The organism is Amphibacillus jilinensis Y1 (assembly GCF_000306965.1).
Classification (GTDB): domain Bacteria; phylum Bacillota; class Bacilli; order Bacillales; family Amphibacillaceae; genus Amphibacillus_C; species Amphibacillus_C jilinensis.
Genome location: NZ_JH976435.1, coordinates 121,670 through 162,947 on the forward strand (window position 1 = coordinate 121,670; position 41,278 = coordinate 162,947).

Below are 41,278 nucleotides of genomic sequence, written 5' to 3' on the forward strand. Positions count from 1 at the left end.
TTTTTTCTACGCTCTGTTCAGAATGTTCGGATTGACTCAACTACCAATTAGAGCGGCGGGAGATCCCTGCTGATTGGTAGTTTGTTTTATTGTGATCTTAAACGGTGTCGAAAGTACTTAATAACTAGACCTTCTCGATGAAATAAAAAGGCTAGCATAAAAAACAGACCAGTAGTAGTGGCCATGGCTCCAGCAATCGATACATTTAACTGTACGGCGCTCCAATAGCCTAATATCGCGGATAAGCCACCAATCAATCCGCTTAATAAGATAACATTTATAAAGCGATCTGATAGTAGATAGGCGGTTGCACCAGGAACAATTAGCATCGCTACAACCAAAATGGCCCCGACACTGTTAAAAGAAGCAACTGTTGATAAAGAGACGAGCGTCATTAATAAGTAATGGATAAACCCTACTGGGATACCAATTAATATTGCATAATGATGATCAAAAGTAGAAATCTTAATTTGCTTATAGAAAAGGATAATGACCGTAAGACTAATTAATAAGACCGCGCTAAGCATCCATACGGCTTTTGGACCTAAATCAATTCCATGCAAAATAAAACGATTCCACGGAACAAAAGCAATTTCCCCCATCAGTGCATGTTCAGTATCTAAATGAACTTGACTACCAATGAAAGAAAGCAGAACAACGGCTAGGGCAAATAAAGAGGTGAAAATCACACCAATACTTGCATCTTTTTGCACCCCTTTTTGATTTAATGTCTCTACTAAATATGCGGTCAAAAGTCCGACAACCGCTGCTCCGATTAACATAGGAATGCCATGTAAGGTTTGTGTGATGAAAAAAGCCCCGACTATCCCTAAGAGAACGGTATGACTAATTGCATCTGCTAGCATCGCTGTTTTCCTTAACACGAGTAGTGAGCCATTAATGCCACAAGTAACCCCGACTAATATACCAGTTATAATAATCCAGCCTGTATAACTCATGATGTTTGCACCACTTTCATTACTATTCCATGTTTTGATCCAAACAGTAAGCTTATAAGAAAAATAGCCGAGATAACGAGTACAATCATTGGGCCTGTTGGTAAATTTGGTATAGTTGCACTAAACCAAGTCCCTATCGCACCACTTAGCGCACCTAAAACCCCTGATAACCCTGCCATAATAGGCAGTTCGTCTGTCCAATAGCGTGCTGACAATGGTGGGGTAATAAGTAATGCGGCTATTAAGACGACCCCAACCATTTGAATGCCGATAACAACGATCCCGACAATGAGCAACATAAGTACACCGTTTAATAATGATACCGGTATGCCAAGTCCTTTAGCGAAGTGAGGGTCAAAAATCGCAATTTTAAATTCTTTAAAGCAAACCATGGTGATAAGCACAAGGACAATGGCACTAACCGTTATTAATTGTACATCTCTATTTACAAGTGATGCTGCTTGCCCAAAAATGAATTCTTTCAAACCGGCATGATTTCCAGTAGCATGTTGTTGAATAAAAGTTAACAACACGATCCCTACGCCGAAAAAGACAGAAATGATTACACCAATCGCAGCATCTGTATCAAGCTTAGAATGTTTAATAATGACTTGGATTAAGTACGTTCCCAGTAAACTCGTTAACGTTGCACCCAACAATAGGACAGGGAGATTCTTTTCATTAAAAAACAAAAAACCAATACCTACTCCAGGTAAAGCGGCATGAGCCATTGCATCACTAATAAGACTCTGTTTTTTCAATAACACAAAAGTACCGATCAATCCACAAGCAAAACCTAATAACAAGCTACCGGTAATCACCCATCTGAAATTAGCACTAGACAAGAATATGGAAAAATAATCAGACATATCATGACCTCCTTATGTCAAGACTGTAGCTCTTTCAAGAAACGATATTTTGCCGCCATAAGTTCGTTCCAAATTATCCATAGTAAAAACGGTCTGAGTTTCCCCATACTGAATGGGTTCTTTATTCAAAAGTAAGACACGGTCAAAATATTCTTCTACCGTCTGCAAATCATGATGAACGACTAGTACCGTTTTTCCTTCGCTTTTCCATTCTTTCATCAAGTGAATGATAGCTTTTTCGGTCGCTGCATCCACACCGGAAAAAGGTTCATCCATAAAATAAATGGAGGCATCTTGCGCTAACGCCCGAGCGAGAAATACGCGCTGTTGTTGCCCACCTGATAATTGACTGATTTGTCTAGTAGCAAAGTCGAGCATGCCCACTTTATCAAGGCATTGGTCAGCTATTTCAATGTCACGTTTTTTAGCGCGTTTGAAAAAGCCAATTTTTCGGTAACGACCCATCAGGACAACATCACGGGCATTGGTTGGAAAATCCCAATCCACTTCACTTCTTTGTGGAACATAGCCGATTAAATGTTTTTGTTGCCGCAATGCTTGATCATAAACCTTTACTGTACCTGAGCGTTTTGGGATTAGCTCAAGTACAGCTTTAATTAAGGTGGATTTTCCAGCTCCGTTAGGTCCGACAATACCAGTAAGCGATCCTTCTGGGACATTGAATGAAACATTTTTAAGAACCGTTTGTTTATGATAGTTTACTTTTATATTAGTTATTTCAAGGGCGTTCATTTAGACCCCTCCTATTTTAATGCATCAACAATCGTGTCGATATTTGCTTTGAACATACCGATATAGGTACCTTCTTCTGTGTCGGCTTCACCCATTGCATCAGAATACAATTCGCCACCAATTTCAATGTCATGACCTTCTGATTGGGCGCCTTCCTTTACTGCATTAATTGATCGATCGGATACACTACTTTCTATGAAGAGGGCATTGATTTCACGATCAACAACTAAGTCAACGACGTCTTGTATATCTTGGACACTATAGTCATCTTCTGTACTTAATCCCTGTAATGCCTCAACTTCAAATCCATAGGCTTCTCCAAAATAATGAAAGGCATCATGTGCTGTGACGAGTACACGACTTTGCTCAGGTATTTCCTCTATACGGTCTATGATATACTCATTTAATTCTTCGAGATCACCCATATAGTCCTGATAGTTTTGTTGATAGTCTTCCTCATGGTCTGGGTCTAACGCAATCAATTGATCCTTAACAACTTCTACGACATGACTAAAGGTTGTCACGTCAAACCATATATGTGGGTCATAAACGGCAGGGTTGTCAGGATCATTTAATAATAGAGATTCTGGCATTTCTTCTGTGACAGCAATCGTTGGCTTATCGGCTTGCATCTGTGCAAAGACATCGTTCATTTGTGCTTCAAGGTCTAATCCGTTATAGAAAATGATGTCGGCCTGATCCATTTGGTCAATGTCACTTTGGACTGCGTTATACATATGTGGATCAGTTCCCGGACCCATTAGGCTAGTTAGATTTACATGTTCTCCTCCAACATTTTCAACGACATCTCCAATTTGAGCGATTGTCGCAACTACATTAATCGTTTGTTCTTCATTCGTTTGGGTTACTTCACTACAAGCAACCATCAAAACGATCATTAAAACCAATGTGGATGTAACAAAAAATTTTTTCATATTCTTCCCCTCCCACTAATAAATTAGCATTGTATAATTTTTGTTCTTTTAATTAAAAATGTTTCCTTAGTGCAACTTTAATATTTTCAATGTCTTTTGTCAACCTAAAAGAATAATTAATTATTGGCTGTGTAAATTGAATTAACTTGCATTTTTCATCATTAAGCTTTAATATAATGAGAAGAGGATCTTTAACGGAGGGGGATTTAAATGATGCAAGAAGCGGTCGTAACTAACGCAAATGAAGCCTATGCCCTTCTTAAGGCTGACGCAGATAAGATCTTGAAACTCATTCAAGTACAAATGGACAATTTAATGATGCCCCAATGTCCTTTATATGAAGAAGTTTTGGATACACAAATGTTTGGTTTGTCAAGAGAGATAGATTTTGCTGTTAGGTTAAACTTAATTGGGGAAGCAGAAGGTAAAGATTTATTAGATAATTTAGAAAAGCAACTTAATTTATTACATGAAAAAGCACAACAATCATAAATCGCATTGTTTTTATGTTGATTGGTATACACAGTATTGAGTCTTATACTATAGATTTAACGTTAAAACGTCACAAGAATGATAACTTGTGACGTTTTTCTCTATATTAGCGTTTTATTAAGTTTGATCAATCAGCTGTATTTATAAATGGTCTTTCTTTATGTTAAAGTCATAGATTAATATGCCTTGAAATCTAGATGAAAAGCAGTTCGTTGCTAAAGTTTAACATGCCATTTAATGATTCCTGCTTCTTTTGCTGAGTTAAAGGCAATAACCACAATCGGACCTAAAATGAACCCAAGGATACCGATTAATTGGAGCCCTATATACATTGCAATTAGTGTAGCTAATGGGGAAAGACCGATCTGCTGTCCCATCACTTTGGGTTCAACAGTTCTTCGGATCGCTAAAAGAATAAGAGCAAGTAGCGCAAGTTGAGTTCCCATAAAAATATTGCCTGATATGAACATATACAGTGACCACGGTCCAAGAATAGCGATAGAGCCGATAATTGGAATGAGGTCAATTAACCAAATGATTGTTGCCATAATTACCGCATATTCAGGAATGATAATAAATAATCCTAGCAAGGTAACTGTTAATACAATTAAACTAACAAGGAATTGTGCTTTCAAAAAACCTACAAATACGTATTTTAATCGAGCACTCATAAATTGTATTTTCTCAGCTGTATGCTCGGTGAAATTATGATAAAACTTCGCTTTTAAAATGGGAAGTTCTAGCATGAATAAAAATAGTGCTATTAAATACACAATAAAGCTGACAATGTAATTTGGGATGACAGCAACTATTGATGCGAGTCGTTCCACTCTGAGGTGTGTTCTTAAAATATCTGTAATGGAGTCAACACTACTATTAATGCTATTATTGACTTCCTGCACAAATTCATTAGGTAAGTCCTCCATAACCCTTTCTAGTTCTCCACTCCATTGAAGGAGTAACTTATTGACTTGTAGAATATAATCAGGTGCATTCTCAGCCAAGTCTACCAATTGCTTAATAATATTTGTTACCGCATATGTACCAATAAACGAAAGCAAAACAAGAAATGCTAAATAGACTATAATCACACTTATCTTACGGTTGAGGCGAAATCTTTTTTCAATCATTCGAATAAGTGGATTGAGAAAAAGCGCGGTAATAAATGCAGTGAGTAATGGGATTGAAACGGGTAATACGAAAATAAAGAACAATAATATAATGATCGCTAATATAATTAATGTCCAATGGCGTCTGGTTAACGAGCGCAACACAAATAAATCCCCCTTTCCTTAGATAAGAAAAAATCTCTGTCTCATTGAAATATATCATGTTCCTTGTCATTTGAATAGTTACTTTTATAATTAATCTTATCATGTTAGGTGAAATCAATGATGTTTAATTAGGCTTATGTAAGGTCATACTACACATTGTGGGCAATAATTAGCCACAATAAACATGAGGGGGGTATTTGAGGTATGAAAACGGTTAATGAAGTTATGTCAAATCACGTAATGTCTTGCCAACCCAATCAACCAATAAATGAAATTGCTAAATTAATGGCTGATCAGGATATTGGAGCAATACCTGTTTGTGATGAGAATCATCACTTATTAGGCGTGGTAACCGACCGAGATTTGGTTATTCGAGGTTATGCAAAAGCTGTAGATCCAAATGAATCAATTGAACAGTGCATGACGCGTGATGCCATAACCTGTGATCCAAACCAAACCGTACGCGAAGCGGGAGAATTGATGGCAAAACATCAAATTCGACGTCTGCCTATTGTGAAAGATCGCAAACTAATTGGTATTGTATCATTAGGGGACTTAGCATTAGAGAAACAATCCGATCATATGGCAGGAGAAGCTTTGGAAGAGATTTCAGAGCACACACATTATCACTAAGTTTTTAGACATAAGCAAGCCATATAGGAAGATAGGGTATGGCTTGCTTATGCCTAAAAACTATTAAACTATTTTAATTATAGAAAGAAGGTACCTAAATGAAAAGGATGTTTAAGTTTTTGTTGTTCCTCTTTATAGTGTATGCTGTTTTTTTTATATATGGTGATTTGATCACTCAGACGGATAAATCGGTGCAATTTTTTGAACAAAAGGTTGTGGAGCAAGATAGAGATTTAGAAGTCAAGTTATCATTTTTTGATCGTGAGATAACTAAAGAGGAGCCTTTGGATCAGTTAATCGGAAAATCATTGTCACATTTGCTGGAAGCCTTTGGTGAACCCGTACAGAGTGCGCCCAGTCGCTATGATTATGAATGGTATTTATTTACTGATGAAGAAAACTATTTTTATCAGTTTGGAATAAAAGATAATCAAGTGGTTACTGCTTTTATAACAGGAGAGCAAGCTAATATATTGCCGTTGGAGATAGGGATGAATTACGAAGAGGTGGAAAGGTTTTATGTTTTTAAGGAAGAAGTAGAATTTGATCGCTTTTCTTTTCGTTTAAGTGAGGAAGATATCGAAACAACTCCTATCATTATGTTAGATGAAGGTATACTATTACAATTATATTTTGATATTCACACAGATCAATTATCATCAATTCGGATTATGAATGGAGAAGTAGCGGTCAAGCATCAACCTTATTATTTATCTTATACAGGTCCATTGCCGAAAAAAAGTAGGCTATCTAATGATGATTGGGAAATGGTAACGCAAAGTGAAGCTTATGCCATTTTTATTTTAACAAATATGATTCGTAAACGTTTTGAAGTAAATCCATTGCAATGGCATAACCAAGCCAGTCAGGTTGCTAGTCTTCATAGCCAAGATATGCATCAATTGGATTATTTCTCACATCAGTCACAGGATGGCAGGGATCTATTAGATCGCTTGACAGATGGAGAAGTCTCGTTCTCACGTGCCGGCGAAAATATTGCAGCACAATATACAGATGGATTAGCTGCAGTGGAAGGGTGGTTGAACAGTGAGGGGCATCGTCGCGCGTTACTAGATGAATCGTTTACTCATCTAGGTGTAGGTGTTTATCAAAACTATTATACACAGAATTTCATCACAGATAAGCGATAAGCGTCCATAAACCCCTGGCAGATACTAGAGAGCAAGGCTCATCTGTTTAGGCGAGAGCTAATGATCGCTAACGTCCCGATTTACTCAACTACTCATAAGTGGGAAAAGACGCCGTTCTGCGATTGAATGTTTACATGATCACGATACCCAAATGATCATTCTGACATTGATCAATAAAATTAGGTTTAAGGCGTTTCACTTTCTCTTAATTTCTAACATACATTATATTAGCTCAGTTTAAAAGGAGGTTTGGGATTAAGATGAGTGAAACCAAATTACATCCGAAGATTCAAAAGTTTAAGGCGTTTATTGAAAAACATCCAGGTATGATTCAAACGGTAAGGAATGGAGAGCAGGACTGGTCTTATTATTATCAACGCTATCAAGAACTGGGAGAAGATGATGATTATTGGACGCGATTTAAAGACGACACAGCACCAAAAGATGAAGAGACGAAGAAGAAGTGGACAGAACAATTATTCTCGATCTTTAATAAAGTTGATTTTGATAAAGTTGATGAGCATGTGAAACAGGCGGATCAGGCGGTCGATCAATTAAGAAAGCTAATCAATCATTTTTCTGAAATAAGAGGAAAAAATACGAATCAACCGATGCAGATGCCCAATAGAATGGACCGGCGCTATTACTGATGGTAACTTTATAATAGACATTGAGAGGCATTTCATAAGTAAAGAGCGCGACTTAAATCTGATCTGCTCTTTTTTTTTGTGTGAAATACTGGTATGATAGTGCTAGTGGAGGTGGTGATCGTCATGTTGGCGACAACTGAATGCATACATTTATTAGACCATACAGATGAATTGGCAAAGATGATTATAGATTCTGAACAGATGGTTAATTATATAGAAAATAAACGTAAGTTAAAACAAAATAAAGAAGCCCAAGCTTTAATTAAACAATTCGAGATAAAAAAAGAACAATATGAAGATGTTCAACGTTTTGGTCGTTACCATCCTGACTTTAGTCAGATTACAAAAGAGATGCGTATGGTAAAAAGAGAAGTAGACATGCATGAAGCTGTTGCACAATTCAAAGTGGCTGAACGCGACTTGCAGGCACTATTAGATGATATAAGTGAAAAGATAGCCCACAGTATTAGTAAGCAAATTATTGTACCTAGAGATGGGGCATTATTTACTGATAGCGGCTGTGGCTGTGGTTCTGGTGGAGGTTGTGGTTGTAAAGCTTCATAATGATTAAAGTGAGGGAACAATATGATACGTACAAAAAGACAAGGACTTATAATTTGGTTTCAGCATATGAAAAATGTGAAGCAATTAAAGCGTTATGGCCACCTCATTGCGGTATCAAGAGGATCTCGATATGCTGTTATTTATGTAGATCAAGAAGAAGTTGAAGACAAAGCAGCGAAATTGGAGAGACTGCCTTTTGTATCGAAAGTTGATTACTCATACAAGCCTTTTATTAATCAAGAATTTGATAACGCGAAAGTCGATAAGGCTAAAGAATATGATTATAAGATGGGTATATAATTTTTGCGAAAAACATAAAAGCTTGATTGCAACACACTGGTCGTTTAACGGATGCTCAATAGAACCAAATGCGCACAAATAAACACCGATATCGTTCAACTTTGTTTGCGAAGATATGAATGATGAAATTGATAAAATAATTTGATAGAAAAAAGCCTGCAGATAAAAAGATCTGCAGGCCCTTTTTGATTCGTTCTAATGGAATCAAAAAGGCAAAGGGAGAGGAGAAACCGGAAAAGCGCCTATGGGGAAACGTAGGCTCTTCCGTCTTCTAGAAGTGTTGCTATTGCTTAACATCACCTCACTAGCTAAGTATCACCATAATAGAGATAAAATATTCAAGTGAGTCAGATGATGAAATGAAATACAAGCCTTGAGCTTTGATAGTAATGTATTCAGTCCGTAAGATGCCCGCTATTTAGGTGATAGATAACGGCCACTGATGTCCTGATTCACTCAACAATCAATCAGTGGGAGAAGCAAGAAAACGCCTACTGATTGAAGATTCATTTTAGGAAGAACAAGTAATGAATAATGATCCTTTGCTACGATAATGATAGGATGATTGGAGATAATCATGGTGTTTATTACATTTTTATGGTAGCATTAAAAGCGATTAAATGGGTGTAAACAGCTATTGAGGTGAGATAAATGCGTGTCATATCGGGTACATATAAAGGTAGATTGCTTCAAACGGTACCAAATAAATTAACTAGACCTACTACTGATAAAGTAAAAGAGTCCCTTTTTAATCGTATCGGTCCTTTTTTTAATGGTGGCGTTTGTTTAGATCTTTTCGCCGGTAGTGGTGGTTTGGGTATAGAAGCGTTAAGTAGAGGTATTGATCATGTTATTTTTGTCGATCAACAAAGGCAAGCTATAGAAGTCATCAAAAATAATTTAAGTCAGTTAAATTTAACTGCACATGCTGAAGTATATCGTAATGATGCTTTTCGGGCACTTAAGGCTGTGGCTAAGCGAAACTTAACTTTTAATATAATATTTTTAGATCCTCCTTATCAAAAAGGGTTCTATCAACGGCTTCTTCAAGAAATAGCTAAGCAAAATATTGCGGATGAGCAGACAGTAATTGTGTGTGAACATGAGGCGAGAGAAAGTTTACCGACACGGGTTGAAACACTTGAAAAAGTACGAACAGAGAAATATGGAAGTACAACTGCAATATCGTTGTATAGAGAAAGGAAGAATTTGAATGAGTAAATTAGCAATTTGTCCTGGTAGCTTTGATCCTGTTACTTTTGGTCACCTTGATATTATTGAACGGGCAGCAAAAGTTTTTGATCATGTTATCGTGGCTGTTTTCCATAATGAATCGAAGTCCCCGCTTTTTACGGTTGAAGAACGCATTCGATTATTAGAAGATTCAACAAAACATATTTCTAACGTGTCAATAGATGGACATGATGGTTTATTAATGGACTATGCGCGTAAAAAAAACGCAGATGCTCTTGTAAGGGGATTGCGGGCTATTAGTGATTTTGAATACGAAATGCAAATTACTTCTATGAATCGTAAACTTAATGAAGACATTGAAACATTCTTTGTGATGACCAATAATAAATATTCTTTTTTAAGTTCGAGTATGGTAAAAGAAGTTGCTAAATTTAAAGCAAATGTATCTGATCTGGTACCGGAAGCAGTTGATCAAGCTTTAAAAGATAAATTTAAAAATGAATAACTGTTAAATGTATCGTTCTGGTCCCAATTAAAATAACAACCGCGTACACTTTACTCGGTTGTTATTTTAATTGACGGAGGGCGCATAGGATAAAAGCACTTGCTAAGCCAACTAAAGTGATGAGCGGCCCCACTTGATACAGCTGGTTGAACAAATAACTTGATTGTAACGGGGCTTCTACCGCGATAGCATGACCAATAGGCTTCGGGGATAGTGCCATTAAGTAGGGTGAGGCGATAATAACAATCCCTGCTGAGAAGATACCTTGGAGTATTCTGCCTAATAAATAGGGCATATAGCGAATATCTGTTTCAGCTAAAATACTAGCTACTTGTGCCTGTACACTAAAACCATTAAATGCTAATAATAAACTAACAAGAATAGCTTTGGCTATCATCGGTTCATTGATATAACTAGAAATTTGTTGAGCACCTAGCGTGATTTCAAATATACCCGTAAAGAAAGGGAGTGCAAGTTTTTCTGGAATGTTAAAGCGTACAAAAATGTTTTCAATTAGCTGACTGCCTATATCAGCTAAACCTACTTCAATTAATATGTTAGAGAAAACAGAAAAAAAAATAATAAATCCACCAATCATAAGTAAGGTTTGAACAGAATGAATGACAGCATCTCCAAATAATTTTCCGAACGGTTTATTTGATTTAATACGTGTATGATGCAATGTTGTAAAAGCACGCTTCCATATATTTTGCTGCGCATTTTTTCGATGTCTAGAGGTATAATTAGCTTTATAAAAACGCATGACTATACCTACTAAAAGGTTGCTACTGTAGTGAGAAACAGTCAATAAAATGCCTAGTGTCGGTGATTGAAAAAAACCAACCGAAACGGCAGCAATGATAAACAAGGGGTTTGAAGCGTTAGTAAAGGCGACAAGTCGCTCGGCTTCAACTTGCGTCAATTGTCCTTCTTGTCTCATTCGGGCAGTGAATTTTGCCCCGGCTGGATAACCGCTTGCCATCCCCATCGCCCAGACGAAGCTACCAACGCCAGGAACGTTAAAAATGGGGCGCATAATTGGTTCGAATAAAACGCCGATAAAATGAACGACACCAAAGCCAATCAAGATTTCCCCGGTAATAAAAAATGGAAGTAAAGATGGGAAAACAGTATTTGACCAGATATCAACTCCTCTTTTACTAGCAGCTAAAGTTTCTGTTGGCATTGTAATAAGGCAAATAGCAAATGCCAATGCACCAATTGCTAACATTATCGATTTTAATTGTGACTTCAACATGTTCTCCCCTAACTATCAAAGTGGTAAATGAGTTATGCTATACAGTAACAGAAAAAAATAGTAAAATAACTTTAGATTTCGGTAATACAGCTTTTTAATACTATACGCATCTAGAGAAAAGATTTATGCTAAAAATTGATAAGATTATAGAAGAACGCGTCTTTTGTCTGGACAATTAATGGATGTCATAGCATATCTTAGGGAGGTAAACATGCATTGATGTTTAGCGCATTGTTTTACTATATGTATAGAGAGGAGATTTTTATTGCATAACTTTAGAAAAAAACTATTATATATTTTATTCATCATTTTTCTAGTCGTTATTTTCGTATTACCTTTACCTTATTATATCTATAAACCAGGTACTGCCGATCCATTAAATGATGTCGTCGAAGTAGACAATGCTTATCAAAGTGAAGGTGATCTTCATCTTGTAACGGTGAGAGGTGGACGTGCAACGCCGATTCAATTATTAATAGCAAACATGTCACCTTACGAAGAGATTCATCATTTGGATGAGGTATTTCCAGAAGGATATGATCGTGATCGTTATTTACAAGCGCAGCTCCAGTTAATGGAAAGTTCTCAAGAAGCTGCAATGGTTGTCGCTTATCAAGCCGCAGGAGAAGAGATTGATATTCACTATGAAGGGGTGTATGTTGTCTCGATTCTTGAAGGTATGCCAGCAGAAGATGAACTAGAAATTGCTGATAAGATCATAGAGATTGAAAATGTTAAAATAATCGATGCCGAGCACCTTATTGAAGTAGTTAATCAATATCAAGTTGGTGATGAGCTTACTTTCCTTGTTGATCGTGATGGTCAACAATTTGAAACGACAATTGAGCTTGTTCCCTTTGTCGAACAACCTGATCAATTTGGTATTGGTATACAACTAGTCACCAATCGTGAAGTAGATGTGGTCAGATCTGTAGAGTTTGCTAGTGGAGACATAGGCGGTCCAAGTGCAGGACTTGTCTTAGCTTTAGAGCTTTACGATCAGTTAACACCGGAAGATTTAACAAAGGGTCTGCAAATTGCGGGAACAGGAGAAATCGATTACGATGGCAATATTTATCGTATTGGTGGGGTAGATAAAAAAGTAATTGCTGCTGATCGAGAGGGATGCGATATTTTCTTTGTTCCAAATGAGCAAGGTAGTCATGACTCTAATTATAATCTCGCTAAAGAAACTGCTGAAGCGATTGGAACAGATATGGATATTGTTCCCATTGATCATTTTAATGAAGCGCTTGATTACTTAGAACAATTATAGTGATCATTAATAGGTTTCGATCAAAAACTTAACAATGGGTAAAGAAAATTATTTAATCACGCGCCACGGTGCTTAACTTGCTGTGGCGCGTGTTCTATTAGTTGTATTTTTACAATTACGAAAAATTACAACATCAATTAATGGGTTAGCTCCTATGAAATATTTAGAAGCTACGGCCCACATACAGTTTGTCTACTTGACAATGGCAGGTTCAGTTCGTTTATTCGGTCTCAACCTTTTTTAGTGGCGGGGCAAATTCTTGTTGTTTTAAGGTGTTTTGTATCGTCTGATTTAAAATCATATAGTAGATATTAGATGCTCGCTCATCTATTGACAGAAAACCGGGCATATTTTTTTTATATTGTCCGATAATATTAACGGATCGGGTTTGTCTTGTTCGCTTTAAATAGGTTTGTCCTTTTTCGGTCATACCAAGTAAACGGAGTGTGTCTATTTTTTTTAGTGCATCGATTTCTCGATCAACTTCACTGTTGGTTAGATGTAATAAAATATGAGTTAGGAGTCGTTGTATACGTGTTTTAGTATACCTTTTTGTTTGAACTAATGTTAAAAAATCATCATAATTTTTTGCGACGACTATTTGTTTTTTTAACCGATGCTCGATTCCTTCATTCATACCATGAATTTGCTTTAATTGTTCGGTAGAATCACTTAATATGCGATATTTGAGCAAAGAAAAGTAATCTTCCCAGTAATGAAATCGGCCTGTCTTCTGTGCATAAGCTGTTAAAAACGATAGATTTAGCTTTGACATGCCTAAATCATCGTGGCTTATATCTGTGAGTTCGTCTAAATGAGCTCTTATACTTGTAGCACTGGTAATTGGCTGAGATAGCTGTTTTTGATGATATTCAGCTTGTTTACGAGGAATAGTTTCCATTTTTAAATATGGATTAATTGCTTTCTGTGCTTTAAGATAACTTAAACCTAATATGTTATTTGGTTGATCGAGGCCCATAGAGAAAGTAGCTGACAGCTTTTGAATAGCTAGTGCATTTGCTTTAGGATAACTCACTCCGCTTTGGAGGTGTTCTTTCAGTACTTTGTTATAAGTTATTTCATTACGCTCTATTTCGTTAATGATCGTATTGAAAGGAGAGATCTCGCCTTGCTCGCTGCCAAATACAATCATATCTACACCTATATGGTTTAAAAGTTTAACGGCTGCAAAACCAAAGATATCACTATGTTGGATGGCGAATACAGTTGGTAATTCAAAAATAAGATCAACGCCATGCTCGATCGCCATTTTTGCTCTAGTAAATTTATCAACAATCGCGGGTTCTCCACGTTGCAGAAATTGCCCGCTCATAACAGCAATAACAACGTCTGCGTTTGACTTTGCTCGGGCTTGTTCGATATGATAAAGATGTCCGTTATGGAAAGGGTTATATTCAACGATTAATCCGACAGCCTTCAATCTAATCACTCCTATTATCGATATTGTAGCATAATGATGGTATACAAGGCACGCTAAAAAAATGTTGGAAAACTTACGTTCCTGTAAAGAAAAAATATTGACAAATGGCATAATAACTTTTACAATAAACTTTGTGCTTTCGAGGTGAGAGTAATGAAAATTTCAATTCAAAAAATTCTTCAAACAGACTTATATCGATTTGAGGAAAACGTAGACCTATCAGATCTTGAATCTCTAAATAATAATGATATTAGAGAGATAGGTGCTGTTTCGGTGACTGGGACAGCGTCTGTTCAAGGTAAAACGATAACATGTCAATTTACGATAGCGGGCACCATGATTTTACCTTGCGCTAGAACATTAGTTGATGTACCCTATCCATTTAAGATCAATGTAGTGGAGTTGTTTTCTATTGATACTTATTACAAAGAAGAAGATGAATCAGAAATCCATCCTGTTCATGGAGAAGTACTTGACTTAGATCCCTTTATCAAGGAAAATGTATTATTGGAGATTCCTTTTCGTGTGTATGCAGATGCGGAAGAAATCGAAGCTAATGCTTTATCAGCTGGTAATGGCTGGACTGTAATTTCTGAGGAAGAACAAGAGGAAAAGATCGATCCTCGTTTTGAAAAATTGCAGTCTTTATTAAATAAAGATAAAAATGAAAATCAATAAGGATAAGTGTTTAACAATCACTTCCCGTCCTTTAAAGTGTTTAAAGGGATTTTCGTTTCGGAAGTGAAGGAGGTGTAAGACATGGCAGTACCAAAAAGAAGAACATCTAAAAAGGTAAAAAACCAACGACGTACGCATAAAAAATTACATGTACCGGGTATGGTTGCTTGTTCAAATTGTGGTGAACTTACTAAACCTCACCATGTTTGTAAAGCGTGTGGTCAATACAACGGTAAGCAAGTTGTTGAAGCATAATATTTGTTAAACGTTGAAAATACTAGTCCGTATCGGGCTAGTATTTTTTTGTCTGGTCTTTATTCTATCATGATAACTATTCGCATATAGTAATAGCAAATAGGGATAAGGAGCGGTTATAATGAGTGCAAATAGACAAGATGCTTGGACGAAAGAGGAAGATCAGTTTTTAGCTCATACAGTTATTGATTACATTAAAAATGGTCGAACACAGCTTGAGAGTTTTAAAGAAGTAGCAAGACAATTAAATAGAACACCTGCTGCCTGTGGTTTTAGGTGGAACGCTTCAATTAGAAAACTATATAATGAGGCTATAGAAGAAGCCAAGCAGTTAAGGAAGAAGTATGGTCATCCAATAATTGAACCTGAATCAAAAAAGCATGATACATTTTCTCTGGAACAAGCTATTCAATGGTTGGAAAAAGTTAAAGGTGAGTTTAGTGAACAAAGTTGGGGAAAAAAAGGTAGCCTCTATAATAAAATAGTTGCTGAAAATGAACGTCTGAATAACGAGTTAATAACTTATCAGAAGTTAATAGCTCAAATTCAACAGCTTATTCAAGAAGTCAAGTTAAATCCTAATGATTAATGGGTAGGTATCAATTATCAACAGCCAATTTGTTGCACACGGCAGTCTAATTTGATTGATTAAATAACAGGTATAAGTTCCTTGTCAGTGCACATATTAAAACGGCTGTGACAAACGTAAACAGAATAGATAAAAAAGTGGCGAATGATGATTCAATAAATGAATCTTTCATCCGTCTTTTTTTGTGTGAAAAAACAGGGATAAATGAGGTTGAAATGTTAAAGTATGAAGGATATAAATGAACATATGCAGTAAAAAATGAGCGGAGGTAAGTATTCCTAATAATGACTAACAGAACAGTTATTCACCACGCTAACTGATCGCGTACCGCTTGTGGACTTGCATTCGGGACGCACCGAAGACTCCAGGCTCTCACTTTTGTAATAGTGAGGGAATGAACTTATATTTTACTGAGATCATCTAATTAGTAACCCGTGAATTTTTTTTGATGTAAGTCGCTTCGTTTTTTGATTACTTTGACGAAATCCAGCGCATAGTATATGCTTTTGAAGTTAACTTATTGTCAATCAACAAAAAGAGGTGTTTATCGTGGATATAGCCATCATTGGTGGTGGAGCAATAGGCTTACTAATGACTGCGTTGCTTGCGGATACAAACCAAGTTAGTCTGTATGTTCGTAATAAGAAACAATATGACCAGATTTTAAAAGAAGATGGCATCTACTATAAACCTGGGCAGAGGAAATGTAAGGTGAAGATAAGACTGATCAAAGATCTGCAAGTACATGATTTATTTATTTTAGCGGTAAAATCTTATCAGTTAGAACCGATATTAAAGAGGGTCAATGTTTTTTCTTCTCCGTTACTGTTTATACAGAATGGTATGGCGCATATTGAATTAATTGATAACTATCAATTCATTCAACCTATTTTTATAGCTACTTGTGAGCATGGTGCTTATCGAGAATCATTAATTACTGTTGCGCACACAGGCGTGGGGAAAATTAATATCGCCCCCTACGTCAACACCAACGTTAACCAAATAAAAAAGCTACAAGAGTTGGAGGCCAATCGGTTTCCTTTAGAATGGATGCAAGATGCAGAACGTCTGTTAAAAGAAAAGCTGATTTTAAATGCTGTTATTAACCCGATTACAGCGATATACAATGTTAAAAACGGTTCACTCATAAAAAATAAGTTTCTTTATGAAAAGGCAAAGCAGTTGACATATGAGGTGGCTGTAACTTTAAAGTTTGATCCAAAAATACAATGGGAACGGATGCTAAAGATCATTTGTTTAACTCAAGAAAATCATTCTTCAATGAAAGTTGATATGGACAAAGGCCAATTAACAGAAGTGGATAGTATTTTAGGTTACCTTGTCAGACAAGCTGAGCAGCCCGTACCTCTTGTAACAAAATTATACACTGACATTAAGAAGTTAGAAAAAGGGGGGGTATAATGGAGCAAGTTATAGCATATTTAATTGCCTTAGTCATCACGTTTCCGTTTATGATCACGTTAACGCTTTATTATGTAGTAAAATATTTCTCTAAAAATAAAAAGAAAGCTATTCAATTAAGTATGGAATATTCGGCGATTTTTTATGTGATAGCCACTGTGTATATTTTTCAGGAAACGTTTAATCAACAAATAATTGGTGTGTTGATCTTAACGCTCCTTATAACCTTGTTGCTGTTTATTATTTTACAATGGATGCTGATTGGTGATATTATTATTAAACGTGTTCGGCAATTATATTTGCGTACTCTATTTTTAATCTTTTTTTCATTAAATATTACTGTGATTATTTTAGCGATACTTCTAAGTGTAAAAAGTTAAAAAATAAACAGAATTATGTTAACTTATATAGTATTATAGGTGTTATAAGGAGTCGATTTAATGAAGCGAGAAGCCATACAAGTGAATATGAGCAATCTTGTTGAAAAATACTTACAGCAGGATACAACGGTACTAAAGTATTTTGATTATAACCCGTATCAATCTTCTGATTATGTACAAAGACTAGCAGATATTAAAGAACAAACGTATCAAAGACTTGCTTTAGTTGATATATTGAAGAAACTTAACGCCAAGTGGGGAAGCCATAACAAAGTGTTTGAACAGATTGATCGATTGAAACAGGAAGATAGTGTCGTGGTTATAGGTGGACAACAAGCTGGTTTGCTTACAGGACCTCTCTATACGATTCATAAAATGATTTCTATTCTTGTATTTGCTAGAGAGAAAGAACAAGAGCTTCATATACCTGTGATTCCCGTGTTCTGGATCGCAGGAGAGGATCACGATTTTGATGAAATTAACCATGTGTTTCGATATGAGGATAATCAGCTACATAAACATAAGATTAATCAGTTTGAACAGAAGAAAACACCTATTTCCAAGGTAGTCATTGATCAAGCAAAAGCAAACCAATGGTTAAATGACCTTTTTTGTTCACTTCCAGAAACGGAATATACAAGTGACCTTTATCAGATGTTGATGGGCTGTCTGGATAATTCTCAGACTTACGTTGATTTTTTTGCTCAAATAACCACGCATTTGTTTGGTGAATATGGGCTTGTACTATTTGATTCAGGTGATCCGATTGTTAGGGATTTAGAAAGTCCTTATCTGGTATCACTAATAGAAGACCAGCAATCAATCGCTAAAAATGTATATAAAAGCTGGAGAGACATAAGTAAATTGGGCTATCATATTCCCGTAGACGTTAAGCCTAGTGATGGTCATCTTTTTTATGTGGATGATGAGGACGAGCGTCAGTTGCTGATGTGTGAAGGTCATAACTGGACAGATAAAGATTTATCTATTCAATTTACAACAGATCAGTTAATCCAATTAGCTCAAGACACGCCAGAGCATTTTAGTAATAACGTTATTAGTCGTCCTTTAATGCAGGAATGTCTGTTTCCGACTTTGGCTTTCTTTGCTGGCGCAGGTGAACTGGCTTATTGGTCAATATTGAAAGAAGCATTTCATGAATTGGACCTTAAAATGCCTCCGGTACTGCCGAGACTATCTTTTACTCTGGTCGATTCTTATACCCGTAAATGGATTGATAAAAGTGGCCAAGACATTTCTGCAGTTATTAATTATGGACTGGAAGAAGAGAAAGTGCGTTATTTAGCTGCTCAAGTACAACCACCACTTGATCAGCTCACTTATCAAATAAAAGAATCGATGCGAGGCCTTCATCAACCATTACGTGAAATCGCCTCGAGCTTAGGGGAAGATTTAGAACAACTTGCTGAAAAGAATCAAGCTTTAATTGAAGATCAAGTATCTTTTTTGGCAAAGTCAATTGAAAAGCGTGTCAAGCAACGGCATCAGCTACAACTTTCGAGCTACGATCATTTACAGTCTATGCTAAGACCCTACAACGCTTGGCAAGAACGCCATTGGAATCTTATTCCCTTCATTAATCGATTTGGCACAGAATGGTTAGCTGATTTGTTAAATGACAGTTATGATTTTCGAGAAGACATTCATTACTTAGCTAAACTTTAACCCACTTTGCACCACCGAGATAAAAAATACCGGTGGTTGGTTTTATGACAGATCGTTCGGCCGTGATTGACCGGCTTAAAATAGAGATAAACGTATATTTAGGCGAGAGTTCGTAAGCTAATGTTCTGATTCACTTAACGCCCCATCAGTAGCAGGGTAAGATCGTAGACTTAAACCACCACGTCCTGTATAACTAAATAATGAAATCGCGTATCCGAACATTCTGAACAAAGCGTTGGAAAAACACGTAGACTCCTCGAAAATAAAGAACGATTTTCTTCGTGCGATGCATGATCAAGGACGCTTTCCTTATCCTGTGGGAATAGCACGAGCTGAGGATCCACTGTGTGAAGTGTACTTCTTCGGTTCTTTGTCAAATGACGTTGTTGAGAATTTTGCCGGCAATTTTATAGATGAACTTCACAAATCTTCAAGTCGATATGCTGCTTGAATGTTTGATTGGTCAGGTGAATTTTGGGCTGATTTCGATTCAATAGATTTTAACTAATTTGAATGTCTATCTACATGTAAATTAATACGGGTTCGGTCAGGAAGTGATGAGACTCCTGCAGGAATAGCACGAGCTGAAGATCCACTCATGTGCGCGTTTTGTGCGCACATGAGTTAGCTGAAGACGTGCCTGCGGAAAGCGAATCACTGGATGACTGAACCCATTTCTATAGTTAGAGAAATAGAAATGACGTTAAGGAAAGTCTACCCCCCATTTCACAAGCGCATGAAATGGGGAATCCCCCTTCACCAACGTCAAATAGTATACAACCATTTAGTTACTCTTTTGTTCTTAATAATAAGACTTGTCACATGCGAATGGTGATGAGCCTTATTTTTTTGTGCGTTAATGATTTTGGGGAGTTGTTTTAAATCAAAATGCGAACATATGTACTAATTTTCCATTTTTTTAAGAAACAGTCATAAAAGTGTGGTGGGAAGTGGGGGGATGTGGTAAACTATTAAAAAAGGTGGGCGATTATTATGTTTATGGGTGAATACAAACATAATATTGATGCAAAAGGTCGGATTATTATGCCGGCTAAATTTCGTGATGACTTAGGTGAATCCTTTGTTGTGACAAGAGGTTTAGATCAATGTTTGTTTGCATATCCATTGACAGAATGGCGCATCCTTGAAGAGAAGATAAAAAAACTACCACTTACAAAAAAAGATGCAAGAGCATTTACTCGCTTTTTCTTTTCAGGTGCAGTTGAATGTGATATCGATAAACAAGGGCGTATTAATCTACCTGCTTCACTAAGGGAGTACGCCAAGATTGAAAAGGAATGTGCAGTAATTGGGGTATCTAATCGTGTTGAGATATGGTCTGAACAAATTTGGGCAGGCTACATCGATGAATCAGAATCAACCTTTGCAGAAATAGCAGAAAATATGATGGAAATAGATTTTTAATGAGGAGGTGATCACTTGTTTGAGCATGACAGTGTGCTAAGAGATGAAACCATTGATGGGTTAAACCTTAAACCCAATGGTACATATGTTGACGGTACTTTAGGAGCAGGTGGTCATTCAGAACAAATCGTAAAGAGACTGGACCAAGGTCTATTAATTGCTATTGATCAAGACAAACATGCATTGAAAGCAGCAAAAGACCGCCTAGCTGATTATCATGAAAAAATCCAGTTTGTTCATTCGAATTTTAGAGACTTAACAAACGTATTAAACGAACGAGATATTGATGAGGTTGATGGTTTTTTATTTGATTTAGGTGTGTCATCTCCTCAACTTGATCATGCTGAACGCGGGTTTAGCTACCAACATGATGCCCCGCTGGATATGAGAATGAATCAAACACAAGAGCACTCAGCATATGATGTTGTCAACAATTGGTCTTATCAAGAGTTAGTGACTATCTTTTTTAAATATGGCGAAGAGAAGTTTTCAAAACAAATAGCCCGTAACATTGAAACAATAAGGAAAGAAAAACCAATTGAAACAACTTTTGAGCTGGTTGAAATTATTAAAGGATCTATACCTGCCCCGGCTAGAAGGAAAGGTGGTCATCCAGCTAAAAGAACCTTTCAGGCGATAAGAATCGCTGTTAACGATGAATTAAATGCTTTCTATGATGTCTTGCATCAGGCTGCTGAAAAGCTAGTCGTTGGGGGACGGATAGCTGTCATTACATTTCATTCGTTGGAAGATCGAATTTGTAAACAAGCTTTCAAAAAATGGAGTACGGTACCACCACAACCCAGAAACATGCCAATCGTTCCAGAGTCAAGTCAACCGCCGTTCAAATTAGTAACGAAAAAACCTATTATAGCAAATGATCAAGAATTGGAGCGCAATAGGCGGTCGCGATCCGCTAAATTGAGAATTGTTGAAAAAACAAAGGTTTGGAATGAAGATTTTTCTTATCAGAAAGGATGGGATAAAAGATGAGTTCAAATGAAGCTAGACTATATTATCCAGAAACCCCACAACGTAGAAGGCGTTCAGAGCCAAGTCAACCACCGAAGAAACTTGTCAAGATAAAATCCCGAAAAATCACGACTGGTGAGAAATTTCTTGCTGCATTATTTGGTGTAGTTGTTTCTGTGGCTATGGTTTATATTGTATCATTCAGTGCAAATCTTGATTCATTAAATCGTGATTTACAAAGACTTGAACAGGAAGTGAATGAACAGCAAACAGTCAATGCGAATTTAGACTATCAAGTGATGGAATATAGTAATCCCGAACGCATTTTAAATATTGCTAAAGAAAATGGGTTAAATATTCAGAACACGAAAATTAAACAAGCAACACAAATTGAAGCTGAATAACGAGGGTCAGTCATTATGAAAAAAACGAGTAGAGCTAATATAGCAATTAATTTATTTTTTGGTTTGTTAATCATAATGTTAGTCACTCTTTCTGGTAGATTCATATACATACAAACAACAGGTGAAGTACAAGGTGTTGATTTACAAGATTGGGCAGAACGTCAACGTACAGATCAAACGACTATCTCTGCGCGACGGGGCTACATTTACGATCGGAATAAAATGGAGTTGGCCCAAGACCTGACAATTTATCGTATGTATGCTGTTATTAGTTCCTCATTTTCTCCTAATCCTGAAAAACGTTTGAACCATGTTGAAGATGTGGAGGATACCGCAGAAAAGTTAGCAACCGTTCTTGACATTGATGCAACTGAAATTGAAACGATTTTAAATCGTGGTAAAGAAAATGATCAATTTCAAGTTGAATTTGGCAATAGAGCCAGTCAATTAAGTCGAGAACAGCGGTTGGAAATTGAAGAAATGAATTTACCTGGTATTCATTTTATTGAAGAGTCAAAAAGATATTATCCCAATGGCCTCTTTGCCTCTCAGGTTATTGGTCTGGCTCAATCAAATGATGATAACCATATTGCTGGGATAACTGGAATTGAAGCACAGCTAGACGATCTTTTAAGCGGTAAAGATGGCTCTATTTCATTTCAACGTGATAAGTATAATACACGTTTACTTAATGCTGAAGAGGTCATTGAAGAAAAGCATGATGGCTATGACGTCATACTGACACTAGATCAAAAAATTCAAACAACGTTAGAAGATGCGATGTCACAAGTAGAAGAACAATATGATCCTGAACGAATAACAGCAACCGTTATTGATCCAAGGACAGGTGAAATCCTAGCGATGAGTAACCGACCAAGTTATGATCCAAATGATTTAGGTAATGTTGAGAATTGGTTTAATGATGTTGTCTCTACACCAATAGAGCCTGGTTCTACTATTAAAGCTTTCACAATTGCTGCTGCGATTGAAGAAGGTGTTTACGATCCTAAAGAAACCTATCAATCGGGCTCGTTTAAAATTGATCGAATTGAAAATCCAATTACCGATTATCGTCAACACTGGGGAGAAATCACTTATGAAGAAGGTTTTCAACGCTCTTCAAACGTAGCGATGTCCAAACTTGTGTGGGAAAAGTTGGGTCCTGATACGTTTTTAAATTATTTAGAAGCTTTCCATTTTGATCGTCCTACGGGTATTGATTTACCGAGGGAGCAGCCAGGACAAATTCTATACCGTTATCCAATTGAGCAGTTGACCACATCTTTTGGACAAGGTACAACGGTGACGCCGATTCAAATGATTCAAGCTGCAACTGCTCTAGCTAATGATGGGCAAATGATGAAGCCTTATGTTATTAAAGAAATTGTTGATTCTAATACAGGAGAGGTTATTGAAGAAACGACTCCAGAGGTGGTCGGTCAGCCTATTTCAAAGGATACAGCGGACCAAGTATTAAAAGCAATGGAATCTGTGGTTACATCTGATGTAGGAACGGCTCACAATATTTATAATTTAGATTCTTATTCAGTAGCTGGGAAAACAGGTACAGCTCAAATTTCTGGTGGAGGAGATATGGGCTATTTAGAAGGGCATGAGAATTATATTTTCTCATTTTTAGGTGTAGCCCCAAGTGAAAATCCAGAATTATTAATGTATGTAACGGTTCAACAGCCAAAAATTAGTGAAGATGAATCGGGATCAGATCCGGTATCTTTTATATTTAAACATGTAATGGAGAATAGCTTGCACTACATGAATATTCAGCCCGATAAAGAAACGGAAGAAACCGTATCACAAATTGATTTTCCGGATGTAGCAGGAGCTCCTACAGATGAGCTGGTATCAAGTTTAAATGAACAAGGGTTTAAGCCTTTTGTGGTGGGAGATGGGAACCAAATTGTTGCTGCTAATATCGATTATGGTGAGCCTGTTTTATCAACCCAAACCCTTATTCTAATAACTGATGAACCGACGATGCCGGATTTATCAGGATGGTCTTTGCGTAATGTGTTAGAATTGGCGAACCTTACAGGTTTAGATGTAGAAGTGATTGGGTCTGGTTATTTAACAGAACAAAGTATTGAGGTTGGAACGTCTATTGAAGAAGGCAGATACTTGTTAGCTGAATTTACTTCACAAAGGGCAGATTCTCGTGAAGATGACGAAAGTGATGCTGGATAAATCGTGATAATACCAACAGCTCGTATTAAAGAAGTGGGAACAGAGTTGGTTTAAAGTCGTTTTCCCTTAGCAAATTAAGCTTTGGTATCTCGTAGTGATTGAACTTTATTCGATAGAAAAACAGTGTACTATTCAGATGGGCTTGTCATATATTAGATACGATTAATCATTATTTGAAAAAGTGAGGCGTTAAATAATGAAACAAGTATCTCATGTGACAATCCGAAAACGAATCGTCACTGTTTTTTTATTAGCAATAGCTGTTTTCTTTGTTATATTGACCCGGTTAATGTATGTTCAATTTGTTGAAGGTCCTGCTTTGACAGAATCAGCGGAAACCTCGTGGAGTCGCGATATCAAGTTTGAAGCGAAACGCGGAAAAATTTTGGATCGTAATGGTGAGGTATTAGTTGATAATATTTCTGCACCAACGGTTATGCTCGTGCCAAGGCAGGTTGAGGACAAGGAAGAAGTTTCGGTTCAATTGGCTGCTATACTGGATGTGGAAACCAAGTTGCTTGATGGTTACTTAGCTCAGGATACAAATATTGTTCGCTTTGCAGAGGGTAGAAAGTTGTCGGAGGATCAAGCTATTGCCATTCAACAGTTAGGTTTGTCCGGGGTTTATTTAGCCGAAGACTCAAAGCGATACTATCCGAATGATCATATGTTGGCTCATGTATTGGGATTCAGTGGAATAGACAATCAAGGACTTGTAGGCTTAGAATTATATCATGATGAACAATTAAGTGGAATGCCAGGGCGCCTGTCATTTTATTCTGATGCGAAAGGCAAACGTCTTCCTCATTTGTCAGATACTTATGAAGCACCCCTCGATGGGAACGATCTACACCTTACAATTGATTTGGCTGTACAAACGATTATAGAAAGGGAGCTTGATATTGCGGAAGCCACTTATCAACCTGATGGAGCTTGGGCATTGGCAGTTGACCCAAATACGGGTGCTGTTCTAGGGATGGCGTCACGCCCTTCATTTGATCCGGATCAATATCAAGACGTAGATCCTTCGGTATACAATCGTAATTTTCCGATTTGGAGTACTTATGAGCCAGGATCAACATTTAAAATTATAACATTAGCGGCTGCTTTAGAGGAAAAGTTAGTTGATCTCGAAGAAGATGAGTATTATGACAGTGGGATGATTGAAGTGGGTGGAGCGAAGTTGCATTGTTGGAAACATGGAGGACACGGCCAGCAAACCTATCTGGAAGTGGTGCAAAATTCATGTAACCCAGGTTTTGTAACGCTAGGTCAAGCTTTGGGGACAGAACGATTATTTAGTTATATTGATGCCTTTGGATTTGGTCAAAAAACAAATATTGATTTAGCTGGTGAGTCCAGTGGGATTCTCTTTGATCCTGAAAAGGTAGGACCCATCGAGTTAGCTACAACATCTTTTGGTCAAGGTGTATCTGTGACACCAATCCAACAAGTCATGGCTGTATCAGCAGCAGTTAATGGTGGCTATTTATACCAACCTTACATTGTCGACCGATGGGTAGATTCGAAGAACAATCAAACAATAGAACAAGTCTCTCCACAGCTAAAGCATCAAGTTATTTCTGAAGAAACGTCGATGGAAGTGAAGTTGGCACTAGAATCGGTTGTTGCTAAAGGGACAGGTCGTGGTGCTTATGTAGATGGTTATCGTGTTGGTGGAAAAACGGGTACTGCTCAAAAGGTTGGTAGTAATGGACGTTATTTAGAAAATAATCACATCGTATCATTTATTGGCTTTGCGCCAGCAGATGATCCGCAAATTGTCGTTTATTTGGCGATAGATAATCCTAAAAATACTGTTCAGTTTGGTGGGGTCGTTGCAGCGCCAATTGTTGGAGATATTATAGAAGATAGCTTAAGTGCTTTGGGGGTTGAAAGAAGAGATAGTGGACTAGAGAAAGATTATCAATGGCCTGATCAGCCGCTAGTTGAGGTACCTGATCTTATTGGGTTAACAGAAAATGATTTGGTGCAATACTTAACACAATTAGCTATTGAAACAGTTGGAAAGGGTGAACATGTTATTGAACAGGCACCAGCCCCTGGGACAAAAGTACCGATGGGGGAGACGATTCGTATATTATTCGGAGAAGAAGAGTCATGATTTAGTCGTGATACTTTTATCTTTTTTTGGTATAATGATGAGGTGTAATAAACTGACGTTTGTCACAGATAACCGTCCATAAAATAACCGCCTCAAAATACAGAGTACAGCAAATTTATTGGGTGGAGATAACGGACGCTAATGCCCTGATTTATTCAACTAACAATCAGTGGAAGAAGGACGAAAACTCCCACTGATTAAAGTTTCTTTTTATCTTTCGGCACTCATTAGCGGGTGTCGACTTTTTTGAGAGTCATGTTGTAAAAAATAAATTTAATGATAAGTGAGGATTACCATGAAAAAATTAAAAGCGATTATTGATGATTTACCATTTCCTTATCGTGGATCGCATTTAACCAATCGAGATATTAAAGACATAAAAATAGATTCACGTGACGTGCAACCTAATGATCTTTTTGTTTGTATAAGTGGTTATACTGTTGATGGCCATGACTTTGTTAAGCAAGCGGTTGATAAGGGGGCTGTCGCTATCATTGCAGAAAAAACATTAGCTATAGACACAATTCCTGTTATCTATGTTAGAGACACTAAACGTGTATTAAGTTATTTAGCTAGTTATTTTTATGATCATCCTTCAAATGATTTACACTTAATCGGAATAACGGGGACGAATGGAAAAACATCGGTCAGCTATTTACTTGATGAGATTTTCACGTTAGCTATGAAAAAAACGGCTGTTATTGGAACTATTCAAATGAAAATAGCTGAAAATACTTATCCAATTGCAAATACAACACCAGAACCAACCTATTTACAAAAAAGTTTTAAACAAATGGTTGATGTGAATATTGATCATTGTATGATGGAAGTATCATCACATGCATTGGAATTAGGGAGAGTAAACGGCTGTGATTTTGATCTAGCTATCTTTACAAATTTATCACAAGATCATCTTGATTTTCATGAAACAATGGATGATTATTTAAAAGCAAAGCTACGTTTGTTTTATCAATTAGGGAATCGTTATCAACAATCACGTCCTAAATATGCAGTGATTAATGGAGACGATCGTTATGCGAATGATTTTGCACATGCATCAAGCCAACCGGTGATTACATATGGACTAACGGATTCGAGTGACGTTTATGCAGATCAAATTCAATTTTCTGCTAATGGGACGACCTTTGACTTGCATACTTTAAAAGGAAGCACCGAAATTAAAACAGATTTAATCGGTAAATTTAATGTGTACAACATGTTAGCAGCAGCGTCCGCAGCCCAATTGTCAGGAGTGGCTTTATCGACTATTAAACAGGGATTAGAACAGTCGAAAGGAGTGAGGGGACGATTTGAAACCGTTAAAGGTGATCACCCTTTTGGTATCATTATTGATTATGCCCACACACCTGATTCATTAGAAAATGTTTTAGCAACGATACAATCTTTTGCTCAAGCGAAGATTTATCTTGTTATCGGCTGTGGAGGAGATCGTGATCGAACCAAACGACCATTGATGGCGGCGATTGGGGAGAAATATGCTGATTTTACTATTCTTACTTCAGATAATCCAAGGTCTGAAGATCCGTTGGAAATTATTAGAGATATGAGAGAAGGGATGAAATCTAATCGCTATAAGATAGAAATTGACAGAAAGCAAGCGATTAAGGATGCTGTTTCATTGGCTGAGTCTAATGATATTATCTTAATTGCAGGAAAAGGTCATGAAACGTATCAAATTATTGGTGATCAGACGATTCATTTTGATGATTATCAAGTAGCTTTACAAGCAGTATCCGAAGGTCGCTGAACATAAGCATGAAAGGAAGTTATTGATCGTGTTTTCTTTTTCGTTTATAAAAAATATATTTTCGCAAATAGATGGTGAGTATAATAATATCAAAACAATAGCAGGAGTAGGTACAGATACGCGCAACGATTTAGCTTCTTTATTATTTGTTCCGCTTAAAGGCCCTACATTTGATGGGCATGATTACCTAAATAAAGCTATTGAAAAAGGGGCAGTGGCAGCATTATGGCAAAAAAGCAAACCGCGTCCAGCTGACATACCTGACCAATTCCCCTTAATTATCGTTAATGATACGTTACAAGCTTTACAAGAGCTTGCCTTGGCTTATCGTAACTGGATTAATCCTAAAGTGATAGCTATAACGGGATCGAACGGCAAGACGACAACGAAAGATATAATAGCATCAATTTGTAATCAAGGCTACCAAATTCACTTTACTAAAGGAAATTTGAATAATCATATTGGTGTTCCGCTTACTATATTGTCAATGCCCGCCGAGACGGAAGTACTTATTGTTGAGATGGGAATGAATCACTTTGGTGAAATTGAGAGACTTTCTAATATAGCTATTCCAGATGTCGCAGTAATCACAAATATTGGAGAGTCCCATATTGAAAATTTAGGTTCTAGAAAAGGGATAGCCCAAGCCAAACGAGAAATAACAAGTGGTTTGAAAAAAGATGGTCTACTTATTTATGATGGTGATGAGCCATTACTGTGCAGTAATTATCCTTATCACGTTCGAACAGTAGGGTTCTCAAGCGAGAACGATATGGTATTAACAGATCTTAACCAGAAGAGTGAGCATACAAAATTTCGGATAAATGTGAGTGAAACGATATTTTCTGTTCCTTTATTGGGTAAGCATCATGCTAAAAATGCTGCCTACGGGATTGGGATTGGTCATGTGCTAGGTATTAATGATGAACGTATTCAAGAGGGATTAAATCAATTAAAAACAACGGATATGCGTTTTCAAATAATCAAAGGGCAAGAAGAAACAACATTAATTAATGATGCTTATAATGCATCACCAACGTCAATGTTAGCGGCGATCAATGTGTTAAATTCAATGTCACACTTTAGAAAAAAGATTTTAATTTTAGGTGACATGTTTGAACTAGGCGAACATGCCCAAGCGTTTCACAATGATATAGGTAAAGCTATTCCAACATCAATTGATTATCTTTGTACATTAGGTGATTATGCACGCTATATTAGCGAATCAGCAGGAATTGATGCCCAGCATTTTGAAACAGAAGACCATTTGGTTGCGTTCTTAGTTAAGCAATTATCTGCTGAAACGATTATGCTCTTCAAAGCGTCACGCGGCATGAAATTTGAGCAAATAATTGATCGATTAAAGAAATAGATTGTTATCAAGACAGATCATGCGATTTGGACGGTTAACAGGATATATATTAGGAGGAAGCGATATGAATCAATATTTTTTACTGATTACGATTGGCATAGCATTTTTAATTACCGTCCTTGCTTCACCTGTTGTTATTCCTTTTTTAAGAAGGTTAAAGTTTGGACAGAGTATACGTGAAGAAGGCCCTAAATCCCATATGAAGAAGACAGGGACACCAACAATGGGTGGTCTAATGATTATATTAAGCATTATCATTACGAGCTTGTATATGTATAGTCGTATTGTAGACAATCCTTTCACAAGAGAAATGAATTTAATCATGGTCGTACTAATTGGGTATGGATTATTGGGATTTCTTGATGATTTCATTAAAGTTGTTTTAAAGCGAAATTTAGGTTTGACCTCAAAGCAAAAATTAATTGGGCAACTAGCTGTTGCAGTTTTATTCTATGTAATTTTGAGAACAGGCGATATTTCAACAGCCTTATCGATTCCTGGAACAGGGTATCAATTAGAACTTGGGATATTATATCCATTGCTCGTTGTCGTCATTATTGTCGGTACATCTAATGCTGTTAATTTAACTGATGGATTAGACGGCCTTGTGTCAGGTAATGCTGTTATCGCCTTTGGTGCATTTGGCATTTTAGCTTGGTCAGTGAATGGACCATTAGAAGTTGCGATATTTGCATTAGCTGTAGTTGGGGCATTACTAGGGTTTCTTGTATTTAATGCACATCCTGCGAAGGTGTTTATGGGGGATACAGGTTCATTAGCATTAGGAGGTGCCCTTGCTGCTATCGCCATTTTGATGCAACTGGAAGTGTTATTAATTATCATTGGTGGTATTTTTGTTATTGAAACACTGTCTGTTATGCTTCAAGTTTTTTCATTTAAAACACGAGGGAAACGTATTTTTCTGATGAGTCCCTTACATCATCATTATGAATTAAAAGGATGGTCTGAATGGCGAGTCGTTATGACTTTTTGGTTAGCTGGTCTTATATTGGCTATGTTAGGATTATACTTAGAGGTGTGGGCTTAAATGAATAAACTCAAGAATTTTCCGTATAAACGTGTATTAGTATTAGGTTTGGCTAAAAGTGGGACTGCAACATGTAATGTTCTCTCAAGAAATGGTGTACATGTTATTGCCAATGATTTAAAGGCGCAGGAAGCTGACCCTGAAATTGCTCAATTAAAAGCAAAAGGGATCGAACTTGTTTTAGGAGAACACCCCTTATCACTATTGGATCAAGTTGATTTAGTTATTAAGAATCCTGGGATTCCCTATCATAATGAGATGATCAGTGAGGCTGCATCTAAAGGCATCCCTATTTGGACAGAGATTGAATGTTTAAATTACTTAATAGATAATCCTATTCTTGCGATTACTGGTTCTAATGGGAAAACAACAACTACTACTTTATGTCATGATATATTGCGTCAGAGCCAACAACCTGTTCAATTAGCAGGGAACATTGGTCGAGTAGCTATCGAAGTAGCTGAGCAGTTAAAAGATAATGAGAAGCTTGTATTGGAATTGTCTTCTTTTCAGTTGAAAGGTGTTATGACATTCAAACCTAAGATCGCTGTTTTCTTAAATTTATTTGAGGCACATTTGGACTACCATGGCGATTTTCTAGACTATCAGCAGGCCAAAGCTAATATTTTTGCGCAATTAACAGCTGAAGATTATCTTGTTTATAATGCAGATGATGCACGTGTTTCTAAGTTAGTTCAATCGAGTACTGCGACACGGGTTCCATTTAGTACAACAACAAAACTTGATGATGGCGCATGGGCAGATAAGACACATATTTACTTTAAAGATCAAAAGATAATAGATCTTACGTCGATTCGTTTAGTCGGTGCACATAACTTGGAAAATATTTTAGCAAGTGTTGCCTCAACGTTACTTTTAGGAGCAACAGTTGAAGGAATTAGAGAGACATTAACGACATTCAATGGTGTCAAGCACCGCTTGCAATTTGTCGCGGAAAAACAAGGACGCTTGTTTTATAATGATTCAAAGGCAACCAATATATTGGCAAGTTCTAAAGCGCTAACGGCTTTTAATAAACCTATCCATCTCATTGCAGGTGGTTTAGATAGAGGCAATGGTTTTGATGATCTTATTCCTTTTTTAGACCATGTTAAGGGCATGTACCTTTATGGACAGACTGCCGATAAACTGGCTGTTGCTGGAAAGAAAGCCAAAATTAAAGAAGTGTTAACTGGCGAGACTTTACAAAATATGGTTGAATCAGCCTATCAAAATGCCCAACCAGGTGAAGTTATTTTACTTTCTCCTGCTTGTGCAAGCTGGGATCAATTTAAAACATTTGAAGAACGCGGTGACATGTTTATCAAGCTCGTGCATACACTTTAGTAAAACAAGCTATCGGTTTTGCGATTCGCTATAAATTAGGAAGTGTTTGCATGAAAAGAGAGCATAATATGGATTGGAAGCTAGCGGTGAGTATATATTTATTAGTTTCAGTAGGGATTATTATGGTTTACAGTGCCTCAAGCATATGGGCAACTTATCGATTTGAAGACGGTTTTTACTTTGCAAAAAGGCAGTTTTTGTTTGCCTCGATAGGCCTGTTAGCTATGTATGGAGTGAGTCAAATTCCTTATCATACATGGCGTCTATATGCTAAGCATATACTTATTTTTTGTTTTCTGTTACTTGGTCTCGTTCTCATTCCTGGAATTGGGTTAGTAAGAGGTGGAGCAAGAAGCTGGATTGGTGTAGGTGCTTTTAGCATACAACCTGCTGAATTTATTAAATTAGGATTACTTATTTTCTTAGCTGATGTGATTGCTGATCGACAGAAAAAAATCACTTTATTTTTGAAAGGTTTTGCCCCGTTGTTATTATTAATACTGGTTTGCTTTGGCTTGATTATGTTGCAGCCTGATTTAGGGACGGGTGTTGTATTGGTTTCCTCTTGCGTCATCATCTTATTTATATCTGGAGCAAAGATAAAGCACTTTGCTTATCTTGGTATAGTCGGTGCTCTTGGTTTTGCAGGTTTAATTGCTTCTGCTCCCTATCGGATCAATCGCATTACTGCTTTTCTAAATCCGTGGGAAGATCCACTGGGCAATGGATTTCAAATTATTCAATCGCTATATGCGATCGGGCCAGGTGGATTATTTGGTTTAGGTTTTGGTGAAAGCTTTCAAAAGTATTTCTATTTACCTGAACCACATAATGATTTTATATTTGCCATTATCGCGGAAGAGTTAGGTTTTATTGGTGCGACAATAATATTGTTATTTTTTCTGTATTTACTATGGAGGGGTGTCAGAATTGGCTTAAATGCCCCAGATAAATTTGGCTCTCTTCTAGCTATCGGCATCGTTTCAATGATTAGTTTGCAAGTAGCTATTAACATCAGCGTTGTTATTGGATTAATCCCTGTAACGGGTATAACTTTACCATTTTTAAGTTACGGTGGTTCATCGTTAACGCTCACACTAGCTTCGATGGGAATTGTTTTAAATATAAGTAGATATTGCCATTATTAATGTGGAAAATGAAAAATGCTTGTTAGATTTTGTTTTATATAGATATACTTCCGTAAAAGGTGTCTCAAAATAGAGAGTAGAGCTCATCTATTTAGCCGGGAGATAATGAGCGCTAAGTTCAGATAGAAAAAAAGATAGTGTCACTTATTGAAGGTTTATTAAAACTTTAAAATAGCATCATGGCGTTTTTAAAAACGCATGATGCTATTTTAAATTGGAACCGTTAGTATGTCATGCTATTGATTGCTTAAAAAATTTGATGACTTATTTATTAAATTGAAAGGACTTCAATTTAATTATGGTAGCAGTTTATAATTAAATGAATGGTGACGATAATCATAGTGAAATTCAATCGATTTACTCATGAAAATAGAAAGTAATTTAATAAGAATTATGCTATACTTTATTTAACTATTTTTAAATGAAGAAATAGTTAAGAGGCAACAATTAATAGATGATTTTGTTAACTTTTACTGATAATGAAATAGTACGTAAACCTCTATTTCACACGCTAAAAAGTGTTTAAAAAGCGAATCAGTTATAGGTTGTTGTTTCACATAAGGCAAGGTTTAGTTTTAAAAGCTAAAAACAATTAAGCTTCTGCTTTTATTCAGATAAAAAAAGGAAGATACGGGATGGAAGATGAAAAAGTAGTCTCGATAGAGGAGCGCATTCCTAAATTAAAGGAAGCGCGTCGTAAAAAAACGAATCGTCGCTTAATATTCTATTTATGTTTGTTCTTTGTTTTAATTTCCATTGTGGTCTATCTACAATCACCATTGAGTTATGTAAGTGAAATAAATGTTGCTGGACAAGAATACGTCAGTATTGAAGAGATCATCGAATATAGTCGATTATCAAACGATGATAACATATGGGGCTTTCGTACAAGTGACATAGAAGATAATATTAAAGAGCTTCCGGAAATTAAAGATGCAGAAGTGAGAAGGATTCTTCCTAATCATATAAAAATAACAGTTGATGAATTGGATAAAGTCGCTTATTTAAATGAGGGACGATATGTTTATCCATTATTAGAAAATGGGAAAACATTAGAGTCATTTCGAATCACTGATTGGCAAGGTGATGCTCCTTTACTGTTTAATTTTAATGATCAAGAATATTTGACGATGTTGACTGAGCAACTTGTCCAACTCCCTTCCTTTATTGTCAGCCATATCTCAGAAATTTATTGGGAACCAAGTGATACGAATCCTTTTATACTTAGAATGTTTATGACTGATGGTTTTGAAGTGGTCACAAGTATTCGTAATTTTAGTGCTAACATGAGTAGTTATCCCTCAATTGTTAGTCAGTTAGATGATGTTGGTGATGGTATCATTGAGATAGGAGAAGGTGGCGCTGTCTTCAATACATATGAATCAATGAAAGATAATGAGGTAGACGAAGAGGATGAAAACGACGATGATGAAGGGTAAACAACTAATTTTTTTGTTAGTTTTATCATAGATAACCTGTTCGTAAAACACTGGTCTGAAAACAAGAGAAGAGGTAAACTAGGTAGGTGATAATGGACGCAAATGCCCTGATTCACTCAACTAACAATCAGTGGGTGAAAAACGAAACTGTCCAATGATTGAAAATTCGTTTTATCTCACGATTTCTTTTTAATGTAGTTATCTTGTTAACATTTATAGGGAAGCAATTGATAGTAGATCTTTTTTTGTAGCTGTTTTAGCTTTAGGTTTTCGTTTGTTAAAAAATGTTGCTATAATTAGAAGGTAGCTGTATGTTAATTGTCTAAATAAAAAAGAAAAAAATGAAGGGAACAGGTCGATACGTGTAGAATAGTGTAAATATCATATAATTAAAATATACTATTAATAGTCTAGCAATTAAATGGTATACTATTAAGAAGAATATTTTAATTGCTTTTTAAATAATGGTTCAATTAAAGTTGGCAAATAGGAATCAAAAATTAAGGTGATGGACTTTTTAAGATCAACGTGTAAGTTTTCATTACATGGGGATTTAGGAAACGAGTCAGTTAAGTAAATAGATGCCACTTAGCATTTGGTACCATTTTGAGTATCCTCTAAAAGTATGAGTGATAACTTTAACGAGATTAAAGAATATTAAAAGTTAGTAAATATTGACGTGTAGATTGGGAGGTGCCTTACTTTTGAACAACAATGAAATTTTAGTCAGCCTAGATATAGGTACATCAAAAATTAAAGTAATAATTGGCGAAGTGTTAAGTGATTCATTAAACATTATTGGTGTAGGGACTGCAAAATCAAACGGAATGAAAAAGGGTGCTATTGTTGATATTGACCAGACTGTGCAATCTATTCGTGCTGCTATAGAACAAGCAGAACGTATGGTTGATATGAAGATTGATCGTGTTATTGTTGGTATTAATGGTAATCACATTCAGCTTCAATCTTGCCAAGGTATAGTTGCTGTCGCGAGTGAGGATCGGGAAATTGGTGATGAAGATGTCAAGCGTGTCATTGACGCCGCTCAAGTCATTTCTATTCCGCCTGAACGTGAGATTATTGATGTTATTCCTAAGCAATTTATTGTCGATGGTCTAGATGAAATTACTGATCCTAGAGGAATGATTGGTGTTCGCCTTGAGATGGAAGGAACAATTATTACATGTTCTCGAACCATGTTACATAACATTCTGAAATGTGTTGAAAGAGCCAACTTAGAAGTCATTGATATTTGCCTACAGCCATTGGCAACAGGTGCCATTGCTTTATCAAGTGACGAAAAAGATTTAGGTGTAGCATTGATAGATGTCGGTGGTGGTTGTACCACTGTATCTGTGTTTGAAAACGATCATCTTGTTGCTACACATGTTATCCCACTTGGTGGTGATAATATAACAAAAGATATTTCAATAGGTTTAAAGATTAGTTCAGAGGATGCAGAGGCGATCAAGCTTAAACATGGTCATGCCTTTTTTCCCGATGCGAGAGAAGAGGAAACTTTTGATGTGACTGCGATTGGTAGTGATCAACATTATACTTTCAATCAGCTTGATCTTGCAGATATTATTGAGGCAAGACTTGAAGAAATCTACACTTATGCTGCCCGAGAAATTAAAAAAATCGGCTATTCTGAGTTGCCAGGTGGATTTGTCTTAACTGGTGGTTGCATGAAAATGCCCGGTTCGTTAGAATTAGCACAAGATCTTTATCATGCTAATGTAAGGGTAGCAATTCCAGATTATATTGGAGTTAGAGAGCCACAATACACATCAGGTGTAGGAATATTAAAGTTCTCACATAAAAACGCAAAGATCCAAGGTAAACAACTAGAAGGTGCTGTCACACAGCTTGAAAGTTATCAAGAGAAACCACCTAAGAAAAAAGTTGCGAAACAAAAGATACAGCGTGAAAAAGTATCCCCTCAAAAGGAGAAAAAAGAATCTGGTGTGGCTAATCTGTTTAAGTACTTTTTTGATTAACCATTTAATCATAGTATTTGTCGTTTGAGAAAAAGCGTGAATCGGCAATATTGTCATTTATTAGGAGGAACTTACATGTTAGAGTTTGATACTGAATTAGATCAGTTAGCAACAATAAAAGTTATTGGTGTTGGCGGTGGTGGTAATAATGCTGTAAACCGTATGATTGAACATGGAGTTCAAGGTGTTGAATTTATAGCGGTTAATACAGATGCTCAAGCTTTGAATTTATCTAAAGCAGAAGTGAAAATTCAGCTTGGTACCAAGTTAACACGTGGTTTAGGAGCCGGTGCGAATCCGGAAGTAGGTCGCAAAGCGGCTGAAGAGAGTAAAGAACAATTAGAAGAGGCGCTCCAGGGTGCGGATATGATTTTCGTCACAGCTGGTATGGGTGGCGGTACAGGAACAGGTGCGGCGCCAGTAATCGCCCAAGTAGCTAAAGAAATAGGTGCTTTAACCGTTGGTGTGGTGACGCGTCCATTCATGTTTGAAGGTCGTAAACGATCAACACAAGCAGTCACGGGTATTGATGGATTAAAAGAAAATGTCGATACATTAATTGTTATTCCTAATGATCGATTACTTGAAATAATTGATAAAAACACCCCAATGTTAGAAGCGTTTAGAGAAGCAGATAATGTGTTAAGACAAGGTGTTCAAGGAATATCAGATCTTATTGCAACCCCTGGTCTCATTAATGTTGACTTTGCCGATGTGAAAACGATTATGTCAGATAAAGGCTCAGCATTAATGGGGATTGGCATAGCCACAGGTGAAAATCGTGCGACAGAAGCTGCTAAAAAAGCGATTTCTTCTCCATTACTTGAAACGTCAATTGATGGAGCGAGAGGTGTATTAATGAATATAACAGGTGGAGGTAACTTAAGTTTGTATGAGGTTCAAGAAGCTGCTGATATAGTGACTTCTGCTGCCGATCAAGAAGTCAATGTTATTTTTGGCTCTGTTATAAATGAAGACTTAAAAGAAGAAATTGTTGTTACTGTTATTGCAACAGGATTTGATGATAATAAAGAAGGCGCAGGGCAACAGCGAAAGCGTCCTGCTAACCATAAGCAAAATGCATCCGCACAAGATAGTGGTAGAAGAGAACAAGTGCAAGAACCTATTGAACAGTCAACATTTCGTCAGGAAGAAGATACATTAGATATTCCAACATTTTTACGTAACCGAAATAAAAGACGATAAAGAAAAGCGTCTGAGACAAAAATAAATGAAGTAAGATCAAAAGCGAATGCCCCATTTACAAAACAAATGGATCATTCGCTTTTATTTTGCCAACCGTAACTATGCTTATGGTTTGGGTAATTAGTAAAAATTGATGTGCATGAAGTGATGAAGAGTATAACGTTTCTCAATTATTTGATTTTCAAATGGGAGGTTAGTATGAACCAACTCACTTATAATACAGAGATGATCGCAGCTAAGTATCGTTAATCCGATCATTCCTCTAGGATCAGTAATTTCATCTCCTTGGACCAGAGAACCACTTAGACTATTCACTGGGCTATAATCAAATTAAAACGATTCACTTATATGACGTTCCACAGCACTCAAGTTGCTGTGGAACGTGTTTTTTTGTCGTAGTAAATTATAAAATGAATCTTAAATCAATGGATGCTGAGGAAAACCTCAGTTAATTTTCAAAAGAAAATTAACTTTAAATTCACTCAAAAGCGTCATTTGCTTTACTTAGTGGAAGGTTAGACTAAACCTGTCACGTCGTGCGACAACTCTAACTGATCTAAATTCTGTAAGCGCGAAGCCTGAAGTTCACAATTTAATTAAGACAATATTTGTTAATAAACGTGAAAAAGATATAAAATTCACAGCCATACTGTGACAGACTTTGCTTCATCAACTTTATATAATGATGTTAATCCGTTTAAGGAAAGGGAATAACTGGTGACTATATATTTAGACGCAATATGGGTACTTAATCTATTGATTGACTTTATGATTTTACAGTTAACAGGCTACTTAGTAAAGAAGAAAAATCGAGGTTGGTCCGTTTGGTTAGCTTCACTTTTTGCTTCATCAATGGTTTTCATTGCAGTACTATATCCGAGTAGTATTGTTCTTCATCCATTGGGCAAAATTTTATTCTCTTGTGTGATCTTGTTTATTGGATTTAAATACGTCTCTTTCATCGATTATGTCAAAACATTGATGATTTTTTATTTTGCCTCTTTTACCTTAGGAGGTGCTTTAATGGGCGTCCACTTTCTATTTCAACAATCTTTCGAATTAAATGATTTCGGTTTTTTGACCGTTTCAACAGGATTTGGCACACCGATAAGTTGGGGGTTCGTTGTAATTGGTTTTCCGCTTTGTTGGTGGTTTACCCGTCAAACAATGGACAAGCAAACGTTAATCAATTATCAAGCTGAACAAATCTATTCATGTCAGATAAAAGTGCTAAATCGAGTGGTAAATAGCACCGCTTATTTGGACAGTGCCAATCACTTAATTGATCCCATTAGTCAAAAACCCGTTGTCATTATTGATAATGTTATTATCAAGCAACTATTTAGTGAGGATATGGTCTTACGTTTAAAACAAATGAATCAAACACTTGATTTAAGTAAACAAGATAATCAAATCACAAATATGATTCACTTTATCCCTTATCAAGACGTATCAAATGAGAATGGCATATTATTAGCTTTAAAGCCAGACTTATTTGCATTTTCAAACCAAACCCAAGCTTACCGAACAAAAAATGTTTTACTTGGCCTACGCTTTGGCCCCTTGTCATCAGGCCAGCATTATCACTGTTTACTGAATCCTAAAGTCTTTAATCGATCTGAAACTGCCTGATTTTAAGAAAAGCTCATATTTCTTTGACTTATCACAGTTAACCGTCTTACGGGCAGTAATCCTTTACTTCCTAAGGCATAATAATGAAAAGGAGTTGGTTGTTTTGAGAAAACAGTGGATAAAGATAAAACTATTCTTTTATCGAATACGATTAAAGCTTGGGATCAGACCGAAAGAGGTTTATTACATAGGAGGCAGTGAAGCTTTACCACCTCCCCTATCAAAGGAAGAAGAATACCAGTTGCTTCTTAAGTTGCCTAAAGGTGATAAAGCAGCAAAAGCCATGTTGATTGAAAGAAACTTAAGGCTAGTGGTTTATATCGCTCGTAAATTCGAGAATACTGGAATAAATATTGAAGATTTAATTAGTATAGGAACGATTGGTTTAATTAAGGCTATTAATACCTTTAACTTAGAAAAGAAAATTAAATTAGCAACCTATGCATCTAGGTGTATTGAAAACGAAATTCTTATGTATTTGAGAAAAACAAACAAACTAAAATCAGAAGTGTCCTTTGATGAACCATTGAACATTGATTGGGACGGTAACGAATTATTGTTATCAGATATTTTAGGCACTGATGATGACATTATTGAAAAAAATTTAGAAGCATCAGTTGATAAAAAATTACTGGAGAAAGCACTTGAGCAATTAACAGGGCGGGAAAAACAAATTATGGAATTAAGATTTGGACTTGTTGGCGAAGCAGAAATGACGCAAAAAGATGTGGCTGATTTATTGGGTATTTCACAATCTTATATTTCTCGACTTGAAAAAAAGATTATACGTAGGCTTCAAAAAGAATTTGAAAAGATGATGTAAGTCAGATAAAGGCCGGGGTAACTTCGGAAATTTTTACCTGCATAAAAGCGATAACCAATGGTGATACTGTTCCATGTAGAAACGGACAACATGGGAGGGTCACAAATGGTTAGACATAAAGTAGAAATTTGCGGTGTTGATACATCAAAGCTACCGGTCCTCAAGAATGAAGAAATGCGTGAATTGTTTAGAAAAATGCAAGCTGGAGATCAATTTGCAAGAGAGACGCTCGTTAATGGCAATTTAAGATTAGTTCTGAGCATTATTCAAAGGTTTCAGAATCGGGGCGAATATGGAGATGATCTATTTCAAGTTGGTTGTATCGGCCTGATTAAATCAATTGATAATTTTGACCTTAGCCAAAATGTCAGATTTTCAACCTATGCTGTTCCGATGATTATTGGAGAAATTAGGCGTTACTTGAGAGATAACAATCCCATTCGTGTGTCGCGCTCATTACGAGACACTGCATACAAGGCTTTGCAGGCTAGAGAGCGAATAATGAGTCAAACGTTAAAAGAACCTACAGCTGAAGAAATAGCAAAGGAATTAGGCGTAGAACAAAGTGATATCGTGTTTGCCATGGATGCTATCCAAGATCCGGTGTCGTTATTTGAACCGATATATAATGACGGGGGTGACCCTATCTTCGTTATGGATCAAATAAGCGACGATGGAGATAAGGAAGAGAATTGGCTGGATCAATTATCTTTAAGGGAAGGTATGAAAAGGTTGAATGCAAGAGAGAAATTAATTTTATCAAAGCGATTTTTCCAAGGTTTGACTCAAATGGAGGTAGCTAATGAAATAGGTATCTCTCAAGCTCAAGTTTCTCGACTTGAAAAGGCGGCTATTAAAGAAATGAATAATGAAATGTTTGAATAATAAAAGTTATTAATAAAACACATCTTCCAATCAGTGGGCGTTTTGCGAACGCTTATCTGTGATAAAGAGACTGAGACATAACTAAATAATGAAAAGGCGTATCCGAACATTCTGAACAAAGCGTAGGAAAAACATGTAGACTCCTCGAAAATATCGAACGATTTTCTTCGTGCGATGTATGATCGAGGACGCTTTCCTTATCCTGTGGGAATAGCACG

38 protein-coding genes are annotated in these 41,278 nt (G+C 36.6%); 31 read left to right on the forward strand and 7 right to left on the reverse strand.

The annotated features are described in order from the left end of the window. Window positions 1–86 precede the first annotated feature (86 nt). Genes B494_RS0107505 through B494_RS0107520 form a run of 4 tightly spaced genes read right to left on the reverse strand, consistent with a single transcriptional unit; the run spans window position 87 to window position 3,516 of the window. Window positions 87–959 carry a metal ABC transporter permease gene (locus B494_RS0107505; RefSeq protein WP_017471770.1) on the reverse strand — a complete coding sequence of 291 codons (873 nt, stop codon included), beginning with the start codon at window positions 957–959 and terminating at the stop codon, window positions 87–89. Then, window positions 956–1,828, reverse strand: a complete 873-nt coding sequence (locus B494_RS19110) for a metal ABC transporter permease (RefSeq protein ID WP_017471771.1) — start codon at window positions 1,826–1,828, stop codon at window positions 956–958. The genes B494_RS0107505 and B494_RS19110 overlap by 4 nt, the downstream gene beginning before the upstream one ends. Before the next feature lie 12 nt (window positions 1,829–1,840). After that, on the reverse strand, window positions 1,841–2,581 hold the full coding sequence (locus B494_RS0107515; RefSeq protein ID WP_017471772.1) for a metal ABC transporter ATP-binding protein: 741 nt from the start codon (window positions 2,579–2,581) through the stop codon (window positions 1,841–1,843). 11 nt (window positions 2,582–2,592) lie between these two features. Beyond that, window positions 2,593–3,516 (reverse strand): metal ABC transporter solute-binding protein, Zn/Mn family, encoded by a 924-nt coding sequence (locus B494_RS0107520; RefSeq protein WP_017471773.1) that lies wholly within the window; start codon window positions 3,514–3,516, stop codon window positions 2,593–2,595. 210 nt (window positions 3,517–3,726) lie between these two features. On the opposite strand from B494_RS0107520, the gene B494_RS0107525 reads away from it, so the two are divergent. After that, the gene (locus tag B494_RS0107525; protein ID WP_017471774.1) at window positions 3,727–4,008 is read left to right on the forward strand and encodes an Fpa/YlaN family protein; all 282 of its coding nucleotides are present in this window, start codon (window positions 3,727–3,729) and stop codon (window positions 4,006–4,008) included. Window positions 4,009–4,223: 215 nt separating this feature from the next. Here the strand turns inward: B494_RS0107525 and ytvI are convergent, their stop codons facing one another. Continuing rightward, window positions 4,224–5,282, reverse strand: a complete 1,059-nt coding sequence (ytvI, locus tag B494_RS0107530) for a sporulation integral membrane protein YtvI (protein ID WP_017471775.1) — start codon at window positions 5,280–5,282, stop codon at window positions 4,224–4,226. Window positions 5,283–5,486: 204 nt separating this feature from the next. Here ytvI and B494_RS0107535 point away from each other — a divergent pair, with 204 nt between their 5' ends. The 7 genes from B494_RS0107535 (at window position 5,487) to coaD (ending at window position 10,279) form a co-directional block, all read left to right on the forward strand. Further along, a complete protein-coding gene (locus tag B494_RS0107535) occupies window positions 5,487–5,915 on the forward strand; it encodes a CBS domain-containing protein (RefSeq protein ID WP_017471776.1) in 429 nt (142 codons plus the stop codon). Between the two features lie 98 nt (window positions 5,916–6,013). Continuing rightward, window positions 6,014–7,066 (forward strand): CAP domain-containing protein, encoded by a 1,053-nt coding sequence (locus B494_RS0107540; RefSeq protein WP_017471777.1) that lies wholly within the window; start codon window positions 6,014–6,016, stop codon window positions 7,064–7,066. 260 nt (window positions 7,067–7,326) lie between these two features. Then, window positions 7,327–7,716, forward strand: coding sequence for a spore coat protein YlbD (gene ylbD / locus B494_RS0107545; RefSeq protein ID WP_017471778.1), 390 nt, complete (start codon window positions 7,327–7,329; stop codon window positions 7,714–7,716). Between the two features lie 123 nt (window positions 7,717–7,839). Continuing rightward, window positions 7,840–8,280 carry a YlbF/YmcA family competence regulator gene (locus B494_RS0107550; protein WP_017471779.1) on the forward strand — a complete coding sequence of 147 codons (441 nt, stop codon included), beginning with the start codon at window positions 7,840–7,842 and terminating at the stop codon, window positions 8,278–8,280. A 21-nt stretch (window positions 8,281–8,301) separates the two neighbouring features. Further along, entirely contained in the window at window positions 8,302–8,580 is a 279-nt protein-coding gene (locus B494_RS0107555) for a YlbG family protein (RefSeq protein WP_017471780.1), read from the forward strand. Between the two features lie 651 nt (window positions 8,581–9,231). Next, window positions 9,232–9,801: a 16S rRNA (guanine(966)-N(2))-methyltransferase RsmD gene (gene rsmD, locus B494_RS0107560; protein ID WP_017471781.1), complete on the forward strand. Its 570-nt coding sequence runs from the start codon at window positions 9,232–9,234 to the stop codon at window positions 9,799–9,801. Beyond that, window positions 9,794–10,279: a pantetheine-phosphate adenylyltransferase gene (gene coaD / locus B494_RS0107565; protein ID WP_017471782.1), complete on the forward strand. Its 486-nt coding sequence runs from the start codon at window positions 9,794–9,796 to the stop codon at window positions 10,277–10,279. Before rsmD ends, coaD begins: the two co-directional genes overlap by 8 nt. 61 nt (window positions 10,280–10,340) lie before the next feature. Here coaD and ylbJ read toward each other — a convergent pair whose 3' ends face one another. Continuing rightward, entirely contained in the window at window positions 10,341–11,537 is a 1,197-nt protein-coding gene (gene ylbJ / locus B494_RS0107570) for a sporulation integral membrane protein YlbJ (RefSeq protein WP_026065180.1), read from the reverse strand. 265 nt (window positions 11,538–11,802) lie between these two features. Between ylbJ and B494_RS0107575 the strand changes: the two genes are divergently transcribed. After that, complete coding sequence (locus B494_RS0107575; RefSeq protein WP_017471784.1) at window positions 11,803–12,813, forward strand: SepM family pheromone-processing serine protease; 1,011 nt, start codon at window positions 11,803–11,805, stop codon at window positions 12,811–12,813. 220 nt (window positions 12,814–13,033) lie between these two features. Here the strand turns inward: B494_RS0107575 and B494_RS0107580 are convergent, their stop codons facing one another. After that, the gene (locus tag B494_RS0107580) at window positions 13,034–14,254 is read right to left on the reverse strand and encodes a nucleotidyltransferase (RefSeq protein ID WP_017471785.1); all 1,221 of its coding nucleotides are present in this window, start codon (window positions 14,252–14,254) and stop codon (window positions 13,034–13,036) included. A 153-nt stretch (window positions 14,255–14,407) separates the two neighbouring features. On the opposite strand from B494_RS0107580, the gene B494_RS0107585 reads away from it, so the two are divergent. The 22 genes from B494_RS0107585 (at window position 14,408) to sigG (ending at window position 41,060) form a co-directional block, all read left to right on the forward strand. Beyond that, the gene (locus B494_RS0107585) at window positions 14,408–14,932 is read left to right on the forward strand and encodes a YceD family protein (protein ID WP_017471786.1); all 525 of its coding nucleotides are present in this window, start codon (window positions 14,408–14,410) and stop codon (window positions 14,930–14,932) included. A gap of 81 nt (window positions 14,933–15,013) precedes the next feature. Beyond that, window positions 15,014–15,187, forward strand: a complete 174-nt coding sequence (rpmF, locus tag B494_RS0107590; RefSeq protein WP_017471787.1) for a 50S ribosomal protein L32 — start codon at window positions 15,014–15,016, stop codon at window positions 15,185–15,187. Between the two features lie 121 nt (window positions 15,188–15,308). Continuing rightward, the gene (locus B494_RS0107595; RefSeq protein ID WP_017471788.1) at window positions 15,309–15,776 is read left to right on the forward strand and encodes an RsfA family transcriptional regulator; all 468 of its coding nucleotides are present in this window, start codon (window positions 15,309–15,311) and stop codon (window positions 15,774–15,776) included. A gap of 549 nt (window positions 15,777–16,325) precedes the next feature. Beyond that, window positions 16,326–17,198, forward strand: a complete 873-nt coding sequence (locus B494_RS0107600) for a ketopantoate reductase family protein (RefSeq protein ID WP_017471789.1) — start codon at window positions 16,326–16,328, stop codon at window positions 17,196–17,198. Continuing rightward, window positions 17,198–17,578 (forward strand): DUF3397 family protein, encoded by a 381-nt coding sequence (locus B494_RS0107605; RefSeq protein ID WP_017471790.1) that lies wholly within the window; start codon window positions 17,198–17,200, stop codon window positions 17,576–17,578. Before B494_RS0107600 ends, B494_RS0107605 begins: the two co-directional genes overlap by 1 nt. Before the next feature lie 60 nt (window positions 17,579–17,638). Then, a complete protein-coding gene (bshC, locus tag B494_RS0107610; protein ID WP_017471791.1) occupies window positions 17,639–19,264 on the forward strand; it encodes a bacillithiol biosynthesis cysteine-adding enzyme BshC in 1,626 nt (541 codons plus the stop codon). 993 nt (window positions 19,265–20,257) lie between these two features. After that, window positions 20,258–20,689: a division/cell wall cluster transcriptional repressor MraZ gene (gene mraZ / locus B494_RS0107620; protein ID WP_017471793.1), complete on the forward strand. Its 432-nt coding sequence runs from the start codon at window positions 20,258–20,260 to the stop codon at window positions 20,687–20,689. Window positions 20,690–20,704: 15 nt separating this feature from the next. Beyond that, the gene (rsmH, locus tag B494_RS0107625) at window positions 20,705–21,682 is read left to right on the forward strand and encodes a 16S rRNA (cytosine(1402)-N(4))-methyltransferase RsmH (protein WP_017471794.1); all 978 of its coding nucleotides are present in this window, start codon (window positions 20,705–20,707) and stop codon (window positions 21,680–21,682) included. Then, the gene (gene ftsL, locus B494_RS0107630; RefSeq protein ID WP_017471795.1) at window positions 21,679–22,065 is read left to right on the forward strand and encodes a cell division protein FtsL; all 387 of its coding nucleotides are present in this window, start codon (window positions 21,679–21,681) and stop codon (window positions 22,063–22,065) included. The genes rsmH and ftsL overlap by 4 nt, the downstream gene beginning before the upstream one ends. Before the next feature lie 15 nt (window positions 22,066–22,080). Continuing rightward, window positions 22,081–24,267, forward strand: coding sequence for a penicillin-binding transpeptidase domain-containing protein (locus B494_RS0107635; protein ID WP_017471796.1), 2,187 nt, complete (start codon window positions 22,081–22,083; stop codon window positions 24,265–24,267). 196 nt (window positions 24,268–24,463) lie between these two features. After that, entirely contained in the window at window positions 24,464–26,392 is a 1,929-nt protein-coding gene (locus B494_RS0107640) for a stage V sporulation protein D (protein ID WP_017471797.1), read from the forward strand. A 295-nt stretch (window positions 26,393–26,687) separates the two neighbouring features. Beyond that, window positions 26,688–28,160, forward strand: coding sequence for a UDP-N-acetylmuramoyl-L-alanyl-D-glutamate--2,6-diaminopimelate ligase (locus tag B494_RS0107645; RefSeq protein ID WP_017471798.1), 1,473 nt, complete (start codon window positions 26,688–26,690; stop codon window positions 28,158–28,160). 28 nt (window positions 28,161–28,188) lie between these two features. Further along, entirely contained in the window at window positions 28,189–29,532 is a 1,344-nt protein-coding gene (locus tag B494_RS0107650; RefSeq protein ID WP_017471799.1) for a UDP-N-acetylmuramoyl-tripeptide--D-alanyl-D-alanine ligase, read from the forward strand. Between the two features lie 64 nt (window positions 29,533–29,596). Then, window positions 29,597–30,580 carry a phospho-N-acetylmuramoyl-pentapeptide-transferase gene (gene mraY / locus B494_RS0107655; protein WP_017471800.1) on the forward strand — a complete coding sequence of 328 codons (984 nt, stop codon included), beginning with the start codon at window positions 29,597–29,599 and terminating at the stop codon, window positions 30,578–30,580. Next, on the forward strand, window positions 30,581–31,927 hold the full coding sequence (gene murD / locus B494_RS0107660; RefSeq protein WP_017471801.1) for a UDP-N-acetylmuramoyl-L-alanine--D-glutamate ligase: 1,347 nt from the start codon (window positions 30,581–30,583) through the stop codon (window positions 31,925–31,927). It abuts the gene before it with no gap. A 50-nt stretch (window positions 31,928–31,977) separates the two neighbouring features. Then, entirely contained in the window at window positions 31,978–33,075 is a 1,098-nt protein-coding gene (gene spoVE, locus B494_RS0107665) for a stage V sporulation protein E (RefSeq protein ID WP_017471802.1), read from the forward strand. A 635-nt stretch (window positions 33,076–33,710) separates the two neighbouring features. Next, the gene (locus B494_RS0107670; protein WP_017471803.1) at window positions 33,711–34,514 is read left to right on the forward strand and encodes a cell division protein FtsQ/DivIB; all 804 of its coding nucleotides are present in this window, start codon (window positions 33,711–33,713) and stop codon (window positions 34,512–34,514) included. Between the two features lie 704 nt (window positions 34,515–35,218). Then, window positions 35,219–36,514, forward strand: a complete 1,296-nt coding sequence (gene ftsA, locus B494_RS0107675; RefSeq protein WP_017471804.1) for a cell division protein FtsA — start codon at window positions 35,219–35,221, stop codon at window positions 36,512–36,514. A 75-nt stretch (window positions 36,515–36,589) separates the two neighbouring features. Beyond that, window positions 36,590–37,720, forward strand: coding sequence for a cell division protein FtsZ (gene ftsZ / locus B494_RS0107680; RefSeq protein WP_017471805.1), 1,131 nt, complete (start codon window positions 36,590–36,592; stop codon window positions 37,718–37,720). A 717-nt stretch (window positions 37,721–38,437) separates the two neighbouring features. After that, window positions 38,438–39,352 (forward strand): sigma-E processing peptidase SpoIIGA, encoded by a 915-nt coding sequence (spoIIGA, locus tag B494_RS0107685; protein ID WP_017471806.1) that lies wholly within the window; start codon window positions 38,438–38,440, stop codon window positions 39,350–39,352. A gap of 103 nt (window positions 39,353–39,455) precedes the next feature. Then, window positions 39,456–40,175, forward strand: coding sequence for an RNA polymerase sporulation sigma factor SigE (sigE, locus tag B494_RS0107690; protein ID WP_017471807.1), 720 nt, complete (start codon window positions 39,456–39,458; stop codon window positions 40,173–40,175). Between the two features lie 105 nt (window positions 40,176–40,280). Next, window positions 40,281–41,060 carry an RNA polymerase sporulation sigma factor SigG gene (sigG, locus tag B494_RS0107695; RefSeq protein ID WP_017471808.1) on the forward strand — a complete coding sequence of 260 codons (780 nt, stop codon included), beginning with the start codon at window positions 40,281–40,283 and terminating at the stop codon, window positions 41,058–41,060. Window positions 41,061–41,278 lie beyond the last annotated feature (218 nt).

Excerpts from the sequence above, each read along its gene's own strand:
- B494_RS0107525 (WP_017471774.1), top strand. The coding sequence starts at position 3,727 with ATGATGCAAGAAGCGGTCGTAACTAACGCAAATGAAGCCTATGCCCTT.
- mraY (WP_017471800.1), top strand. The coding sequence starts at position 29,597 with ATGAATCAATATTTTTTACTGATTACGATTGGCATAGCATTTTTAATT.
- B494_RS0107595 (WP_017471788.1), top strand. The coding sequence starts at position 15,309 with ATGAGTGCAAATAGACAAGATGCTTGGACGAAAGAGGAAGATCAGTTT.
- sigG (WP_017471808.1), top strand. The coding sequence starts at position 40,281 with ATGGTTAGACATAAAGTAGAAATTTGCGGTGTTGATACATCAAAGCTA.
- B494_RS0107515 (WP_017471772.1), bottom strand. The coding sequence starts at position 2,581 with ATGAACGCCCTTGAAATAACTAATATAAAAGTAAACTATCATAAACAA.
- coaD (WP_017471782.1), top strand. The coding sequence starts at position 9,794 with ATGAGTAAATTAGCAATTTGTCCTGGTAGCTTTGATCCTGTTACTTTT.
- B494_RS0107670 (WP_017471803.1), top strand. The coding sequence starts at position 33,711 with ATGGAAGATGAAAAAGTAGTCTCGATAGAGGAGCGCATTCCTAAATTA.
- B494_RS0107645 (WP_017471798.1), top strand. The coding sequence starts at position 26,688 with ATGAAAAAATTAAAAGCGATTATTGATGATTTACCATTTCCTTATCGT.
- B494_RS0107635 (WP_017471796.1), top strand. The coding sequence starts at position 22,081 with ATGAAAAAAACGAGTAGAGCTAATATAGCAATTAATTTATTTTTTGGT.
- B494_RS0107605 (WP_017471790.1), top strand. The coding sequence starts at position 17,198 with ATGGAGCAAGTTATAGCATATTTAATTGCCTTAGTCATCACGTTTCCG.
- B494_RS0107550 (WP_017471779.1), top strand. The coding sequence starts at position 7,840 with ATGTTGGCGACAACTGAATGCATACATTTATTAGACCATACAGATGAA.
- B494_RS0107520 (WP_017471773.1), bottom strand. The coding sequence starts at position 3,516 with ATGAAAAAATTTTTTGTTACATCCACATTGGTTTTAATGATCGTTTTG.
- B494_RS0107505 (WP_017471770.1), bottom strand. The coding sequence starts at position 959 with ATGAGTTATACAGGCTGGATTATTATAACTGGTATATTAGTCGGGGTT.
- rpmF (WP_017471787.1), top strand. The coding sequence starts at position 15,014 with ATGGCAGTACCAAAAAGAAGAACATCTAAAAAGGTAAAAAACCAACGA.
- B494_RS0107555 (WP_017471780.1), top strand. The coding sequence starts at position 8,302 with ATGATACGTACAAAAAGACAAGGACTTATAATTTGGTTTCAGCATATG.
- spoVE (WP_017471802.1), top strand. The coding sequence starts at position 31,978 with ATGAAAAGAGAGCATAATATGGATTGGAAGCTAGCGGTGAGTATATAT.
- ftsZ (WP_017471805.1), top strand. The coding sequence starts at position 36,590 with ATGTTAGAGTTTGATACTGAATTAGATCAGTTAGCAACAATAAAAGTT.
- B494_RS0107640 (WP_017471797.1), top strand. The coding sequence starts at position 24,464 with ATGAAACAAGTATCTCATGTGACAATCCGAAAACGAATCGTCACTGTT.
- ftsL (WP_017471795.1), top strand. The coding sequence starts at position 21,679 with ATGAGTTCAAATGAAGCTAGACTATATTATCCAGAAACCCCACAACGT.
- murD (WP_017471801.1), top strand. The coding sequence starts at position 30,581 with ATGAATAAACTCAAGAATTTTCCGTATAAACGTGTATTAGTATTAGGT.
- mraZ (WP_017471793.1), top strand. The coding sequence starts at position 20,258 with ATGTTTATGGGTGAATACAAACATAATATTGATGCAAAAGGTCGGATT.
- ylbD (WP_017471778.1), top strand. The coding sequence starts at position 7,327 with ATGAGTGAAACCAAATTACATCCGAAGATTCAAAAGTTTAAGGCGTTT.
- ylbJ (WP_026065180.1), bottom strand. The coding sequence starts at position 11,537 with ATGTTGAAGTCACAATTAAAATCGATAATGTTAGCAATTGGTGCATTG.
- B494_RS0107585 (WP_017471786.1), top strand. The coding sequence starts at position 14,408 with ATGAAAATTTCAATTCAAAAAATTCTTCAAACAGACTTATATCGATTT.
- B494_RS19110 (WP_017471771.1), bottom strand. The coding sequence starts at position 1,828 with ATGTCTGATTATTTTTCCATATTCTTGTCTAGTGCTAATTTCAGATGG.
- bshC (WP_017471791.1), top strand. The coding sequence starts at position 17,639 with ATGAAGCGAGAAGCCATACAAGTGAATATGAGCAATCTTGTTGAAAAA.
- rsmD (WP_017471781.1), top strand. The coding sequence starts at position 9,232 with ATGCGTGTCATATCGGGTACATATAAAGGTAGATTGCTTCAAACGGTA.
- B494_RS0107535 (WP_017471776.1), top strand. The coding sequence starts at position 5,487 with ATGAAAACGGTTAATGAAGTTATGTCAAATCACGTAATGTCTTGCCAA.
- B494_RS0107540 (WP_017471777.1), top strand. The coding sequence starts at position 6,014 with ATGAAAAGGATGTTTAAGTTTTTGTTGTTCCTCTTTATAGTGTATGCT.